52 protein-coding genes, 1 pseudogene and 1 other annotated feature (2 of these 54 only partly in view) are annotated in these 57,319 nt (G+C 58.6%); of the genes and pseudogenes, 33 read left to right on the top strand and 20 right to left on the bottom strand.

The window, feature by feature from the left end:
* From G5253_RS06105 to xdhC, 4 genes are all read left to right on the top strand, one after another.
* Positions 1-1,106 carry the 3' portion of an NCS2 family permease gene (locus G5253_RS06105; protein WP_266134711.1) on the top strand. 196 nt of this gene lie to the left of the window's left edge, so the window shows 1,106 of its 1,302 coding nt (coding positions 197-1,302); its start codon lies beyond the left edge, outside the window; the stop codon is at positions 1,104-1,106.
* Positions 1,107-1,482: 376 nt separating this feature from the next.
* Positions 1,483-3,801, top strand: a complete 2,319-nt coding sequence (xdhA, locus tag G5253_RS06100; protein ID WP_266134683.1) for a xanthine dehydrogenase molybdenum-binding subunit XdhA — start codon at positions 1,483-1,485, stop codon at positions 3,799-3,801.
* A complete protein-coding gene (gene xdhB / locus G5253_RS06095; protein ID WP_266134682.1) occupies positions 3,794-4,672 on the top strand; it encodes a xanthine dehydrogenase FAD-binding subunit XdhB in 879 nt (292 codons plus the stop codon). Before xdhA ends, xdhB begins: the two co-directional genes overlap by 8 nt.
* Entirely contained in the window at positions 4,669-5,154 is a 486-nt protein-coding gene (gene xdhC, locus G5253_RS06090) for a xanthine dehydrogenase iron sulfur-binding subunit XdhC (protein ID WP_005336775.1), read from the top strand. The genes xdhB and xdhC overlap by 4 nt, the downstream gene beginning before the upstream one ends.
* Before the next feature lie 117 nt (positions 5,155-5,271).
* Here the strand turns inward: xdhC and G5253_RS06085 are convergent, their stop codons facing one another.
* Complete coding sequence (locus G5253_RS06085) at positions 5,272-5,811, bottom strand: glycine zipper 2TM domain-containing protein (RefSeq protein ID WP_088868906.1); 540 nt, start codon at positions 5,809-5,811, stop codon at positions 5,272-5,274.
* A gap of 500 nt (positions 5,812-6,311) precedes the next feature.
* Between G5253_RS06085 and G5253_RS06080 the strand changes: the two genes are divergently transcribed.
* Positions 6,312-6,500 (top strand): hypothetical protein, encoded by a 189-nt coding sequence (locus G5253_RS06080; protein WP_266134681.1) that lies wholly within the window; start codon positions 6,312-6,314, stop codon positions 6,498-6,500.
* Between the two features lie 62 nt (positions 6,501-6,562).
* On the opposite strand, the gene G5253_RS06075 is transcribed toward G5253_RS06080, so the two are convergent.
* Positions 6,563-8,089, bottom strand: a complete 1,527-nt coding sequence (locus tag G5253_RS06075) for a YfcC family protein (protein ID WP_266134680.1) — start codon at positions 8,087-8,089, stop codon at positions 6,563-6,565.
* Positions 8,090-8,668: 579 nt separating this feature from the next.
* Here G5253_RS06075 and G5253_RS06070 point away from each other — a divergent pair.
* Entirely contained in the window at positions 8,669-10,291 is a 1,623-nt protein-coding gene (locus G5253_RS06070; protein WP_266134679.1) for an acyl-CoA synthetase, read from the top strand.
* Between the two features lie 86 nt (positions 10,292-10,377).
* On the opposite strand, the gene G5253_RS06065 is transcribed toward G5253_RS06070, so the two are convergent.
* Entirely contained in the window at positions 10,378-11,667 is a 1,290-nt protein-coding gene (locus tag G5253_RS06065; RefSeq protein WP_266134678.1) for a sensor domain-containing diguanylate cyclase, read from the bottom strand.
* Between the two features lie 363 nt (positions 11,668-12,030).
* Here G5253_RS06065 and G5253_RS06060 point away from each other — a divergent pair, with 363 nt between their 5' ends.
* Positions 12,031-13,548 carry a KAP family P-loop NTPase fold protein gene (locus tag G5253_RS06060; protein WP_266134677.1) on the top strand — a complete coding sequence of 506 codons (1,518 nt, stop codon included), beginning with the start codon at positions 12,031-12,033 and terminating at the stop codon, positions 13,546-13,548.
* Positions 13,549-13,600: 52 nt separating this feature from the next.
* Here the strand turns inward: G5253_RS06060 and hisIE are convergent, their stop codons facing one another.
* From hisIE to hisG, 8 genes are read right to left on the bottom strand one after another with little or no spacing between them, the layout of a single operon-like run.
* Positions 13,601-14,251 (bottom strand): bifunctional phosphoribosyl-AMP cyclohydrolase/phosphoribosyl-ATP diphosphatase HisIE, encoded by a 651-nt coding sequence (gene hisIE, locus G5253_RS06055; protein WP_266134676.1) that lies wholly within the window; start codon positions 14,249-14,251, stop codon positions 13,601-13,603.
* Positions 14,244-15,017, bottom strand: a complete 774-nt coding sequence (gene hisF, locus G5253_RS06050; protein WP_139429206.1) for an imidazole glycerol phosphate synthase subunit HisF — start codon at positions 15,015-15,017, stop codon at positions 14,244-14,246. The genes hisIE and hisF overlap by 8 nt, the downstream gene beginning before the upstream one ends.
* A complete protein-coding gene (hisA, locus tag G5253_RS06045; RefSeq protein ID WP_144713308.1) occupies positions 15,017-15,778 on the bottom strand; it encodes a 1-(5-phosphoribosyl)-5-[(5-phosphoribosylamino)methylideneamino]imidazole-4-carboxamide isomerase in 762 nt (253 codons plus the stop codon). The genes hisF and hisA overlap by 1 nt, the downstream gene beginning before the upstream one ends.
* A gap of 5 nt (positions 15,779-15,783) precedes the next feature.
* Complete coding sequence (hisH, locus tag G5253_RS06040) at positions 15,784-16,425, bottom strand: imidazole glycerol phosphate synthase subunit HisH (protein ID WP_144713306.1); 642 nt, start codon at positions 16,423-16,425, stop codon at positions 15,784-15,786.
* Positions 16,425-17,534 (bottom strand): bifunctional histidinol-phosphatase/imidazoleglycerol-phosphate dehydratase HisB, encoded by a 1,110-nt coding sequence (gene hisB, locus G5253_RS06035; RefSeq protein ID WP_266134675.1) that lies wholly within the window; start codon positions 17,532-17,534, stop codon positions 16,425-16,427. The genes hisH and hisB overlap by 1 nt, the downstream gene beginning before the upstream one ends.
* A gap of 15 nt (positions 17,535-17,549) precedes the next feature.
* Positions 17,550-18,620 carry a histidinol-phosphate transaminase gene (gene hisC, locus G5253_RS06030; protein WP_266134674.1) on the bottom strand — a complete coding sequence of 357 codons (1,071 nt, stop codon included), beginning with the start codon at positions 18,618-18,620 and terminating at the stop codon, positions 17,550-17,552.
* A complete protein-coding gene (gene hisD, locus G5253_RS06025; RefSeq protein WP_266134673.1) occupies positions 18,617-19,942 on the bottom strand; it encodes a histidinol dehydrogenase in 1,326 nt (441 codons plus the stop codon). The genes hisC and hisD overlap by 4 nt, the downstream gene beginning before the upstream one ends.
* Positions 19,943-19,954: 12 nt before the next feature.
* Positions 19,955-20,851: an ATP phosphoribosyltransferase gene (gene hisG, locus G5253_RS06020; RefSeq protein ID WP_005336757.1), complete on the bottom strand. Its 897-nt coding sequence runs from the start codon at positions 20,849-20,851 to the stop codon at positions 19,955-19,957.
* A 28-nt stretch (positions 20,852-20,879) separates the two neighbouring features.
* Positions 20,880-21,004: a sequence feature (His leader region), on the bottom strand.
* A 187-nt stretch (positions 21,005-21,191) separates the two neighbouring features.
* Between hisG and G5253_RS06015 the strand changes: the two genes are divergently transcribed.
* The 7 genes from G5253_RS06015 (at position 21,192) to rnd (ending at position 28,833) form a co-directional block, all read left to right on the top strand.
* Entirely contained in the window at positions 21,192-21,437 is a 246-nt protein-coding gene (locus G5253_RS06015) for a hypothetical protein (RefSeq protein WP_139408228.1), read from the top strand.
* Between the two features lie 67 nt (positions 21,438-21,504).
* Positions 21,505-23,424, top strand: a complete 1,920-nt coding sequence (locus G5253_RS06010; RefSeq protein WP_266134672.1) for an ATP-dependent DNA helicase — start codon at positions 21,505-21,507, stop codon at positions 23,422-23,424.
* Between the two features lie 90 nt (positions 23,425-23,514).
* Entirely contained in the window at positions 23,515-24,216 is a 702-nt protein-coding gene (tsaB, locus tag G5253_RS06005) for a tRNA (adenosine(37)-N6)-threonylcarbamoyltransferase complex dimerization subunit type 1 TsaB (RefSeq protein WP_181281633.1), read from the top strand.
* 118 nt (positions 24,217-24,334) lie between these two features.
* Entirely contained in the window at positions 24,335-24,850 is a 516-nt protein-coding gene (locus tag G5253_RS06000; RefSeq protein WP_266134710.1) for a Slp family lipoprotein, read from the top strand.
* Positions 24,851-24,870: 20 nt separating this feature from the next.
* On the top strand, positions 24,871-25,737 hold the full coding sequence (locus G5253_RS05995) for an alpha/beta fold hydrolase (RefSeq protein ID WP_266134671.1): 867 nt from the start codon (positions 24,871-24,873) through the stop codon (positions 25,735-25,737).
* Positions 25,738-25,935: 198 nt separating this feature from the next.
* Positions 25,936-27,612, top strand: coding sequence for a long-chain-fatty-acid--CoA ligase FadD (fadD, locus tag G5253_RS05990; protein WP_085942148.1), 1,677 nt, complete (start codon positions 25,936-25,938; stop codon positions 27,610-27,612).
* A 108-nt stretch (positions 27,613-27,720) separates the two neighbouring features.
* Positions 27,721-28,833, top strand: a complete 1,113-nt coding sequence (gene rnd / locus G5253_RS05985; protein ID WP_058059758.1) for a ribonuclease D — start codon at positions 27,721-27,723, stop codon at positions 28,831-28,833.
* A 187-nt stretch (positions 28,834-29,020) separates the two neighbouring features.
* Here rnd and G5253_RS05980 read toward each other — a convergent pair whose 3' ends face one another.
* The 3 genes from G5253_RS05980 to selD are packed head-to-tail and all read right to left on the bottom strand — an operon-like array spanning position 29,021 to position 31,837.
* Positions 29,021-29,665, bottom strand: coding sequence for an MBL fold metallo-hydrolase (locus G5253_RS05980; RefSeq protein ID WP_139410166.1), 645 nt, complete (start codon positions 29,663-29,665; stop codon positions 29,021-29,023).
* Between the two features lie 22 nt (positions 29,666-29,687).
* Entirely contained in the window at positions 29,688-30,803 is a 1,116-nt protein-coding gene (gene mnmH / locus G5253_RS05975) for a tRNA 2-selenouridine(34) synthase MnmH (protein WP_266134670.1), read from the bottom strand.
* On the bottom strand, positions 30,800-31,837 hold the full coding sequence (selD, locus tag G5253_RS05970) for a selenide, water dikinase SelD (protein ID WP_266134669.1): 1,038 nt from the start codon (positions 31,835-31,837) through the stop codon (positions 30,800-30,802). Before selD ends, mnmH begins: the two co-directional genes overlap by 4 nt.
* 405 nt (positions 31,838-32,242) lie before the next feature.
* On the opposite strand from selD, the gene G5253_RS05965 reads away from it, so the two are divergent.
* The gene (locus G5253_RS05965; protein ID WP_266134668.1) at positions 32,243-32,671 is read left to right on the top strand and encodes a GNAT family N-acetyltransferase; all 429 of its coding nucleotides are present in this window, start codon (positions 32,243-32,245) and stop codon (positions 32,669-32,671) included.
* A 34-nt stretch (positions 32,672-32,705) separates the two neighbouring features.
* Here the strand turns inward: G5253_RS05965 and G5253_RS05960 are convergent, their stop codons facing one another.
* The 3 genes from G5253_RS05960 to G5253_RS05950 all read right to left on the bottom strand — a co-directional run bounded on the left by G5253_RS05960 (position 32,706) and on the right by G5253_RS05950 (position 36,970).
* The gene (locus G5253_RS05960) at positions 32,706-33,890 is read right to left on the bottom strand and encodes an acyltransferase family protein (protein ID WP_266134667.1); all 1,185 of its coding nucleotides are present in this window, start codon (positions 33,888-33,890) and stop codon (positions 32,706-32,708) included.
* A 345-nt stretch (positions 33,891-34,235) separates the two neighbouring features.
* Positions 34,236-35,429 carry a class I SAM-dependent methyltransferase gene (locus G5253_RS05955; protein WP_266134666.1) on the bottom strand — a complete coding sequence of 398 codons (1,194 nt, stop codon included), beginning with the start codon at positions 35,427-35,429 and terminating at the stop codon, positions 34,236-34,238.
* Between the two features lie 110 nt (positions 35,430-35,539).
* The gene (locus G5253_RS05950; protein WP_266134665.1) at positions 35,540-36,970 is read right to left on the bottom strand and encodes a methyl-accepting chemotaxis protein; all 1,431 of its coding nucleotides are present in this window, start codon (positions 36,968-36,970) and stop codon (positions 35,540-35,542) included.
* 82 nt (positions 36,971-37,052) lie between these two features.
* Here G5253_RS05950 and G5253_RS05945 point away from each other — a divergent pair, with 82 nt between their 5' ends.
* Both G5253_RS05945 and G5253_RS05940 read left to right on the top strand, forming a co-directional pair.
* The gene (locus G5253_RS05945) at positions 37,053-37,325 is read left to right on the top strand and encodes an acylphosphatase (protein WP_005345583.1); all 273 of its coding nucleotides are present in this window, start codon (positions 37,053-37,055) and stop codon (positions 37,323-37,325) included.
* 15 nt (positions 37,326-37,340) lie between these two features.
* A complete protein-coding gene (locus tag G5253_RS05940) occupies positions 37,341-38,207 on the top strand; it encodes a CHAD domain-containing protein (RefSeq protein WP_266134664.1) in 867 nt (288 codons plus the stop codon).
* Positions 38,208-38,344: 137 nt separating this feature from the next.
* Here the strand turns inward: G5253_RS05940 and metG are convergent, their stop codons facing one another.
* Positions 38,345-40,378 carry a methionine--tRNA ligase gene (metG, locus tag G5253_RS05935; protein ID WP_026034905.1) on the bottom strand — a complete coding sequence of 678 codons (2,034 nt, stop codon included), beginning with the start codon at positions 40,376-40,378 and terminating at the stop codon, positions 38,345-38,347.
* Positions 40,379-40,564: 186 nt separating this feature from the next.
* Here metG and apbC point away from each other — a divergent pair, with 186 nt between their 5' ends.
* The 6 genes and pseudogenes from apbC to G5253_RS05905 all read left to right on the top strand — a co-directional run bounded on the left by apbC (position 40,565) and on the right by G5253_RS05905 (position 46,136).
* Positions 40,565-41,647, top strand: a complete 1,083-nt coding sequence (gene apbC, locus G5253_RS05930) for an iron-sulfur cluster carrier protein ApbC (RefSeq protein WP_005345574.1) — start codon at positions 40,565-40,567, stop codon at positions 41,645-41,647.
* 110 nt (positions 41,648-41,757) lie between these two features.
* Positions 41,758-42,402 (top strand): uridine kinase, encoded by a 645-nt coding sequence (gene udk, locus G5253_RS05925; protein WP_005345570.1) that lies wholly within the window; start codon positions 41,758-41,760, stop codon positions 42,400-42,402.
* 63 nt (positions 42,403-42,465) lie between these two features.
* Positions 42,466-43,047, top strand: a complete 582-nt coding sequence (gene dcd / locus G5253_RS05920) for a dCTP deaminase (RefSeq protein WP_005336719.1) — start codon at positions 42,466-42,468, stop codon at positions 43,045-43,047.
* A gap of 377 nt (positions 43,048-43,424) precedes the next feature.
* Positions 43,425-44,894 (top strand): inorganic phosphate transporter, encoded by a 1,470-nt coding sequence (locus G5253_RS05915; protein WP_021230067.1) that lies wholly within the window; start codon positions 43,425-43,427, stop codon positions 44,892-44,894.
* Between the two features lie 116 nt (positions 44,895-45,010).
* Positions 45,011-45,632: pseudogene (locus G5253_RS05910) on the top strand (IS3 family transposase); the annotation flags it as partial.
* 222 nt (positions 45,633-45,854) lie between these two features.
* Positions 45,855-46,136, top strand: a complete 282-nt coding sequence (locus tag G5253_RS05905) for a hypothetical protein (protein WP_421202864.1) — start codon at positions 45,855-45,857, stop codon at positions 46,134-46,136.
* On the opposite strand, the gene rne is transcribed toward G5253_RS05905, so the two are convergent.
* Positions 46,079-49,126 carry a ribonuclease E gene (rne, locus tag G5253_RS05900; RefSeq protein WP_266134663.1) on the bottom strand — a complete coding sequence of 1,016 codons (3,048 nt, stop codon included), beginning with the start codon at positions 49,124-49,126 and terminating at the stop codon, positions 46,079-46,081. The genes G5253_RS05905 and rne overlap by 58 nt on opposite strands.
* Before the next feature lie 413 nt (positions 49,127-49,539).
* Between rne and rluC the strand changes: the two genes are divergently transcribed.
* Positions 49,540-50,484, top strand: coding sequence for a 23S rRNA pseudouridine(955/2504/2580) synthase RluC (rluC, locus tag G5253_RS05895; RefSeq protein WP_005351815.1), 945 nt, complete (start codon positions 49,540-49,542; stop codon positions 50,482-50,484).
* Positions 50,484-51,146, top strand: a complete 663-nt coding sequence (locus G5253_RS05890; protein WP_266134662.1) for an HAD-IA family hydrolase — start codon at positions 50,484-50,486, stop codon at positions 51,144-51,146. The genes rluC and G5253_RS05890 overlap by 1 nt, the downstream gene beginning before the upstream one ends.
* Before the next feature lie 100 nt (positions 51,147-51,246).
* Here the strand turns inward: G5253_RS05890 and G5253_RS05885 are convergent, their stop codons facing one another.
* The gene (locus G5253_RS05885) at positions 51,247-51,828 is read right to left on the bottom strand and encodes a Maf family protein (protein ID WP_266134661.1); all 582 of its coding nucleotides are present in this window, start codon (positions 51,826-51,828) and stop codon (positions 51,247-51,249) included.
* 118 nt (positions 51,829-51,946) lie between these two features.
* On the opposite strand from G5253_RS05885, the gene yceD reads away from it, so the two are divergent.
* From yceD to fabF, 8 genes are all read left to right on the top strand, one after another.
* Positions 51,947-52,468: a 23S rRNA accumulation protein YceD gene (gene yceD, locus G5253_RS05880; protein ID WP_013723766.1), complete on the top strand. Its 522-nt coding sequence runs from the start codon at positions 51,947-51,949 to the stop codon at positions 52,466-52,468.
* A 19-nt stretch (positions 52,469-52,487) separates the two neighbouring features.
* The gene (gene rpmF, locus G5253_RS05875) at positions 52,488-52,655 is read left to right on the top strand and encodes a 50S ribosomal protein L32 (protein ID WP_005300935.1); all 168 of its coding nucleotides are present in this window, start codon (positions 52,488-52,490) and stop codon (positions 52,653-52,655) included.
* Positions 52,656-52,664: 9 nt separating this feature from the next.
* Positions 52,665-53,684 carry a phosphate acyltransferase PlsX gene (gene plsX, locus G5253_RS05870; protein WP_005351844.1) on the top strand — a complete coding sequence of 340 codons (1,020 nt, stop codon included), beginning with the start codon at positions 52,665-52,667 and terminating at the stop codon, positions 53,682-53,684.
* Between the two features lie 7 nt (positions 53,685-53,691).
* Positions 53,692-54,651: a beta-ketoacyl-ACP synthase III gene (locus tag G5253_RS05865; RefSeq protein ID WP_236341616.1), complete on the top strand. Its 960-nt coding sequence runs from the start codon at positions 53,692-53,694 to the stop codon at positions 54,649-54,651.
* A 71-nt stretch (positions 54,652-54,722) separates the two neighbouring features.
* A complete protein-coding gene (gene fabD, locus G5253_RS05860; RefSeq protein WP_040065497.1) occupies positions 54,723-55,658 on the top strand; it encodes an ACP S-malonyltransferase in 936 nt (311 codons plus the stop codon).
* 13 nt (positions 55,659-55,671) lie between these two features.
* Complete coding sequence (fabG, locus tag G5253_RS05855) at positions 55,672-56,406, top strand: 3-oxoacyl-ACP reductase FabG (RefSeq protein WP_266134660.1); 735 nt, start codon at positions 55,672-55,674, stop codon at positions 56,404-56,406.
* Between the two features lie 158 nt (positions 56,407-56,564).
* Complete coding sequence (gene acpP, locus G5253_RS05850) at positions 56,565-56,801, top strand: acyl carrier protein (protein WP_005300909.1); 237 nt, start codon at positions 56,565-56,567, stop codon at positions 56,799-56,801.
* Positions 56,802-56,883: 82 nt separating this feature from the next.
* Positions 56,884-57,319, top strand: the beginning of a protein-coding gene (gene fabF, locus G5253_RS05845; protein ID WP_266134659.1) for a beta-ketoacyl-ACP synthase II. 806 nt of this gene lie beyond the right edge of the window; the window shows 436 of its 1,242 coding nt (coding positions 1-436); it begins with the start codon at positions 56,884-56,886; its stop codon lies beyond the right edge, outside the window.

Below are 57,319 nucleotides of genomic sequence, written 5' to 3'. Positions count from 1 at the left end.
CGATGGCCATCGGCTGCGCTATTTCCCTCACGGCGTTTACTGCCTTCAGTCTGGTGCTCGGGCAGCAGATCCCCATTCCGGTGGCGTTGGGGGCCGTCTTCCTGATGGGGGTGCTGTTTACCGCCATCTCGGTGACCGGGGTGCGTAGCTGGATCCTCGACAACCTGCCGATGGGGATTGCCCACGGCACCGGCATCGGGATTGGTCTCTTCTTGCTGCTTATCGCCGCCAACGGGGTGGGGCTGGTGATCAAGAACCCGCTGGAGGGGCTGCCGGTGGCGCTGGGAGCCTTTACCTCTATGCCGGTCATTATGTCCCTGATCGGCCTTGCGGTGATCTTCGGGCTGGAGAAGCTGAGAGTACCGGGGGGGATCCTGCTGGTGATCATCGCCATCTCCATCTTCGGCCTTATTTTCGATCCGGCGGTGACCTATCAGGGGCTGTTCGCCCTGCCGAGTCTCTCGGACGATCAAGGCAAGTCCCTCATCTTCAGTCTGGATATCATGGGGGCCCTCTCGCCGCTGGTGTTGCCCAGCGTGCTGGCGCTGGTGATGACGGCGGTATTCGATGCCACCGGTACCATCCGCGCCGTGGCGGGGCAGGCCAACCTGCTTGATAAGGATGGTCACATCATCAACAGCGGCAAGGCGCTCAGTGCCGACTCGGTCAGCAGCATCTTCTCCAGTCTGGTGGGGGCGGCGCCAGCTGCCGTCTATATCGAATCGGCGGCGGGCACGGCGGCGGGGGGCAAAACCGGCCTGACTGCTACCGTGGTTGGCGGCCTGTTCCTGCTGATGCTGTTCCTCTCGCCGCTCTCCTATCTGGTGCCGGCCTATGCCACTGCACCCGCCCTGATGTATGTGGGGCTCTTGATGCTGAGCAACGTCACCAAGCTCGATTTCGATGACTTTGTCGGGGCCATGTCCGGGCTGGTGTGCGCGGTCTTTATCGTGCTCACCTGCAACATCGTGACCGGCATCATGCTCGGCTTCAGCTCGCTGGTGATCGGCCGCATCTGCTCGAAGGAGTGGCACAAGCTCAACGTTGGCACCGTGGTCATCGCCCTGGCGCTGGTGCTCTTTTATGCTGGGGGGTGGGCTATTTAGGGATAACCCTCCCGTTTGGGGTCGCTCTGGCGGCCCCATTTTTATACCTGTTATTTTTAGCCCGCCCACGCAGGCATCACGCCTAGGCCGTTTCCGAAGTTGGGGGGGGGCATCGCGATACCATTTTGATAAATCATCCTACCAGATTGATAGGCTTCCACCCTTGCTCTCCTCGCTCTGCCGCTTTTTTCACCGCTGATGTGCCCCGTTTGCTCAGGGGCTGCCCTTGGCTTGTCGCTTCGGGCCAACAAAAGCGGGCTAGATGGGATCCCCTTCACACTTCTCCCCATTATCCTGACGATGACGGGAAACAGGCGCATATCTTGCTGTTTTTTATGCCGGTTCCAGATTTTTCCATTCGAAAAAGGACTTGCATATGTCCATAGGATTACCGCTCAAGCGGGTGGATGCCGAGGCCAAGGTGACCGGCAGCGCCCGCTATACCGATGACAACATCATGCTCGGGATGCGCCACGCCAAGTACGTGCGAAGCAATATTGCCCACGGCAAGGTGCTTGCCATCGATGCGACCGAGGCGCTGGCCCTGCACGGGGTCGAAGCCGTGTTTACCCATGAAGATGTCCCCACCACCTGCTTTCGCACTGCCGGTCACGCCTGGTCCCTCGATGAGGCCAAACGGGATGTGAAAGACCGCCGCCTGCTCACCGACCATGTACGCCACTTTGGTGATGGGGTCGCCATAGTCGTGGCGCGCGATCCGCTGGTGGCCGAGAAGGCTGCCGCCCTGGTCAATGTAACCTACGAGCCACTGCCGGTGATGACGGATGCTGAAAGTGCGCTGGCCGACGATGCCTATCCCATCCACCCGAGCGGAAATCTGCTGCGCCAAAGCCAGCTTCGTGCCAATGACCCGGAGCAGGCCATCGCAGCGGCCGATCTGCAGTTTCAGGGGCACTACCGGACGCCGGTGGTGCAGCACTGCCATCTGGAGACGGTGACCTGCTACGCCTATATGGATCAGCCGGACCACATCATCGTGGTCAGCAGTACCCAGATCCCCCAGATAGTGCGTAGCCGGGTGGCCAAGTCCCTCGGCCTGCCCTGGTCTAGCGTGCGAGTGATCAAGCCCTATATGGGCGGCGGCTTTGGCAACAAGCAGGATGTGCTGGAAGAGCCGATGGCGGCGTTTTTGAGCTACAAGCTCGGCGGCGTGCCGGTCAAGGTGACCCTGAGCCGGGAGGAGTGCTTTTTTGCCTCCCGCACCCGCCACGGCTTTGCAATCGATGGCAAGATAGGCCTCAACCGCGACGGCACCCTCAAGGGCTATCAGCTCGACGTGCTCTCCAACACCGGCGGCTATGCCTCCCACGGCCACTCCATCGCCAGCGCCGGGGGCAACAAGATCAGCTACCTCTATCCGCGCAGCGCCTTTGGCTACGACGCCAAAACCTTCTACAGCAACCTGCCCACTGCCGGTGCCATGCGCGGTTACGGCGCGCCGCAGGTGATCTTTGCCCTCGAGTGCATGCTGGATGACGCCTGCGCCGAACTGGGGCTGGATCCGCTTGATGTGCGCATCGCCAACGTTGCGCGGGAAGGCGACGTCAATCAGGTCAACCAGAAGACCATCTACAGCGCCGGGTTGCCCGACTGCCTGATCCGTGGTCGCGAGATGTTCGAGTGGGATCGACTCAAGTCCGAGTGCTTGGCGCAGGATCCGGCAAGCCGGGTGCGGCGTGGCATCGGGGTGGCGTGCTTTAGCTACGGCTCCAACACCTATCCGGTGGGGGTCGAAATTGCCGGTGCCCGCATGCTGCTCAATCAGGATGGCACCGTCAATCTGCAGATCGGCGCCACAGAGATAGGGCAGGGATCGGATACCGTCTTTGCCCAGATGGCGGCCCAGACATTGGGCATTCCGTTTGAGCAGATCCGGGTCATCTCGACCCAGGATACCGACATCACCGCCTATGATCCTGGCTCGTTCGCTTCGCGCCAGAGTTATGTGGCGGCCCCCGCCATCCATCAGGCGGCGCTGCAGCTGCGGGCCCGCATTTTGTCGCTGGCGGCCCAACTCTGCCATCAGGATGTGGGATCGCTCACCCTGATCGACGGCTACGTGGTGCTGGCCGGTGCGCCGGACAAGGTGCTGATCAGCGTCGCCGAGGTGTCGGTCAACGCCTACTACCACCTCACCATCGGTGGCCAGATCACCTCCGAGGTCTCCCACAAGACCACCACCAACCCGCCCAGTTTCGGCTGTACCTTTGTCGATCTCAGCGTCGATATCGATCTCTGCAAGGTGACCATCAATCGCATCATCAACCTGCACGATGCAGGCAAGATCCTCAATCCGCAGCTGGCGGAGGGACAGGTGCATGGCGGCATGGGGATGGGGATCGGCTGGTCCCTGTTCGAGGAGATGATCATCGACGCCAAGACCGGTGTGGTGCGCAACCCCAACCTGCTCGACTACAAGTTCCCAACCATGCTGGATTTGCCGGAGCTTGAATGCGACTTCGTGCAGACCTACGAGCCCCAGTCGGTCTATGGCCACAAATCCCTGGGGGAACCGCCTATCATCTCGCCGGGCCCCGCCATCCGTAACGCCATTCGCATGGCGACCGGCGTCGCCATCAACGAGCTGCCCATCACCCCCAAGACCCTGTTCCGGGAGTTTGTCGCGGCGGGTTTGATTGGCGAGGGAGCAGGGGAGGAGCAACACCATGTTTGATATTGCCCGTTACTACAAGGCGCACAGTGTGGCCGAGGCGGTCGCCCTGCGTCAGGCTGACCCCGAGGCGCGTTTGCTGGCAGGCGGCACCGATGTGATGATCCAGCTGCATCACCTCAACGCCGCCTATCGCCATATCGTCGATATTCACGACTTGCCCGAACTCAAAGGGGTGAGCGAGTTGCCGGACGGATCGATCCGTATCGGCTCCGGCACCACCTTTACCGAGCTGATTGAAAACGAGCTGGTGCAGCGCCGCCTGCCGATGCTGGCTGAAGCGGCCGCCACCATCGCCGGCCCGCAGATCCGCAACGTCGCCACCTATGGCGGCAACATCTGCAACGGCGCCACCAGTGCAGACTCGGCGGCGCCGACTGTCGCGCTGGAAGCGGAGCTGGAAATCGCCGGCCCCGATGGTACGCGCCGCATATCCATCGCCGGTTTTCACACCGGTCCCGGCAAGGTGGCGCTACAACCGGCGGAAATTCTGGTGGCGTTCCACTTTGCGCCGGATTCTCACCCCCATGTGGGCTCCCACTACTTCAAATACGCCATGCGCGATGCCATGGATATCGCCACCATCGGCTGCGCCGCCTACTGCCAGATTGAGGATGGTCACTTCAAGCGCCTGCGGCTGGCCTATGGGGTGGCGGCCCCGACCCCGGTGCGCACGCCTCACGCAGAAGCGGCAGCCGAAGGGCAACCCCTGACTCGCGCCACACTGGCCGCGATTGCCGAGGCTGTGGTGGCCGATGTGGCGCCGCGATCCTCCTGGCGGGCGGAGAAGGAGTTTCGCCTGCACCTTATCAAAACCCTGGCGCAGCGGGTGGTCGCCTGCGCAGTCGAACGTGCCGGAGGGAAGATCCTATGATGCAACCGCAAAGCTGTCCCGCCGTGGAGATCCAGTGCGAGATCAACGGCAAGCCTTACTCCTATGCAGTGCCGCCCACCATGTCGCTGCTCCACTTTTTGCGCGGGCAGGGGCTTATCAGCGTGAAAGAGGGGTGCAGTGTCGGTGAGTGCGGCGCTTGTACCGTGCGGGTGGATGGTACTGCCATCGACAGCTGCCTCTATCTGGCGGTGTGGGCCGATGGCAAATCCATTCGTACCGTGGAGGGGGAACGCAAAGGGAACGAGCTCTCCGACGTGCAGCAGGCCTTTATCGACGAGGGGGCGGTGCAGTGCGGTTTTTGCACCCCGGGCCTCGTGATGGCGAGCGCCGCCCTGCTCGACAAGACCGAACGTCGTCCGCTGACCGATGCGGAGATCCGCCGCGGGCTGTCGGGCAACCTCTGCCGCTGTACCGGTTATCAGAACGTGGTGCGGGCGGTGAAGAAGTGCTGCAAAGGGTGATAGTTCGGGTGCCGTGAGTGGTGCGTGCCGTTGTTTGAAAAAAGGAAATCAAGCCGCCCAAAAACACAGGCCCGCCTCGAAAGAGGCGGGCCTGCTGCTGAGTGGGGTCTGGAGACATCACACTTTTGGCTGGTCGATCACCAATTTGCCTTCCTTGACCGGAATGGTGGCGCCGGGGGCTTGCTTCATGCGGATCACCCCCTCCTGACCTGCGAGGCGATAGGTCACGTCATAACCAATGGTGTTGACGCTCGTATCCTGTACGGTTTTGCAGCGCTGCTCGGTGGTGGTGTAGGTATCGCCCGCCTGCATATTGCCCTGCACCTGATTGCCGGCATAACCTCCCGCGACCGCCCCGGCGGCGGTAGCCACCTTCTTGCCGCTGCCGCCGCCAAACTGGTGGCCGACCACGCCACCCAGCGCCGCGCCCACCACGGTGCCGAGGATCTTGTGCTCATCCTGTACCGGCTTGCGGTGGGTCACGGTGACGTTGCGACACTCCTGGCGGGGGGTCTTGATGGTCTCGGTGATCGGCTTGCTTGCGATCACCTCAGCAAAGGTGGGCTGGGGTGTAAAGAGGGAGCCGCTGGCCGCCGCCGAGAGCGCCAGGGCCGAGGCGATGCCAATACCGATACCTGCCATCATGGATCTGTTCATTTTATGGTTCTCCTGCATACCCATACGGGCTGTTCCAATCTGGCGCCATCTTGTCATAACCGGTTGGCCGGACAAGGCGAGGGGGATGGGCTTGCGACAGGCACTGGCAAGGTCAAAAAACAGCCACCATGAAAAAGTATCTGGCTTTGGCGACAACGGACTAAAAGTGACCAGTTTCCGACGCATGGCGGGCTTTGCTTTTGTGATAAGGGGCAATTCGAGTCGCAATTTGCAAAGCGGGCGGTGAGCAGAATGCCAGAGTGGCAAAGTGCTGACGGGGACAGGTCAAGGGAGGTCTGAACAAGGGCTCTGTTCGTTGAGATGGCCACGCAAGTGGTTGATAAATGGCTCCAGCCCCATCGGATGTTGGCCGATAAGAGATCACGGCAAGCATTTTGCTTTGATTGGGTGAAGCAGAGGGTGAGCGGGTCGGCAGACAACTGCGTAAGACCTGAAATGAAGAGATTCACCCGAGATCACCGGATCAACGAGGGGGAGATATGTCAATGTTACCCAGCTGGATCACTCCGGCCATCCAGGCCAACATCATCACGGTGCAGCAGGCCGAACGTCTGCTCTCATCCCTCTACCGACCCCTGGCCGAGCAGGGAGAGGAGCTTCCTGCCGATATCGCCGACATCAGCCTTAGACTCTACTGCTTCCGCCAGCAGGGGCGGGTACGCCACTAAGGCTGACAAAAGAACACCCCGCGCCAGGCACGGGGTGTTGTCACTCATATATCAAAGTTCCATCAGGCCAACATCACTTGCGCCACCAGCATCAGGGCGCCAAATCCCAACACAAAGCCCACCATGGGCAGCACGAACTTGACCCACTTGTTGAACTGGATGCCGAGCATCTGCAGAGTGACCAGCACCAGTCCGGTGGGTGCCAGGAACAGCATGGCGTATTGCCCCCAGTTGTAGGCCGATACCACGATATAGCGGGGGATCATCACGGTATCTGCCAGCGGCGCCATGATGGGCATGGAGAGCACTGCGAGCCCCGAGGAGGAGGGCACCACCAGCCCCAGCAGGGTGAACACCAGCATCTGCGCCACCGCGAACACGGCGCCGTGCATGCCGGAGACCAGATCGGAGGCGTAGGCCAGAATGGTGTCCGAGATCATCCCCTGATCCAGTACCAGATTGACCCCCCGCGCCAGCCCGATGATGAGGGAGACGGCCACCAGCTCCGACGCCCCCTGAGTGAAGGCCTCGACCGCCTCTTTCTCTTTGAGACCCGAGATAAAAATGATGATGATGGCGATGGTCAGGAAGGAGGCCGCCATCTGCGGAAACCACCAACCGGCCATGGAGACGCCCCACACCATCAGCGGGAAGGCGAGGATAAACAGGGTCAGAATGATCTTGCGGCGCAGGGTGAAGGGCACCCCTTCGTCCATAGAGCCCTCTTTGAGAAAACGGGCGCGAAAACTCTCTCTGTCCTCATAGGTGTAGGAGAAGGCAGGGTTGGCCTTGATCTTCTTGCAGTACCAGTAGAGATAACTGATCACCACCAGGGTGCCCACCAGACAGCCAATGGCGCGAAAGATCAGCCCCTCGGTAAAGGGAATGCCGGCGGCGTTGGAGGCGATCACAACCGAGAAGGGGTTGATGGTGGAGAAGGTGGTGCCCATGGAGGCGGCAAGGAAGATGGCCCCCACACAGACGATGGAGTCATAGCCGAGCGCAAGAAAGATGGGGACCAGGATGGGATAGAAGGCGACAGCCTCTTCTTCCAGCCCACAGGTGGTGCCCCCCAACGCCATCACAAAGCAGACCAGCGCCACAAACAGGAACTCATTGCCCCGGGTCTTGCGCGAGAGGGCGACCAGCCCGGCATTGAAGGCGCCGGTCTTGTTGATGACGCCGATCAGTCCCCCCAGTACCAGGATGAAGACAATGATGTCGGCCCCCTCTATGGTACCCTTGACCATGCTCACCGCCACGTCGGAAAGCCCCTTGGGCGCTTGGGCCAGTCGCTCATAGGTACCGGGGATAGCGATGGGCTTGCGGATGGTGCCGTTGGTAAATTGCTCCACCGCAATATTGATATTGAGTTTTGCCAGGGCATCCTGGGTTGCGGGAAGTCGGCTTATTTCCCCCTGTGGGCTATTGACCATCAGGCTTTCACTGGCCGGATTATAAGAGAGCTTGGCATAGGCGCCCGCCGGAATTATCCAGGTCAGCGCAATGGCCAGTAACATAATAAGAAACAGAATGGTAAATGCAGTAGGGAATTGTCTGCGTGGTGTGGTATTTGGCACGGCACACATAAAATGCTCCTTGATAAAGCAGGTTTGGGCTCGGCGGAATATCGGGTCGATAGGGTTTCTGCGTCATACATCCAAGGTACGCAAACTCACTGTGTATTGCGTAGTGATTGGCGAGAAATCTGGCCTGATATTGAACATCCGGTAGATTGTTTCACGTTGTAACCGTAACCCGTGCGCGGCTGGATGAACATGGCGCCATGCTCGCTTTATGGGATGGCTCACAGAATTTATTTGTCATGGATTTAACAGCTGGGATGAAATAAAAATTATTATGCAATAACTATTTCAGCTTTTGTTTAACGTGGCTTGCCTTAAATAAAAGTTATGAAAATAGTGCGCGCCGAGATGAATGGAGTGGCATATAAAGCAGCTTTGACGGAATAATATTCCATTATCGTCATATTTCGTTATTCGCCAAAAACAGCCTGTGAAAAAAATGGCACGCTTTCCCGTAATGAAATATTTTTTTTGCAACGAAAACAGGTGGCCCCTGTTGGCAGCAGGATGCCCATGTCGCTTGCTGATCTCTGATTGATCCCAAAACTGCCCGTTTTGTGCCACCTGTGAGGAAGGAATCCGATGACAGTGCAGAACATCTATGAGCGCGACCTTGCCAAAACCGCCGCTAATTTCGAGGCCCTGACCCCCATCAGCTTTCTGGGGCGGGCGGAGCGGGTCTATCCCGACTATCTGGCGCTGATCCACGGCTCGCTACGCCAGAGCTGGGGCGAGACCGCCCGCCGTTGCCGCCAGCTTGCCTCGGCCCTGCGGCTTCACGGTATCGGGGAGGGGGATACCGTCTCCATCGTTGCGCCCAATATCCCGGCGATGTTTGAAGCCCACTTTGGGGTGCCCATGAGCGGCGCCGTGCTCAACACCATCAATACCCGGCTCGATGCCGAGTCGATGACTTTTATCTTTCAGCATGCCCAGAGCAAGGTAGTGCTGGTGGACAGGGAGTTTGGCCCTGTGGTGCGCAAGGCGCTGGATCTGCTGAAGAGCCAGCCGCTGGTCATCGCCATCGACGATCCCCTCTACCGGGAGGGGGCGCTTGTCAGTGACCTCGACTATGAACAGTTCCTTGCGCAAGGGAGTGGCGATGAGCCAGGCTGGTTGCCGCAAGATGAGTGGCAGGCGATATCCCTTAACTACACCTCCGGCACCACCGGCAACCCCAAGGGGGTGGTCTATCACCATCGCGGCGCCCACCTCAACGCCATCAACAACGTGCTCTCCTGGGAGCTGCCCAAACATCCCGTCTACCTCTGGACATTGCCGATGTTTCACTGCAACGGCTGGTGTTTCCCCTGGACGCTGGCGGCCACCGCCGGGGTGAGTATCTGCCTGCGCCATGTGCAGGCGGCCGCCATTTATGAGGCGCTGCACGAGCACAAGGTGAGCCATTTTTGTGCGGCGCCCATCGTGCTCAATATGCTCAACAATGCCGATCCGGCACTCAAGCAGGGGCTGGATCACCCCATCAAGGTGATGACCGCCGGCGCTGCGCCCCCCGCCACCGTGATCGCCGGGATGGAGGCTATGGGGATCGCAGTGACCCACGTCTATGGCCTGACCGAAACCTATGGCCCCTGCGTGTTGTGCGAGCCGCAAAGAAGCTGGCAGGGGCAGGATGCCACTGCGCTCTCCCGCCTCAAGGCGCGCCAGGGGGTTGCGTCACCTCTGCAGGGGGAGATGCGGGTTATCAATCCGGTCAGTGGCGAGCCGGTGGCCAAGGATGGCAAAACCATGGGCGAGATAGTGCTGCGCGGTAATGTGGTGATGAAAGGCTATCTGAAAAATCCGGCGGCCAGCGCCGAGGCGATGGCGGAGGGGTGGTTTCGCAGTGGCGATCTGGCGGTATGGCACCCGGACGGTTATGTGGAGATCAAGGACAGATCCAAGGACATCATCATCTCCGGCGGTGAGAACATCTCCAGTCTGGAGGTGGAAGATGTGCTCTATCGCCATCCCGATGTGGACGAAGCGGCGGTGATCGCCATGCCCGATGAGAAGTGGGGGGAGGTACCCTGCGCCTTCGTGAAATTGAAAGAGGGGCGAGAGACTACCCAGGCGGAGCTGATCGCCTTTTGTCGTGAGCAGATGGCCCACTTCAAGGCCCCCAAACGCATCATCTTCACCCCGCTGCCGAAGACCTCGACCGGCAAGGTGCAAAAATTCGTGCTGCGCAAACAGCTGGGGTAGCCGCCTGTTCGTAAGGAGCCAGCACAGCCATTCATAGGAGGGAGATACAAGGGGTCTGGAGGGCTGCTGGCCCTCCCGTTGTGTGGCTAGGGAGCCTTGCAGGCGACGCAGTTGCGGCCGCTCTGTTTGGCCTGATAGAGCATCTGATCGGCGCGGGCGTAGAGGCTCTCCATCAGCTCCCCTTCGCCATTTTCCACCAGCCCTGCGCTGATGGTGATGACCAGCTTATCCCCATCGGGCAGGGGGAGCGGGCTTTGCATCACCTGCAGGCGCAGCCGCTCGGCCAAGGATGCGGCGGCCAAGAGGGTGGTGTTGGGCAGCAAGATGGCAAACTCGTCACCGCCGATGCGGGCCAGCACATCTTCGCTGCGCAGCACCGATTGCATCACCCTGCCCAGATGCACCAGCGCGCTATCCCCAAGGGGATGGCCGAAGCGATCGTTGATGCACTTGAACTGATCCACATCCAGCACCATCAGCACCGAGGTGAGGTGGTGGCGCATGTCCAGACTGAGGTTCTTCTCGCACAACTCGAAAAAGAAACGGCGGTTGTAGAGACCGGTGAGGCCATCGCGCACCGACTGTTGGTGCAGCTGCTCCTTGAGCTGGTGCAGTTCGGTAATGTCGGAGGAGATACCGATCAGGGTGGGAGTGCCATCCCCCAGCAGAAAGGGCACCTTGACCGACCAGTAGTAGTGCTGATTGCCTTCGGGATCGGTCAGCATCTCTTCCCCGGCTTGCAGCTCGCCGGTTTCGAATACCCGGTTGTCCAGCTGCCACAGCTGGTTGGCTCCGTGTGGGGAGAACAGCTCATTATCGCTGCGGTTGATGATCTGTTCGGCGGGTAAACCGAGCAGGGCACACACCTTCTGATTGACGTAGAGAAAGCGGTGCTGGCTGTCCTTCATATAGATATGGGCATCCACGTTGGCCAGGATGATCTCCAGCAACTGATGCTGCTCGGCCATACGGGCCTCAATCAGCTTGTGTTCCGTGATATCGGTGGAGATGCCGCACAGGCCGATCAGGTTGCCATCCTTGTCATGGATGGGCTTTTTAACGGTCCAGTAGCAGCGCTTTTCCCCGGTGGATTTGAGGTAGTTGATCTCCTCCTGGGCGATGGCGAGTTGCTGCTCCAGTACCAACCGGTCGTTGCGTTGAATGGTGTCGGAGAATTCGAGATCAAAAAAGGCCCGATCATCCTGCCCCTGCAACTCGGCGAGGGTGCAGCCAAAGAGATCCAGCACCGCCTGATTGGCATAGGTGTAACGGCCCGCCAGATCCTTGGTAAACATGTAGGCGTCCGTCTCGTTGAAGATGGCTTTGAGGTGATCCAGCTCATGCTGTAACTGGATAGAGAAGGGTTCATCCTTCATGGGGCTAGCCATCCTTGGGTCGCTACGATGGGTCGGTTGAACAAGACGCGCAACAGAGATCAACAGTTTTAAATAAAGCACCGAACAGGTCAGGTTTCGCGTTTATTTCCGCAAGTTCTGCGCTATGTCACACGATTGTCATCGTTGGTGTGGTCAAAGGAAATCAACTGAGTCTGTGGCTGTGCAGATCACCCTGTTCCCCCCTTTATCAGCCCGGCATCGTTGGTTAGCACCAGAGAAATTAATCGGCAATCAAATACGCCACCCCGAGCGGCAGAAAGGGCAACAAACAGGTCTTTAATCAAACTATTTTCACTGTGCCCCTGATATCATCCTCAGCAACGTAATAAGGAGAGATACGAGATGGCAGTGGCACCGTTTAATTGGGATGACGCAGTTCAGTGGGACGGGCCGGGGGCCATTGCGGGCGGTGAAGAGTTGGCTGGTGATCGGCTGGAACGTGCCCGCTATGCCGAGTTTCTGACCAACTACCTCGCCGCCGAAGGCAAGCAGCGCAACTATGTGCTCAACCTCAATGCCGAATGGGGGGCAGGTAAAACCTGGTTTATCAAGCGCTGGTATATGGAGCTGAAAGCGCACTATCCCACCGTCTATATCGATGCCTGGCAACAGGACTTTTCCGACGATCCCTTATTGACGGTGATTTCGTCGATTATCGAGCAATTGAGAGATGCAACAGGAAATAAGGTTGCAATACCTGATGGCATCAAGTCCAAACTATTGGGTTTGCTCAAGGTGGGCGGAAAATTGGTACTCAAGTCAGCCATTAAAAAAGCTGGACTTGAAGATGGTGACTTTTCTATGGAAGGCGAAGACGCAGATAAGCTGGTTGATACACTGTGCAGCAATCACAAAGAGCGTTATGAATCTATCCAATATCTTAAAAATGAGATCCGGCAATGGGTTGAGGGAGCTGTTGGTTTAAGTGAAAGAGAACTGAACTATCCCGCATTTATTTTGATAGATGAGCTTGATCGTTGTCGCCCTTCCTATGCTGTGGAAATGCTGGAGACTATCAAGCATATATTCGACATTCCTAAAGTTGTTTTTGTATTGGCAACAGATACAGAACAATTGCAGCATGCTATCAAGGTAATATATGGAGATGGATTTGATGCGCAAAATTATTTAGGTCGATTCTTTATGCGTCGTTTTAATCTGCCATTAGTGTCCACAAAGGTATTTATTGAAGAGTATCTTAGTAAAAAAGCTATTGACTTTAATGTTGAGTCATTTTGGCCGATTGATTTCAGTAAAAAGTTGCTTGTTGACATGTTTTTATTGTTTAGTGAAACACATGGTGTTTCACTGCGTAAAATAGAACAGCTTATTGATAGAGTGTTGTCCATTCTTCAGCTTTACAATAAACAACAAAAGTTAAACGCTTATTTTATAGTTTTCTTATGTTTGCAGTATGACATTGATACTGAAGTTTATAAGAATGTAATTAATAAAATGTACACTGACGATCTTGGTGTAGGTAATCAATCGCTAGGAAATGTTCTATCACGATATGATGATGTATCAATAAAGATAAGATTAAATCCTAGTGAGAATTTACCAAGGACCGTTCGTTCACCTGATGGTAATCAGATGGTGTCGACACATTTCTTTCAAGATGATATTTATTCTTGCTCATTGTTGGATGTTATATTTCCAACGTATAAGCACCTCATTAATAAGGTTTTTTGCAAAAATGTAGAACATCAATTGTTTATTGTTGCCGACCGTATGGGGAAAAGTATTAATGTAAATGGGAAAGAGGTTATGACGGTACTATCTCAGAAGGAGCAATCACTGCTGTGTAATGACTTCAAAGTATATCGAAACCTTGTCGAGTTAGCCGTGCATATTGATTGAATAATATCGAGTTAAATGTGCGGGTAGGACCCGCACATTATGAAAAAATATGCTATTTATTATGCCGCTCGTAAAGCCGCTGAACCACATCCTGTAATCCCAGCCCTTCGTTTTGCAGCAGCACGGTCAGGTGGTAGAGCAGATCGGCGGATTCGTTGATAAGCTCCTCCCGATCCTTGGCCATGGCGGCCAGCGCCACTTCGACACCTTCCTCACCGACCTTCTGGGCGATGCGCTTGGTGCCTTTGCCGTAGAGGCTGGCGGTGTAGCTGGTGGCCGGATCGGCCCCTTTGCGAGAAGCCAGTACCTGCTCCAGCTCTGCCAAAAAACCGAGGGGTGGCAGCGGGTGACCATGGAAGCAGGAGGTTGTCCCTTTGTGGCAGGTGGGGCCGACGGGGTTGGCGGCAATCAGCAGGGAATCCTGATCGCAGTCGGTGCTGATGGCCACGAGTTGGAGCATATTGCCCGAGCTTTCACCCTTGGTCCAGAGCCGCTGTTTGCTGCGGCTAAAGAAGGTGACCTGACCGGTAGTCTGGGTCTTTTCCAGCGCTTCACGGGTCATAAAGCCCTGCATCAGCACCTCGCCGCTGGCGGCGTGCTGGACGATGGCGGGGATCATGCCATCGCACTTTTCCCAGTCGAGTTGTTCGGCGAGGGGGCGCGCGCTGGCGGTTGCTTGTGTGTTATCTGAGAAGTTATTCACGGATGGCGACTCCTTCGGTTTTCAGCCAGCGTTTCAATTCGGGAATGGGGATAAGGCCCTTGTGGAATACAGAGGCGGCCAGCGCCCCGTCCACATCGGCGAGGGTAAAGGCATCGCGAAAGTGCTCCATGGCACCGGCGCCGCCGGAGGCGATCAGCGGCACCTTGCAGACGCTGCGTACCAGCTTGAGCTGGTCGAGATCATAACCTTGGCGCATGCCGTCCTGATTCATCACGTTCAGCACGATTTCGCCCGCGCCGCGTTTTTGCACCTCCTGCACCCAATCGAGGGTGTGCCAAGCGGTGGTGCGGGTGCGACTCTCGTCGCCGGTAAACTGTTTGACCTGATAGTGGCCCGTGTCGGCGTCGAAGTAGGAGTCAATGCCCACCACCACGCACTGCACGCCAAAGCGCTCGGCCAGTCGGCTGATAAGCGTCGGGTCGGCCAGCGCAGGGGAGTTGATGGAGACCTTGTCGGCGCCAAATTCGAGGATCTGGCGGGCATCCTCAACGCTTTTGATGCCACCGGCGACGCAGAAGGGGATATCGATCACCTCTGCCACCCGGCTCACCCAGCTCTTGTCCACTACCCGGGCATCGCTGGAGGCGGTGATGTCATAGAACACCAGCTCGTCAGCGCCCTCTTCGGCGTAGCGGCGCGCCAGTTCGACAATGCCGCCCATCACCTCGTGATTGCGAAACTGCACCCCTTTGACCACCACGCCATCTTTCACATCGAGGCAGGGGATAATGCGTCTTGCCAGCATCAGTTGCCTCCTGTGGTATCGGCTGCGGGGGCTTGCCAGCAGGCGATGGCGTCACCCACCGAGAATTTGCCCTCCAGCAGAGCGCGGCCAAGGATAATCCCCTTGACGCCGGAGCCCTTGAGCGCCTCGATATCCGCGATGCCGCCAATGCCGCCGGAGGCCTGAAAGGCGACGCTCGGATAACAGGCGCAGAGATCCCGATAGAGTTCGATGTTGGTGCCAGCCAGGGTGCCGTCACGGCTGATGTCGGTGCAGAGCACATGCTTGAGCCCGGCGGGGAGGAAGCGTTCGATGAGCGCCTCGATGGTCACGCCGCTGTTCTCCTGCCAGCCTGCCACCGCGATATGGCGATTGCCCTGTTCATCGATATTGACGTCCAGCGCCAGCACGATCTGCTCGGGGCCATATTTCTCCATCCAGCTCGCCACCAGATCCGGGGATTTGACGGCGGTGGAGCCGATCACCACCCGGCTGGCACCGGCGGCCAGCAGATCCGCCACATCCTGTTCGGTGCGCACGCCGCCGCCGACCTGCACTGGCGCTTCGGTGGCTGACAGCAGTTGGGTCAGCAGGGGCAGCTGGCGCGCCTTGGCATCCTTGGCACCGTCCAGATCCACCAGATGGAGCTGCACCGCCCCCTGGGAGACATATTCATCGAAGCGGGCCTGCGGGCTGCTGCTGTATTCGGTCTTCTGGTCGTAGTCCCCCTGATAGAGGCGAACTACCTGACCGTTGATAAGGTCAATTGCGGGAATGATCATGCTAGTCACAGCTCCAGAAAATTTTGCAGCAAACGGGCACCGGCTGCGCCTGAGCGCTCCGGGTGGAATTGGGCGCCGAAGAAGTTGCTGTGCTCTGCAACCCCACCGACGATGGCGGTAAACGGCTGGCCGTAGTCACAGGTCGCCAGCGTTGCTTCTGTCACCTCCAGCGCATAGGAGTGAACGAAGTAGAAGTAGCTGCCGCTCGGGATCCCTTTGAGCAGAGGATGGCTCTCGTCATGCTCAATCTGGTTCCAGCCCATATGGGGCAGGCGCAGATTACCCACCTCCATCAGCCGGATCTTGCCCGGCACTATGCCAAGGCAGTCGATAAGCCGCGCTGACGAGTCATCCGTACCCATGCTCTCTTCGGAGGCCTCCGCCAGCATCTGCATGCCGAGACAAAAGCCCAGCAGCGGCTGCTTGGCGGCGCGAATGAGCGGCACAAGCCCCCGTTCATTGAGGTTTTTCATGGCGGCCACCGCAGTGCCGACACCGGGCAGGATCAGCTTGTCCGCCTGCTCGATATCGGCCGCCACGCTTGAGACCAGCGGCTGCACGCCGAGGCGCTCGAACGCCATTCTGACCGAGGCCAGGTTAGCGCAGCCGGTATCGATAATGACCAGCTTCTGCTTGCTCACATCCATCACAGCACTCCCTTGCTGGAGGGAAGCTCGCTCCCTTCCACCCGAATGGCCTGACGCAGGGCGCGGCCAAAGCCTTTGAACAGTGCTTCCACTTGATGGTGGGTGTTGCCGCTGCCCACCTTCATCTGCAATGTGATGGCCATGGCGTCCGACAGCGAGCGGAAGAAGTGGGGCACCATCTCGGTGGCCATCTCGCCCACCTTGTCGCGGCCAAAGCCGCTCGGGCAGTCAAACACGAAGTAGGGGCGACCGCTGAGATCCAGTGCTGTGCTCACTTCCTGCTCGGTCAGCGGACGCGCATCGATCACCGCCTGTACCTCGTCCATCGCCAGCACGAAGCCGAAACGGCCGATACCGCGCTTGTTGCCAAGGGCCTGACGCAGCGCCTGACCCAGCGCCAGTCCGACGTCTTCCACCGTGTGGTGATCGTCGATATGCAGATCGCCGCTGACGTTCAGCTTGAGCAGGAAACCGGCGTGGGTGGCAATTTGATCCAGCATGTGATCAAAGAAGCCGATGCCGGTGGCGATCTGGTTGCCGCCGCTCTTGTCCAAATCTAGGGCCACCTTAATACGGGTCTCCTTGGTGTAGCGCTCTACCGAGGCTACGCGCCCCTTGGACAGTAGCTGATCACGGATGGCGAGCCAGTCGTGATCCTGCGGGTGGTAGCGAATACCGCCAATGCCCATGTTCTCGGCCAGCTGCAGATCGGTCTGGCGATCGCCAATCACGAAGGAGTTGGTAAAGTCGATGCGACCCGAGGCGAGATACTCCTTCACCAGCCCGAGGTGGGGCTTGCGGCAGCTGCAACCGTCGGTGGGGAAGTGTGGACAGATCAGCACCTGCTCCCACTTCACCCCTTGCGATTCAAACAGGTGCATCATCAGGTCGTGTGGCGGCTGGAAGTTCTCCAGCGGCAGGCTGGCGGTGCCCAGCCCATCCTGATTGGTCACCATCACCAGCACGTAGCCTGCGGCCTGCAACTCGCGCAGCACCGGAATGACCATGGGCTCGAAGCGCAGCTTGGCGAGGCTATCCACCTGCTTGTCGGTCACCGGCTCTTCAATCAGGGTGCCGTCGCGGTCGATAAACAAAAACGGGGTCTTCATCGCTACATCCTTGTCTTAAAAAGAGGGAGAGGGCAGGTCACGCAATACCGCCAACACGGCATCCATCTCGCCCTGATAGCCGATGGTGACGCGAATGCTGTTATCAAGGCCGGGTTTGGTCGAGAAATCCCGCAAGATGATGCCGGCAGCCTTCATGGCGGCAAAGACGGCGGCGCCATCCACAAAGCGCACCAGCACGAAGTTGCCCTTGTCTTCGAATACTTCCTTCACGCAGGCAAGCGTTGTCAGCTCTGCCTTGAAAGCGGCTTTTTGCTTGTTGAGCTCTATTACTCGCTCGCGCATCAGCTCCAGCCCCATGGGGGAGAGGGCCTGCGCCGCGATCTGGGCGATGGGCTCGGGGATGGGATAGGGGGCGATCACCTTGGTTAGCATGGCGATCACCTCGGGGCTTGCCAGCGTAAAGCCGCAGCGGATCCCCGCCAGGGCAAAAGCCTTGGAGAGGGTGCGGGTCACCACCAGATTGGGGAAGCGGGCCAGCAGGTCCACTACGGATGCTTCCGGGAAGAAGTCGATATAGGCTTCGTCCACCACCACGATGGCGCGATCCCGGGCTTTCTCCAGCAGGGCGATGAGGCCGTCGCGACCCACCAGATCCCCGGTGGGGTTGTTGGGGGAGCAGAGAAACACCAGCTTCACGTCACTGAGGCGATCAGCGATGGCAGGCCAGTCGGGCTGGCGGCTGGCGGTCAGCGGCTGTTCGACGATGCCAACGCCACAGGTCTCGGCGCTGATGGCGTACATGCCGTAAGTGGGCGGGCAGATGAGGATCTGATCTTCACCCGCTTCGCAGAAGGTGCGAATAAGCAGCTCGATGGCCTCGTCGGCGCCACGGCTCACCAGCACCTGATCGGGATTGACCCCGGCATAGGCGGCATAGCTGTTCACCACCTCGGCCGGTTGGCACTCGGGGTAGCGGTTGAGGCGGCTCCCCTCGATGGTGAAGGGATAGGCCAGTGGCGCCTCGTTGGCGTTGAGCCAGACGTGGCCCTTGCCGCCGATGCGGCGGGCGGATTGATAGGGGGTGAGGGCCCGCACCACGCGGCGCGCCAGGTTGGCAATGCTCATGACAAATCCTTCTGCTGTGCTGTTTGTTGGGACGCGGCGGCCAGGGCGTTCAACCTGAGGGTGACGGCGTTCTTGTGGCCATCGAGCCCTTCGGCCTGGGCGATACGCTCGACGATGGGACCAAGGCCGCGAATACCTTCGGCGCTCAGCTCCTGCACCGTGTAGCGGCGCTGATAATCGGCGAGGCCCAGGCTTGAGCAGGTGCGGGCATAGCCGTAGGTGGGCAGGGTGTGGTTGGTGCCGCTGGCGTAATCGCCAACCGATTCCGGTGTCCATGCCCCGAGGAAGATGGAGCCGGCATTCTCAAGCTGATCCAGCAGATCGCGCGGGGCGCGGGTCTGCACGATCAGGTGTTCCGGTGCATAGGCGTTGGAGATGGTGCAGGCTTCTGCCAGATTCTCACAGAGGATCACCAGACTGCTGCCGAGTGCCTGCGCGGCGATATCCCGGCGGCTTAACTTGGCCAGCTGGCTCTTGATTTCTCCTGCGATGGCATCGGCCAGCAGCGGCGAGGTGGTCACCAGCACCACCTGACTGTCGGGGCCGTGCTCGGCCTGGGAGAGCAGATCCGCCGCTACGAAGACGGGGTTGGCGCTCTCGTCGGCAATCACCAGCACCTCGGAGGGGCCGGCGGGCATGTCGATGGCGGCGCCGCGCCAGTCGCGGGATACCTGCCCCTTGGCTTCGGTCACATAGGCGTTGCCCGGGCCGAAGATCTTGTCCACTTTGGGAATGCTCTCTGTGCCGTACGCCATGGCGGCGATGGCCTGGGCGCCGCCAATGGCGAACACCTTCTCGACGCCGCAGGCGCGGGCGGCAAACAGGATCTCGTCGCTGGCGGGGGACGGGGTGCAGAGCACCACTTCACGGCAACCGGCGATAGCTGCTGGAATGGCCAGCATCATCACGGTGGAGGGGAGCGGTGCGCTGCCCCCCGGCACATAGAGACCGACCCGGCTGATGGGCTGGGTGTGCAGCTCGCACACCACCCCGGGCTGGGTTTCCACCCGCACTACCTGCAGCAGTTGCGCGGCGTGGAAGGTGCGAATATTGGCAATCGCCGCTTCGATGGCGCTTTTTATCTCGCCATCCAGCCGTGCGCAGGCGGCTTCAATCTCATCCTCGCTGACGCGCAGCTGTTCACGGGGGGCGCGCTCGAAGCGCTGGCTCAGCTCGCGCAGGGCATCATCGCCACGGCTTCGCACCGCTGCGATGATCTCTTTGACCACGGCGCCGATATCGGCCTCGTCATTGAGAGCGGGCCGGGTCAGTACATCGGCCTGCTGGGCGGGGGAGAGGGTCTTCCAGATCAAGGTCTGCATGATGTCCCTTCCTTATTCCATCATCTTTTCGATGGGCAGCACCAGAATGGAGCTGGCACCGAGGGCCTTGAGCTGCTCCATGGTCTCCCAGAACAGGGTCTCGCTGGATACGACGTGCAGCGCCACCTGATTGGTGTCACCGGCCAGTTGCATGATGGTGGGGCGCTCGGCACCCGGTAGCAGATCGGTGATGGCATCGAGCTTGTCTTTGGGGGCGTGCAGCATGATGTACTTGCTCTCGCGGGCCTGCTGCATCCCCTGAATGCGGGGCAGCAGTTTGTCGATGAGCTGCTGCTTGGCATCAGACAAGGGGTTGGGGGCCTGTACCAGCACAGCCTTGGAGCGGTAGATCACCTCTACCTCTTTGAGGCCATTGGCTTCCAGGGTCGCGCCGGTGGAAACCAGATCGCAGATGGCATCGGCCAGACCCGCACGGGGTGCCACTTCCACCGAGCCGCCCAGCATCACGCTCTTGAAGCCGAGCCCCTTTTCGTCAAAGAAGCGCTTGAGCAGCCCAGGGTAGGAGGTGGCGATGCGCTTGCCGGCCAGGCTCTCTGGCCCTGTGTAGGTCACATCTTCCGGCACCGCCAGCGAGAGGCGGCAGCCACCAAAGTCCAGTTGCTTGAGGGTTTTGACCTCGAAGGGTAGTCCCTGTGAGGCACGAATAAGCTGCACCTCTTCCAGCACGTTCTCGCCGATGATGCCAAGGTCGACCACCCCTTCCATCACCAGACCCGGGATATCGTCATCGCGCACCCGCAGGATATCGATGGGCATGTTCTCGACATGGGCGATAAGGCGCTGCTCGCGCAGGTTGATTTTCAGGCCACAGCTCTTGAACAGGGCTTGGGAGTCCTGGCTCAGACGACCGGACTTTTGCATGGCGATACGCAGACGTTGTGTTTCCATTGCTCGATTTCCTTCTGGTCAAAAACGAAAAAACCCTCGGAAGTGGGTGCTTCCGAGGGTTTATGAATCTTGCGGTCCTTTTGGAAGTCACCAGTTAAGTGTCTTCCAGCAGTCAACCTCCTGAAAGACTAGTCGGGATGATGATGGTGGTGATGAGTCTTCAGGGTGGTGAACTTCATGTAATCAATCCTTTACAAAATAAGATGTCGTAATTGACGCCTGATTTAAACTACCTGCCTTGACAGAAAATGCAACCCGAAATTGTGATTTGATCGATTAAAGTTGAGAAAACGGTTTTCTGGTCGATAACTAGACAATAACCCCCGCAGGAGTTTGTATCATGCCCAGCCAGGACCTGTTGTTCCCCATTTTGCCCCGGGCACCTGCCGCGCCCGGTAGCGAAGAGATCAAGCGGGAAGTGAACCAGATCAGCAAGAAACATCAACTGCGCAAGACCGGCACTGACAACAGTGACTCCCAGCAGCGCCAGCAGGCTTATAACACGCCCGCCAAGCGTGATCAGCCAAAGGCGGAGGAGGACGATCACAAGCCGGATCCCGATCACCAGATCGATCTGTTCGTCTAGGCGCAGAATCAGTCCCGCTTTTGCCACACTTTTGGCATAATGGCCGCTTTTGCTGCGGGACGCCCTTTTGACCATCCAGACCCTGTTCAAGCCAGATGGCCCTCTGGCCAGCCATATCGACGGTTTCAAAGCCCGCGCTCCCCAACTGGAGATGGCCGAAGCGGTCGCGCGCGCCATCAAAAGTGGTGGCCGTCTGCTAGTGGAGGCGGGGACAGGTACCGGCAAGACCTACGCCTATCTGGTGCCAGCGCTGGAGTCCGGCAAGCGGGTGGTGATCAGCACCGGCTCCAAGAACCTGCAGGAGCAGCTCTTCTATCGGGATCTCCCGACCATCACAGGGGCGCTCTCCTACACCCCGCCGGTGGCCCTGCTCAAGGGGCGCAGCAACTATCTCTGCATCGAGCGTATGAACCGGCTCTTGAGCGAATCCCATCTGCAAAAGCCTGAAATCCTGAACGATCTGGTGAAGGTCAAATCCTGGTCCACTGCTACCGATAACGGCGATGTGGGGGATATTCCGGGATTGCAGGAGAACGCCGAGATCCTCGCCCACGTCACCAGCACCAACGACAACTGCCTCGGCCGCGACTGCCCCTATTACGACGATTGCCATCTGGTGGTGGCTCGACGCCGCGCCATGGATGCCCAGGTGGTGGTGATCAATCATCACCTCTTCTTCGCCGATATGGCGGTGAAAGACACCGGATTTGGTGAGTTGGTGCCCGAAGCGCAAGTCTATGTGTTTGACGAGGCACACCAGCTGCCGGAGATCGCCACCAACTACTTCGGCAAGTCGGTAGGCAGCCGAACGATTCAGGATTTGGCGCAGGATATCCAGCTGGCCTATCGGGCAGAGGCCCACGACATGACCCAGCTCGGCAAGGCGGCGGACCGGCTTGCTATCGCCAGTCAGGACTTGCGTCTCGCCTTCGGGGTAGATGGCGGTCGTGGTAATACCCGCGACATGCTGCGCCAGCCGCTTTGGGGGCAGGCTTTGGCTCGTCTTAACGATGCCATCGGGCTCTGCTACGAGGTGCTGAAACTCGCTCTTGGCCGTGGCGAGCAGCTGGATCACGCCTTCGAGCGCATCAGTGAATTGCGCACCCGCCTGGGTGAAGTGCTGGCGGTCAACCAGACCGGTTTCTCCTACTGGTACGACTGCTCGCGGCTTCATTTCACCCTCAATCTGACGCCGCTATCGGTGGCCGAGCGATTCAGTGCCGAGGTGCAAAGACCGGAAGTGGCCTGGGTCTTCACCTCCGCCACCCTGACGGTGGATATGCGGTTTGATCACTTCAAAGCCGAGCTGGGGCTGGCGGGCAGCGCCGAGCTTATTCTCGACAGCCCGTTCGACTATGGCGAGCAGGCGCGGCTCTGTGTTCCCCGTTTTCTACCGGAGCCCAATGCCTTTGGCCGTGGCGAGCAGCTGGCCAATCTGATGATCCCCCTCATCAACAAAACGCCGGGGGGCTGTTTCTTCCTCTGCACCAGCCATCAGGTGATGCGCCAGGTGGCCGAGGTGCTGCGCCGGGAGATTGGCCGCACCGTCTTGTTGCAGGGGGAGGACAACAAGCAGCGGCTGCTCAAGGAGTTTGTCGAGAATGGCCGTGCAGTACTGGTGGCGACCAGCAGCTTCTGGGAGGGGATCGACGTGCGAGGGGCGGCGTTGTCGTGTGTTATCATCGACAAGCTGCCGTTTGCCAGCCCCGATGATCCGCTGCTCAAGGCGCGGGTGGATGATTGCAAGCTCAAGGGGGGGGATCCCTTCGCCGAGCTGCAGTTGCCCAAGGCGGTGATTGCCCTCAAGCAGGGGGTGGGGCGGCTTATTCGTGATCGCACTGATCACGGCGTGCTGGTGATCTGTGATCCACGAATGGTCAACAAGCCTTATGGCGCCACCTTTATCAAGAGTCTGCCCGCCATCCCTCGCACCCGGGAGTTGGGAACGTTGGGGAGTTTTTTCGATCGCACTGAACGCGGTGAATAAATGTGCCGCCAGCTAACAGATTTGAACAACGGGTGAGCATATCTCGCTTGCCGGTTATGTAATTGACTGATTTTATAGAGATTGGAAAGCATGAACGAGTTGAAGATCCTGGCCGTTGATACCGCCACTGAAGCCTGCTCCGCCGCCCTGCTGGTGGGTGACAAGCTGTTCTCCCGCTGGGAGGAGGCGCCACGGGATCACACCCGAAAAATCCTGCCCATGGTTCAGGCTGTGTTAGAGGATGCCGGGATAAGTTTGAGTGACCTCGATGCCATCGCGTTTGGCCGCGGCCCTGGCTCCTTTACCGGCGTGCGGATCGGTATCAGTGTGGCGCAAGGTCTGGCGTTTGGTGCGGGTGTGCCTCTGATTGGCATCTCGACCCTGGCCGCCATGGCGCAAGGGGCATATCGACTGGATGGTGCCGAGCAGGTGCTGACCGCCATCGATGCTCGGATGAACGAGGTCTATTTCGGCCGCTATGAGCTGATTGATGGCCGCATGCAGCTGGTGGGTGACGAGGTGGTGAGCGATCCCGCGGCACTGGTTGACGTCCGTGGCAAGCTGGCGGGCCCTGTGACCTGCGTCGGCACCGGCTTTGAAACCTATGGCGAGACCCTGAGTGGTCTGGCCGATGAGCTGGCGGTGAGTCAGGTGCGCTTCCCGGCGGCAGAAGACATGCTGCCGTTGGCCCGCGCCGCCTGGCTGGCGGGGGAGGCGGTGCCGGTTGAACAAGCGACGCCGGTCTATTTGCGTGACAAGGTGACCTGGAAAAAACTGCCGGGTCGCGAATAAGGGCAGGAGCACTGACAGCATGTCGCTCTTGCCGCTCATCAGCTGCAACACAAGCGGATAGCCCGACGGGCCACTTTGGCAACAGGAGAGTGACATGATGCGTAAGTCCAGAAGCGACATGATGAAACGCGGGTTGGTGGTCGGGGCGCTGGCCCTGCTGCTCGGGGCCTGCAGCTCGGCCCCCAAGGAGCTGGCCTATGAACCCGAAAACCAGTTGGTGGCCTATCAACCCGCCCTTGGCGGGATGGAGGGCAAACCGGCCCGCTGGAGCGGCGTTATCTCGGCGGTGCACAACAAGGCGGATCAGAGCGTTATTGACGTGGTCTATCTGCCGCTCAAGTCCAACGGTGTGCCGGAGCAGACCGAGCAGAGCCCGGGACGTTTTCTGGCCATCATGAAGGGTTTTGTCGATCCGACCCTCTACGCCAAGGGGCGCAGCCTGACGGTGCTTGGCACCATAGGCAAACCGGTTGATAGCCAGATTGGCGAGCACAAGTACCGCTTCTCGGTGCTCAATGTGACGGGCAGCAAGCTGTGGCCGCCAGTCAAGGAGGTGGAGGTGCGCTATATGGACCCCTACTTCTATGACCCCTTCTATGATCCCTTCTGGCCGAGACGGCCGCTGCGTCGTTAAGGCTTGCCATGATCAACCCCATGATGAGTACTCTGTACGAACGTCTGCTGACCCTGGCAGATGGGCGGCGGGTAGCCCTGCTGGAGAACCACTCCGCTGAGTATGATCAGCAGGGCAACCCCCTGCTGATCGCCCTGCATGGCTGGCTCGACAACAGTGCCAGCTTCTTGCCGCTGGCGCCGCATCTGGGGGATTTTCACCTCATCTGTGTCGATCTGCCGGGGCACGGTCACTCCGATCACAAAGCCACCCCCTATGTCTTTGTCGACTGGCTGGACGATCTCTACCAGATCGTGCAGGCGGCGGGCTGGTCGCGTTTCACTCTGCTAGGTCACTCCCTCGGGGCTCTGATCGCCTCCGCCTATGCCGGGGTGTTCCCCGAACAGGTGGAGCGGTTGATCATGCTGGAGGGGCTGGGGCCGCTGAGCCAGCCCGATGAGGAGGTACCTGCCCAGCTGCGACGTGCGATTTTAAACCGCAGTCGCACTCGGGAGCGCAGTGCCAACGGCTTTGCCTCCATCGATGAAGCCGTGGCTGCTCGTTGCAAAGTGGCGGATATCACGCCGCAGTCGGCGCGTCTTATCTGTGAGCGGCAGCTTGAGATGAGGGCAGGGCGCTGGCACTGGTGCAGCGATCCCCGCTTGCGGGATCTTTCACCCCTTCGAATGAGCGAAGGGCAAGCCCGTGCGCTGATGGCGGCTATCCGCTGTCCTGTGCTGTTGATTCAGGGGGAGCAGGGCTTTGCTGCACTTGAAGCCCAATGGCAGGCACGTCAGGATGCCTTCCAGCAGATCCAGCGGATCATATTGGGTGGAAACCACCATTTTCATATGGAAAATTCGGTTGATACGGCCGTTTGTATCGTAAAGTTTTGTCAAGTTCGGTAGAATCGCCAGCTTTCAATAATTCCAGGTTTGTTTTCTCCCTCACATTTTTCTGTTGTTAATTTGCTGTTAATTGATGTTGCGCTGTGTAAATATGTGCGGCATTAGAGCATCAGCTTAAAACAACCGATTAAAATGGATGTGAACAGGGACGGAGGCAACACAGTGAGCGCACAGGTGCTAGTTATGCAGGAGAAGTTTGTGGAAAAAGTCTGGCTGAAACGTTATCCGGAAGGGGTCCCCGCCGAGATCAATCCAGACCAATACAGCTCCCTGGTCGAGATGTTCGAATCCTCGGTGACCCAGTTTGCCGATCAGCCCGCCTTCGTCAACATGGGCCAAACCATCACCTACCGCCGGCTGGAAGAGCAGTCCCGCGCCTTTGCTGCCTACCTGCAAAACGAGCTGAAGCTGGAGAAAGGGGATCGGGTTGCGGTGATGATGCCTAACCTGCTGCAATACCCCATCGCCGTGTTCGGCATCCTGCGCGCTGGCATGATAGTGGTCAACGTCAACCCGCTCTATACCCCGCGTGAGCTGGAGCACCAGCTCAAAGACTCCGGTGCCAAGGCCATCGTCATCGTCTCCAACTTCGCCCATACCCTGGAAAAGGTGGTCTATGACACCCCGATCAAGCACGTTATCCTGACCCGGATGGGGGACAACCTGGGGCTGGCCAAGGGCACCCTGGTCAACTTCGTGGTCAAGTACGTCAAGAAGCTGGTGCCGAAATACAATCTGCCCCACGCCACCACCATGCGTCAGGCCCTCTCCAAGGGGCGTTTTCTGCAGTACATCAAGCCGGAGATCACCAACGACGATCTCGCCTTCCTGCAATACACCGGTGGCACCACCGGCCTCTCCAAAGGGGCCATGCTGACTCATCGCAACATGATTGCCAACGTCGAGCAGTGCCTCGGCGTCTACGGCCCCATGCTGGAGCGTGGCAAGGAGTTCGTGGTCACCGCGCTGCCGCTCTACCACGTCTTTGCCCTGACCGTGAACTGCCTGCTCTTTATGCGCATCGGCGGTTACAACCTGCTGATCAGCAACCCGCGCGACATCCCGGGTTTTGTCAAAGAGATCAAGAAGTATCCCTTCACCTGCATTACCGGGGTTAACACCCTGTTCAATGCGCTGGTCAACAACGAAGAGTTTCAGGGGATCGCCTTTGACAAGCTCAAGCTGACCATCGGTGGCGGCATGGCGGTGCAGCGCGCGGTCGCGGAGAAGTGGAAGACACTGACCGACACTCCGCTGCTGGAAGGCTATGGCCTGACCGAATGTTCGCCACTGGTGAGTGTCTGTCCCTACGATCTGACCGATTACAACGGCTCCATCGGTCTGCCGGTCTGCTCTACCGAGATCCGTCTGGTAGATGACAACGGTCAGGTGATCCACGCCCTCGGCACCCCGGGCGAGATGCAGGTACGCGGCCCGCAGGTGATGGTGGGCTACTGGCAGCGTCCCGAGGCGACCGCCGAAGTGATGCAGGATGGCTGGCTCTGTACCGGTGATATCGCGGTGTGCGACGAGCAGGGCTTCTTCAAGATCGTCGATCGCAAGAAGGACATGATCCTGGTCTCCGGTTTCAACGTCTATCCGAACGAGATCGAAGATGTCGTTGCCCTGCACCCGAAAGTGCTGGAAGTGGCCGCTGTCGGTGTGCCACACAAGGTCTCCGGCGAGCTGGTGAAGATCTTTGTGGTCAAGAAAGATGCAAAATTGCAGGAGGACGAGATTATTGCCCACTGCCGCAAACATCTGACTGCCTATAAGGTGCCGAAACTGGTAGAATTTCGTGACGAACTTCCCAAGACCAATGTGGGCAAGATCCTGCGCCGCGTACTGCGTGACGAGGAGATTGCCAAGCAATAACCGGACTGCGGCTGCAGAATCTTCTGCAAACCAGCACCGTCGTTATGCAAAACCGTGGGTCATCCCACGGTTTTTTCTTTTTGGCCCTGATCAACCGCGCAGGCACAGATGCACTATCAACTTATCACTCAGCAAGACGAACTTGAGCAGTATCTCGCTTCTCTGGCCGACGTTCCCCTGGCTATCGATACTGAATTCGTTCGCACCCGTACCTACTACCCCCAGCTTGGCCTGTTCCAGATCTATGACGGCGAGCATCTGGCGCTGCTGGATCCGCTGACGCTGGATCTCTCCGCCCTCTGGCAGCGACTGGGCAGGGAAGGGCAGATCGCCATCCTGCACGCCTCTGGTGAAGATCTGGAGCTTATCCAGCATCAGGCGGGCCACCTGCCCAACCAGATGCACGATACCCAACTGGCAACCGCCTTTCTCGGTTACGGTGTCTCGGTCGGCTTTGGTGCGCTGGTGAACGAATTTCTTGGTGTCGAGCTGGAAAAAGACCAAGCGCGCACCGATTGGCTGGCCCGCCCGCTTACACCGCGTCAGCTCGAATACGCGGCAGCGGATGTCTTCTACCTGATGCCGCTCTACGAGAAAGTGATGGCCAAACTGCGGGAAAGCGGCAAGTTTGCCTGGTTCGAGCAGGAGTGTCAGAACCACTCCGCCCGCAAGACCCAGGGTAGCGATCCCCGTCAGGCATATCTTGACATCGTCAACGCCTGGCAACTGGGTCGCCGCGAGCTCGCCATTCTGCGCGAATTGGCCGCCTGGCGCCAGCAAGAGGCGGTGCGCCGGGACCTGGCCCTCAATTTTGTGGTGAAAGAGCTGCACCTGTTCAAGGTGGCGGAGCGTCGTCCTGCCTCCCTGCGGGATCTCAACGAGCTCGGCCTCTCGCCCATCGAGATCAAGATCCACGGCAAGCGGATGCTCGATATCGTCGCCAAGGCGCAGCAGAGCGATCCTGACAGCTGGCCCGAGCCCATTCGCCGGCTGGTGGACTTCCCCCAGTACAAGGCCGAGCTCAAGCGCATCAAGGCCATGGTGGAAGAGAAGGCCAAGGCGAGCAATATTCCGCCCGAGCTGATTGCCAGCAAGAAGATCATTCACCAGTACTTCACCTGGAGCTGGCGGATGAACGACGAAGAGCGGGCCCGCAGCGACAAGCCGATGCTGCTGCAAGGGTGGCGTCATGAGCTGGTCGGTCACCTGCTGGCACAATAAGCCACCAGACGGTTGCACCTATAAATCAATCCTCACCCTCGGGTGGGGATTTTTATTGGGCGAAAGAGACAAATGGGCATGCTGAAATGTGGAACGCAGGTGGGACGTGGCAGGTCGGATGGCAGGAATCGAGAATGAAAAAGAGAGCAGAGAAGAAAAGGCAGCGGAACATCGCTGCCTTTTTTGATCACCAGATAGGCTGGGTCAGGTAGGGGTTGCTCACCTTCTCGCGGCCAAAGGTGGAGCTGGGGCCGTGGCCCGGGATAAAGACGATCTCGTCACCCAGCGGCAGCAGGGTCTCGGTGATCGACTTGATCAGCGTACCGTGATCCCCACGGGGGAAGTCGGTGCGGCCTATGCTGCCGGCAAACAGCACGTCGCCGACCCAGGCGAGTTTTTCGGCCTGACTCAGCAGCACGATATGGCCCGGGGTGTGGCCGGGGCAGAAGTAGACATCCAGCTCGCACTGGCCAAGCTGCACCTTGTCACCCTGCTCCAGCCAGCGATCCGGCGTGAACGCGGGGGTATGGGCGAAGCCGAACATCTGGCTCTGCTGGGGCAGCATGTCGAGCCAGAAGGCGTCCTCCTTGTGGGGGCCGGTGATGGTGACGCCAGTTTTTTCCCGCAGCTCGGCGGCTGCACCGACGTGATCCAGATGACCGTGGGTCAGCAGGATATGGGTCAGAGTCAGGCCGCGCTTGGCGATGGCAGCTAGCAGTTTGTCCGCTTCGCCGCCCGGATCGATCAGGGCCGCCTGATGGGTCTCGTCACACCAGATGAGGGAGCAGTTCTGGGCGAACTGGGTGACCGGGATCACCTCGAATTTCAACATAGAGTTCCTCGCTTGGGATGGGTCAGCCGCGCAGCGCGCTGGCATGCTGCTCGGCGAAATAGTCGAGACAGGCCTGCTTGTCACCGCGAAACACGATGCGCTCCTGCTTGTTGCCAAGCTGATAGAGATACATGGGGTCGTAGTAGCGGGTCAGCAGCAACGTGATCCAGGCCAGATGCAGCCCGGTATCGCCGCTCTTTTCCTGCTCGGTGAGGGCGGTCTGCATCAGGGCATCCAGCTCGCGGTGGGCCAGATCGCCAAGACGGCGCTTGAGGCGGGCCAACGCATCGGTGAGGTAGGCGGCAAACAGCGGCCATCCCTCTTCTTGGCAATACATGGCTTGATAGCGCAGCCAGAGATCGTGCACGTAATCTTCGCGGATCTGCTCGGCGCGCTCCTCCTGCGGTACATCCACCACCACCAGCGGTGCCTGACTCATGGCCTCATGGAGGGAGAGGGGCAGGCAGCAGCGGCCGATCAGGCGACTCTCATCTTCGACCACGAAGGCATGCTCGCCCTGATGGCGGCGCTTGAGCAGCTCGATGGCCATGTTGTTTTCAAAATTGATGTTGCTGGGCTGGCCGCCGGGCAGCTGACCAAACGACGAGCCCCTGTGATGGGCGTGTCCTTCCAGATCGAGCGCCTGAGCTACGTGGTCCAGCATATGGGTCTTGCCGGAGCCAGTCATGCCGGTCAGCACAGTCCAGCGGCACTCGGCAGAGGCCTTGTCCTGGGTGTCGATCAGGAAGCGGCGCAGCTCCTTGTAGCCACCGGCGACGCGGGGGCGAGTCACCCCGGCATCAGCCAGCCACTGTTGTACGGTTTGCGAGCGCAGGCCGCCGCGAAAGCAGTAGAGCAGGGCATCGGGCTGCTTGCGCAACTGCGCCAGCCAGCCTTCGAGTCGTTCGGCACGCACTGCTCCCCCCACCAGCTTGTGTCCAAGCTCAATGGCGGCGGCCTGACCCTGCTTCTTGAAGCAGGTCCCCACCTGGGCGCGCTCATCGTCTGTCATCAAGGGCAGGTTGGTCGAGCAGGGGAAGGCCCCCTCCTTGAACTCGATGGGGGCGCGCACATCAATCAACGGCACATCGCCTAAAAAAATCTGGGCGTAGTCCGTGGCCAGTGGCAATTCACTCATTGGACAATCTCGATAAAGCGGGAGCCCTCAAGGGGCTTGATCTGACCGATGGGCGAGAGCGCAAGGCCAGCTTCGCGCGCGATGGCGAGCAGCTCGGCTTCGCTCTCTTTACCCGCGGCGACCAGCAGGCCGCCGCTGGTTTGCGGGTCGCACATGATGTTGCGGGTGCGATCGTCCATGGCATCCAGCTTGTGGCCGTAGGAGTCGTGGTTGCGCAGGGTACCGCCCGGAACGCAGCCCTCACTCAGGTAGTAATCCACCTCATCCAGCAGCGGCAGCGCCTTGAAGTCGAGGCGGGCACTGACATTGGATCCTTCACACATCTCCAGCAGATGGCCAGCCAGACCAAAACCGGTGACGTCGGTCATGGCGTGCACACCCGGCAGCTCGGCAAAGCGCTGGCCAATCTTGTTGAGGGTGCACATGGCGTTGGGGGCCAGCTGCTCGTGTTCAGGTTTGAGCTTGCCCTTCTTCTGGGCGGTGGTGAGGATACCGATACCAAGGGGCTTGGTCAGATAGAGGGTGTCACCCACCTTGGCGGTATCGTTCTGCTTGATGGCGTCAAGGGGCACGATACCGGTCACCGCGAGGCCGAAGATGGGCTCGGGGGCATCGATACTGTGGCCACCGGCCAGCGAAATCCCCGCTTCATGGCACACCTGACGGCCGCCGTCGATCACCTGCTGGGCCACTTCGGCGGGCAGGGTATTGATGGGCCAGCCGAGGATGGCGATGGCGACGATGGGCTTGCCGCCCATGGCATAGATATCGCTGATGGCGTTAGTGGCGGCGATGCGGCCAAAGGTGAAGGGGTCATCGACGATGGGCATGAAGAAGTCGGTGGTGGAGACAATGCCCTGACCGTTGCCGATATCGACCACGGCCGCGTCATCTTTGCTGCTGTTGCCAACGATCAGGGTCGGGTCGTTGAAGCCCGGGATCTGGCTCTTGAGGATGGTGTCGAGTACCTTGGGAGAGATTTTGCAGCCGCAGCCAGCGCCGTGGCTGTATTGGGTCAGACGAATGGAAGACATACTTACCCCTTTTATTTGCAAACAGAGCAGAGGCTCTGTGGAGCCGTCTTGGTCAATGGGCGGCCTTGTAGTGAGGAAGACAAGAAGCCGCAAATATGGGTGGCCTCGGTGCCAACAGGGGCAGCGATGACTGGCAGTTATGAAAGACCGCCAGGCCGGACGGGGAAGAAATGGGCGACAAGGTACGCCAGCGCAGCCCCGCCAAGGGCCACAGGACGGGGCATTATGCCACATTTGCCCCTTGGGGTTCGAACAGGAATTCACATAAACAGCAGGGAATTGCCCGCACTTGCCTGTCATCGGTCTGGATCCGGCGCTGGCTGATTGATTGCAGTACAGGTGCAGCAAAAAGAACGCCAAAGAGACCAAAAGCACGCAACCGCCGATCTACAACAGGAGAGCTTAGTGTCCACCACATTTTTGGTTAACCACCCCATCACCACGGCGCAGTTTGCGGCGTTGTTGGCGCAGACCTCGCTGGGGGCGAGACGGCCGCTGGACCATCCGGACACCCTGCAGGGCATGCTGGATAACGCCAATTTGCTGATCACCGCTTGGCAGGGCGAGACCCTGGTCGGGGTGGCTCGCTCGGTGACCGATTTTCATTTTTGTTGCTACCTCTCGGATCTGGCGGTAGCCGAGTCAGTGCAGGGGCAGGGGATTGGCAAAGCCCTTATTCGCGAGACGTTTTTACAATTGCAGCCCGGCTGCAAGCTGATCCTGCTGGCCGCGCCGCAGGCGGTGGCGTACTACCCCAAGATCGGATTTAGCCAGCACCCGAGTGCCTGGGTGATGAGCAGTCTGGATGAACTGGTACTGGATGAGTTGGCATAAAGCCGTCAACTCATCCAGACAGGGCGAGATTAGCTTATCCGGCTTGCTCCAGCGCCGGTTGCCGTGACTTGCCCCAGCGGCGCAGGCGCCGTTGCAGTGGTCGCTCCAGCAGGTTGTAGCTCAACGCCGAAAGCCCGATCAGCACCGCCAGCATCAGCAAGGTTGCCACTACCCCCAGCAGCGGGTTGGTCTGGCCATACCACCACTCGGTGATCCCCGGCGCCAGATAGTGGATAAGCTCGCAGCCGGTGAGCAGCACCAGCGCATGGAGCAGGTAGATGGAGTAGGAGAGATCCCCCAGCCAGTTGGTGAAGCGGTTATCCATGAGGTGCAGCAGCGGGCTTTGGCGATTGCCCTGGCAGGCGGCAATCCAGATCAGCAGCACGTAGGAGGCGATCAGCAGCAGTGTCAGTGGTGGCGTCATGGTGAACTGCATCAGCGCGAAAGGCAGCACAAAGGCGACCAGCAGCGGCAGATCATGCTTCATCATGGGCAAGCCTTGCGCGGCCTTGACCCTCGGCAGCAGCCAGAGGCCGAGCACAAATTCACTCACCCCGCGCCCCACCGCCAGCGCGCCGCTGGTGACATCCAGGGTGCCGCGACTGTGCACGATAAAGGCCAGCACCGTCAGCGCCAGCAGGGGGGCGAGATGGCTCCAGCGACTGCGGGTGACCGCCAGCGGAATCAGCAGCGGGAACAGCAGGTAGCTGATCCACTCCACGCTGAGCGACCAGGCGGCGAAGTTCCAGGTCAACCCGTGATCGGTTACCACCTGTAGCAGCAGGAAGGCGCTCGGCAACGCCTCGGCCGGGGTGAAGGGGGAGCCGAAGGGGGGCATCCCTTCCCACTCCCACATCTTGAACAAGGGGCCGGCGTAGAAGCCCACCCCGTGCTGCGCCTTGTAAAGCTCCCAGCCGACCAGCAGCAGCAGGGTGACGAGGTAGAGGGGGTAGACACGGGTCAGCCGCAGCCAGAGAAAACGGCCATAGCTCACGGTGCGGGGCGTGCGGGTGAAGGCCTCGCCATAGACATGGGCCAGCACCACGCCGCTCAAAATAAAGAACAGGTCGACCCAGAGGTAGCCATTCTCGATGAGCTGGGTGTGGCCTGCGATCGACTCCATCCACTGGGGAAAGAGCAGCAAGCGGGCATGGAACAGCACCACCATCAGGGCAGCGATGCCCCGCAGCGGCGTTAACAGCGGCAATGATTGATTCATAACGGGATCCCTTGTGATGTTCAGCTTGGCCTGACATCGATTTTTGTTGTTGTACCGTCCATCACTCTTGATGGTACGGTTGCCCCGGCTTGGCTGCCGCAGGCGGGATCACACTACGGAAAAGAGAGTCATACGGGTGTGATTTAAATCATAAATGTGCAGTCATTGTGCAAAAAAATTTAAACAGATAAAGACGTGGGACACAGGCAGGGAAAGAGGAGGAGAGAGAACACCCATAAAGCAGAGAGGGTGGTCAACGGAGCAAGGGGCGGGTCTATAGGCGTAAAGCAAAACAATCAGGCCCGCAAGGGGCCTGATTGATCACAAGGGGAGGGTGGTTGCCGATCAGCGGGCGCGTACCACCAGACCCTTGAGGTAGAAGCCTTCCGGATAGGCGGTACCGATGGGGTGATCAGATGCCTGGGAGAGCAGCTCCTGGATCTGGGCATCGCGACCGGCATCGAGCGCTGCATCGGCAACGATCTTCTGGAACAGGCTCTGCTCCATCAGGCCGGAGCAGGAGTAGGTCAAGAGCACGCCACCCGGCGCCAACAGCTGGAACGCCAGCATGTTGATGTCCTTGTAGCCGCGGCAGGCCCCCAGCAGCTGCGCCTTGCTCTCGGCAAATTTAGGCGGGTCCAGCACGATGACATCGAACTTCTCGCCCTTCTCGCGATATTCACGCAGCAGCTTGAACACGTCGTGACGGACAAACTGGGTGTTGCTGGTATCCAGCCCGTTCAGCTCGGCATTCTGGCGGGCGATATCCAGTGCATTCTGGGAGAGATCGACGTTGACCACCTCTTTGGCGCCGCCCTTGAGGGCATAAACGCCAAACCCACCGGTGTAGCAGAAGCAGTTGAGCACCCGCTTGCCTTCGGTGTACTTGGCGGCAGCCTGACGGTTATCCCGCTGATCAAGATAGAAACCGGTTTTGTGGCCGTTGCGAATATCCACCAGGATCTTGACGCCGCCATTCTCCTCGATGACCACCGGTTCGTTCGGGGTCTCGCCATAGATGACACCGGTGCGCTCTTTCAGCCCTTCCTTCTTGCGCACTGCCACGTCGGAGCGCTCATAGATGCTGCACTCGGGGTAGAGGGTACGCAGTGCCTGCGTTATCAGCTCACGCTGGAACTCGGCACCGGCGGAGAGAATTTGGCACACCAGAAAATCGGCGTAACGATCGATGGTCAGACCCGGCAGACCGTCGGATTCGGCGGCGCAGAGGCGATAACCGGTGAGGCCCTGACGCTTGATGAGCCCGTCGCGGGACTCTTGTGCGTATTTGAGACGACGGATAAAGAAGTCGAGATCGACGGTCTCATCCTTGTCGAAGGTCCAGACCCGGGCACGGATCTGGGAGCTGCCCGACCAGGCGCCACGAGCGAGCCATTTGCCGTCATGGGTGAGGATCTCGACGGTATCGCCGTCAATGGGGTTGCCCTGAACCCGCTCGATCCCCTTGGAGAAGATCCAGGGGTGGCGACGCAGCAGGGATTTTTCGCGGCCTTTGACGAGATAGATGGAAGCGCTCATGGATGTTTGCCAGATGGTCAAAAGAAAAGGGGCCACATTCTATGTGGCCCGCAGGTAAAACTCAAACGGCCCGGTGCGTCAGCGTGCCCGAACCGGATGTGACTGACAGATCAGATCCGGATCCCCTTGAGTGCCCGGGTCAGCTCGCTAGCGGTGGCTTTCAGCCCCTGCGTGCCAGCCACCGAGGCGCTGGCAGACTCCTCCACCTGCGCTGCTTCATGGCGTACCTGATCCAGATTGTGGGTGATCTCGGCGGCCACCGAGCTCTGCTCTTCGCTGGAAGTGGCGATCTGGGTACTCATCTCCAGTACCGCATCGCTGTGATTGCTCAGCTTCTCGATATCGAGCCCCACCTCGCTGATGAGTTGCTGGCTGCTGGCCGCGCGCCCCACGGTTTTCTCCATGATCTCGTTCAGCGCCCCGGTACCGGTCTGCAGCTCTTCGATCATCTGCTGGATCTCCACCGTCGCCTGCTGGGTACGGCTGGCGAGGGTACGCACCTCATCAGCTACCACCGCAAAGCCGCGACCCTGCTCACCGGCACGGGCCGCTTCGATAGCGGCGTTGAGGGCCAACAAGTTGGTCTGCTGGGAGATGGCGTTGATGACGTTGACCACCTCGTTGATCCGGTTGGCGTTGTGGGTGAGCCGCTCGACCGCGCCGGAGGCGTTGCCAATTTCGTCGGCCAGGGTACGGATCGCCTCTATGGTGCGGGCTACCCGGTTGGCACCATTGGCCGCCTCTTCGCTCGACTGGCGGGTCTGCTGCAGGGTGTCGTTGGCATTGCGCGCCACTTCGCGGATCGCCGCCGACATCTGCTCCATGGCAGTGGCCAGTGAATCCATGTGCTGGCGCTGGGAACGCGCCATGGTCTCGCCTTCGCGGGCATGGTCACGAAACTCGTCGGCGGCCATGGTCAGCGCTTCGGCAGATTCTTCCACCAGTTTGACGATCTGGTGCTGGCGGTCGGTAAAGCGGTCGATGCTGCCCGCCAGGGTGGAGAACTCGTCCCGCACCGGGAAGAAGTTGAGTCGGAACGTGAGATCGCCGTCCGCCACGGTTTGCAGCGCCTTGTTGGTGGAGTAGAGCGCACCGGAGACAAAGGTCATCATGTAGTGGATCACCAGCGCCATCAGGGCGGCCAGCGCGCCGATCAGGAGCAGGGTCGAGCCCTGACCCTCCCACATTGAGAGGTTGCTGGTATCGAGATCACCGGTGACGTAGCCTGCCTGACCCGCTGGTGCGGTGAAGCGGTAGCGATCGCCCTGCTGTTCGAGCCCGCTCACCCCTTGTGGCTGGATGCGTAGATCGGCTGGCAGAGTGAGCGTTGGCTGCTGGCTGACCAGCTGCGCCGTGGTTTCGACCCGTTGTTGCAAGTGCGCTACCCGCAGGGAGATCTCCTGCTGATGGCTGGCCGCCAGCATATACCAGCTGAGAAAGGCGATGATGAAGAGAGGTAACCAGAACGCGATATGGAATTTTTCACTGATGGTGAGGTGAATGAGATAGCGGTCAACCCACCGGAATTTAACTTCTTTCATAATGGAGCTGCATCCTGCAGAGATAGAGTGTCGGGCACATTATCGTCTCGGGAATTTTTTTCTTAAGCGGAAGGTGTGAGAAATGGGAGAGCAATCGTTTGTCATTCGGGTGTGGGGGCAGGTGCAGGGGGTGGGATTTCGCTATTTCACCCGTGAGCGGGCGCTGCAACTGGGTTTGCGGGGCCATGCCTACAACCTGGAGGATGGCTCGGTGGAGATCCTCATCAGCGGCCCCGCGCAGGGGGTGCAGATGATGCTGGGTTGGCTGGAACATGGCCCGCGCACCGCTCGGGTGACCCGGATGGAGTATGAAGAGGCGCTGCCGCCCACCGGTCAGGGCTTTCACACCAACTGAAGGGGCGGAGACGAGATGGACGCTGACAAGGAAGGTCTGTTGCTGACTCAGGCAACAAGCTGGGTCGCCCGTTATCAGGAGGCGGCGCGAGCGGTGCGCGAAGAGGCCAGCGAACCGGCCGTGCATGGCTACCGTATCGCGGCGCGCCGCTTGCTGGCGCTGCTCGCCCTGTGGCGGCCACTCACCTATCATCCCGAGCTGGAGCGGCGTCTGTTGCGCTCGGTCGGGCGGCTCTCGGCGCTGAGGGATGCTCAGGTCTACGCCGAGCGTTTTGGCAAGCCGCCTGCCAGCACTGGTAATACCCACAAATCGGCCTGTCGCGTGCCCCTGTTGTCGAGGCGACTGGCCCGCTGGCTCGCGGCGGTGGTGCAGGTGCCGGATGCGCGGGCATTGGCGTTCTTCTATCAGCAGCATCTGGCCCTGCGCCTTGATGAGGCGCAGAGCACTCTCGATGAACCTATTCCCTGCGTTGGGAAATCTGCCAGCTCCCGTCAGCAACAGTTGCGCCGCTGGCATCGGCTACGCCTCGAGATCAAGCAGGCCCGTTATGGCGTGGAATTGTTGCTGGATCTGGGGAGTGGAGATCCCGGCTGGTTGAGCACCCTGACTCACTGGCAGGAGCGACTCGGCCAGTTGCAGGATTGGCGTCAATGGCGGCGGAGGTTGCGAGCAGAGCAGGGGAACACCCTCAAGCAGACGAAACTGCGGCAGCAGTTGAAGGGGAAGATCACCGCCCGTTTGCGTCAACTGGACTGCCAGCAGGCAGAGCTGGTGGCGCTCAAACTGGCGATGCAGGCAGGCCACAACGTGGATGACATGGCAAGTCGGGTGGTCAGGTATTCAGAACAAAATGTATCGTCCACCAAGTCAAGCGGTGGATAGCCTCGAGGCCGCAATCTACGAAAGTCATCCGCGACCAGCATCTACAAAAACTAACCAGGCCAAACAGGTGAGACAAAAAAGAGAGGCCGTTTGGCCTCTCTTCTTCTATCTCGCTGTGGTCGCAGTCAGCGATACGCTTACTTGACGCGCATACCAGGCTGGGCGCCTTCCTGCGGCTCCAGGATCCAGAGATCCTTGCCGCCCGGGCCTGCGGCCAGCACCATGCCTTCGGACATGCCGAAACGCATCTTGCGCGGCGCCAGGTTGGCCACCATCACGGTCAGCTTGCCTTCCAGATCTTCCGGGTTGTAAGCGGACTTGATACCGGCAAACACCTGACGGGTTTCGCCGCCGATATCCAGTTGCAGCTTGAGCAGCTTCTCGGCTTCCGGTACCGCTTCGGCCTTCTTGATCAGCGCGACGCGCAGGTCAATCTTGGCAAAATCGTCATAGGTGATGGTTTCGCTGATGGGGTCATCAGCCAGCGGGCCGGTCACTTTCGGTGCCTGCTCCTTGGCCAGGTCTTCCTTGGATGCCTCGATCATGGCTTCAATCTTCGCCGGCTCGATGCGGGAGAAGAGGGCCTTGAACGGGGCAACGGTGTGATCGACCAGCGGCATCTCGATGCCATCCCAGCTGAGGGTTTCGGCCAGGAAGGCTTCGGCACGCTCGGCCAGCAGCGGCATGACGGGCTTGAGGTAGGCCATCAGCACGCGGAACAGGTTGATGCCGACGGAGCAGACAGCCTGCAGCTCGGCATCAGCGCCTTCCTGCTTGGCGATAACCCAAGGAGCCTTGTCGTCCACGTAGCGGTTGGCCTTGTCGGCCAGCGCCATGATTTCGCGGATGGCGCGGCTGAATTCGCGGCTCTCATAAGCCTCGGCAATGGCGGTACGAGCATTGGCGAATTCGGCGTAGAGCTCGGGTTCGGCGCAGGTTGCCGCCAGCTTGCCGCCAAAACGCTTGGCGATAAAACCGGCGTTGCGGGAGGCGAGGTTAACCAGCTTGTTGACCACGTCAGCGTTGACGCGCTGCACGAAATCTTCGAGGTTCAGGTCCAGATCGTCGATGCGGCTGTTGAGCTTGGCGGCGTAGTAGTAACGCAGGCACTCCGGATCCAGGTGGTTCAGGTAGGTGGATGCCTTGATAAAGGTGCCCTTGGATTTGGACATCTTGGCGCCGTTGACGGTCACATAGCCGTGCACGTTGACCTTGGTCGGCTTGCGGAAGTTGGCTCCTTCCAGCATGGACGGCCAGAACAGGCAGTGGAAGTAGGCGATGTCCTTGCCGATGAAGTGGTAGAGCTCGGCGTCGGAGTCAGCTTTCCAGTAGCTGTCAAAGTCGATATCGCCACGCTTGTTGCACAGGTTCTTGAAGGAAGCCATGTAACCGATGGGGGCATCCAGCCAGACATAGAAGTACTTGCCCGGCGCGCCGGGAATTTCGAACCCGAAGTAGGGGGCATCACGGGTGATGTCCCACTGCTGCAAGCCGCTTTCGAACCACTCCTGCATCTTGTTGGCCATCTCTTCCTGAATGGCGCCGGAGCCACGTACCCACTCAGAGAGCCATTTTTCAAACTGCGGCAGGTCGAAGAAGAAGTGCTCGGAGTCCTTCATTACCGGAGTGGCGCCGGAGACGGCAGATTTCGGATCGATCAGCTCGGTCGGGCTGTAGGTGGCGCCGCAGCTGTCACAGTTGTCGCCATACTGCTCCGGAGACTTGCACTTGGGGCAGGTCCCCTTGACGAAACGGTCCGGCAGGAACATGGATTTTTCCGGATCGAACAGCTGGGAGATGGTGCGGCTCTTGATAAAGCCACCATTTTTCAGGCGGCCGTAGATCAACTCCGCCAGCTCACGGTTTTCGTCGCTGTGGGTGGAGTGATAGTTGTCAAAGCTGATGTTGAACCCGGCGAAATCGGCCTGGTGCTCCTTGGAGACAGCGGCAATCATCTCTTCCGGGGTGATCCCCATCTGCTGTGCCTTGAGCATGATCGGGGTGCCGTGGGCATCATCGGCACAGATGAAGTGCACCTGATGACCGCGCATTCGCTGATAACGAACCCAGATATCGGCCTGGATATGTTCCAGCATGTGGCCAAGATGGATGGAGCCATTGGCATAGGGGAGGGCGCAGGTTACCAGCATTTTACGAGGATCAGTTGCCATATTACGTTCTTGATGTGCTTGTTGGGATGATAGAGTGCCGTGCATGTTACCCGAATTGGGGGTAGCCTGCCTAGGGTTGTGGCTATGCCAACCTTGGCAGCACCTGCTGTTACGATGGCAGGCAAACCACTGATTTGTGTGCGGTAACCGTTCACCTCAAGATAATGACAAGATAATGAGGAGTTAATGGTGATTGATTCAGTAAAACAGATCCTCGCCGAATTTAAGCCAGCAGGCTGGCACAAGGATCTGGTGGATGCCGGATTCGTTCGCGAGATCATCAATCAGGGTCAGGGGCTTACTATCCGGCTGGTCTTGCCGTTTGCCGGTCTCTCGCTGCTCGATCAGCTCAAAGAGAACTACGATGCCAGGCTGCGTAGTGCCACCGGCGCTGCCCGTATCGACTGGGCACTGGAGATTGACGTCGCCAGCATGCCGCGGGCGCAGGGCCTCAATGCCGTGCAGGGCATTCGCAACATCATCGTGGTTGCTTCCGGCAAGGGCGGGGTAGGCAAGTCCACCACCGCAGTCAATCTGGCGCTGGCGCTGCAAAAAGAGGGGGCGCGGGTCGCTATTCTCGATGCCGATATCTATGGCCCTTCCATTCCCACCATGATGGGCACCCTCAAGGAGCGCCCAGTCAGTCATGACGGCAAGCTGATGGAGCCGGTGATGGCCTGCGGTCTCAAGAGCAACAGCATCGGCTATCTGGTCTCGGAGCAGGATGCCACCATCTGGCGCGGCCCGATGGCGAGCAAGGCGCTGGCGCAGATCCTCCACGAGACCCGCTGGGGCGAGGTGGATTATCTGGTAGTAGACATGCCGCCGGGTACTGGCGACATCCAGCTCACCATGGCCCAGCAGGTGCCGACGTCGGCGGCAGTGATCGTCACCACGCCGCAGGATGTGGCGCTGGCCGATGCCCGCAAGGGGATCGCCATGTTCAACAAGGTCAATGTGCCGGTGCTTGGCATCATCGAGAACATGAGTTATCACGTCTGCAGCGCCTGCGGTCACCATGAGCCGCTGTTCGGTACCGGTGGCGGCCAGAAGATGGCAGAGCAGTATCAAGTGGCGCTGCTTGGCCAGCTGCCGCTGCACATCGACATCCGCCAACACATGGATGATGGCTGTCCGACGGTGTTCGGTGCACCGGAAGGAAGCCTGGCTCAGGCTTATTTGAAGCTGGCGCGCAGGGTAGGGGCTGAACTCTTTTTCAGCGCAAAACCGATTGCGACCCCCCTCTATGCCATGGCGCTGGATGAATAATCGGCGGTCGGTCACTTGAAAGGGAATTGAGGGTGGGCATGACCCACCCTTTTTTATATAATGGATCGGTTTAAACCATCCCCACTGCTCTTCTCTTTTAGGTATTTGTCATGTCTGATACTCAACATTCGTGTGTGATCATCGGTATTGCGGGCGCATCTGCGTCTGGCAAAAGTCTTATAGCCCAGACCATTTATGAAGAGCTGGTGGCCGAACTGGGCGCAGGTCAGATTGGTGTGATCACCGAAGATTGCTACTATCGTGATCAGACCCACCTGACCATGGAAGAGCGGGTCAAGACCAACTATGACCACCCCAACGCGCTGGATCACGACCTGCTGGTACAGCACCTTAGCCAGCTGGTCAAAGGTGACGCGGTTGCCATTCCCCAGTACTCCTACACCGAACACACCCGGATGAGCGAAGTGACCCCGTTTGCCCCGCGCCGAGTGATCATTCTGGAAGGGATCCTGCTGCTGACCGACAGCCGTCTGCGGGATCTGATGGACGCCTCCATCTTCATGGATACTCCGCTCGACATCTGCCTGCTGCGCCGTCTGGTGCGTGATGTGCAAGAGCGTGGCCGTACTATGGACTCCGTGCTCAAGCAGTACCAGAAGACGGTGCGTCCGATGTTCCTGCAGTTTATCGAGCCGTCCAAACAGTATGCCGATGTGATCGTGCCCCGTGGTGGCAAGAACCGCATCGCCATCGACATGCTCAAGGCGCGTATTCGCCACATGTTGATTGGTTAAGATGAAACAAGCCGGGTGATGCCCGGCTTTTTTAAAAGCACAATTTGTCAGGAGAGTCGCCCAATGCGTCTGTGTGATACCGATATTGAACGCCATCTGGATGAAGGCAAGATCGTCATTGAGCCACGGCCCGGGGTAGAGCGGATCAGTGGTGTCAGTGTCGATGTGCTGCTGGGTAACGAGTTTCGGGTGTTTCGCGATCATACCGCGCCCTATATCGACCTGAGCGGCCCGAGCAGCGAGATGGCTGATGCCATCGATCGGGTGATGAGTGACGAGATCCACATCCCCGATGGCGAAGCCTTCTACCTTCACCCGGGTCAGCTGGCGCTGGCGGTGACCTACGAATCCGTCACCCTGCCTGCCGATATCGTCGGCTGGCTGGATGGCCGTTCTTCATTGGCGCGCCTGGGTCTGATGGTGCACGTGACCGCGCACCGCATCGATCCGGGTTGGTCCGGTCGCATCGTGCTGGAGTTCTACAACGGCGGCAAGCTGCCGCTGGCGCTGCGCCCGAAGATGAAGATCGGCGCCTTGAACTTCGAGATGCTTTCCGGCGTCGCAGCCCGTCCCTACAACAAGCGGGAAAATGCCAAGTACAAGAGCCAGCAGGGCGCCGTTGCCAGTCGTATCAATCAGGACTGATAACTGGCAACACGGCAACGATTCAAGGGAGCACAAGGTGCTCCCTTTTTGCATCTGGAATCAAACGGATATGGGGTTGATGGTGCTGGTCGGATGAGATTGGTGGGGCAGGGACGTTTTATCACCACTTCTGCCCGTTTTTCTGTCATAAAAATGTCATAAAAATGAAATTATTGGCTTGATTGTCAGCTATTTTTGCCCTTTCCCGCAATCATTGGTGGCTTTAATTAATCGATGGCAAGCCGCATGAGGACTGGCTCTAGGATATTTTTTTCCAAAAAGCTCTTTTTTTTTATGGCTGAAATATTTCAATGGTGGCTATGGTGTTGGCCGCCATCTGGCATAATCCGCCGCAACTCATAAACAGGCTTTTTTTTATGTTTGAAATGTTTAGTGGTTTGGGTTTGTGGTGGTCAATCGGTTTGGTATTGGCCGTTTTTTTTGTGCTTGCCTATGAATTTATCAACGGCTTTCACGATACCGCCAACGCGGTAGCAACGGTTATCTATACCAAGGCGATGCCAGCTCACCTGGCGGTCGTTGCATCGGGGATCTTCAACTTTTTTGGTGTCATGTTCGGCGGTCTGGGTGTGGCCTATGCCATTGTCCATCTGCTGCCCATCGACCTGCTGCTTGGGATGGATTCCACCCAAGGGTTGATCATGGTCTTCTCCTTGCTGTTTTCCGCCATCGTGTGGAACCTGGGCACCTGGTTCTTCGGGATCCCGGCCTCCAGTTCACATACCTTGATCGGTTCCATTCTGGGGGTAGGCGGCGCCTATGCCTGGATCACCCATAAACCGGTGACAGAAGGGATCAACGTGGGCAAAGCGATCGACATCATGCTTTCCCTCATCATCTCTCCCACCATAGGTTTCATCATCGCGGCACTGCTGCTGCTGGCAATGAAACGCATCTGGACCAGCAACAAGATCCACAAAACACCGGAAGAGCGTCAGCTGGTGGATGGCAAGAAGCACCCGCCATTCTGGGCGCGTCTGACCCTGGTGGCCTCGGCCATGGGCGTCAGCTTCGTACACGGCTCCAACGATGGCCAGAAGGGCATCGGTCTGGTGATGCTGGTGCTGATCTGTATGGCGCCTGCCTATTTCGCACTGGACATGAACAGCCGCGCCTATGATCTGGACCGGACCCAGGATGCCAACCAGCGCATCATGGAGATCTACCAGCGCAACCAGTCCGCCCTCTCTGGTGTCATCAACTTCTCTGCACCGGCAACGGCTCAGGAAGAGCTGATGACTCACTGCTCCGCAGATGGCGTGCTGCAGGCGATGGCCACCCTGGATGCCCGTCTGGGTGCCGTGCGTACTTATGATCAGATGAGCCTGACCGACCGCCGCGAAGTGCGTCGTCTGCTGCTCTGTATCGATGACACCGCCCGCAAGGCTGCCAAGCTGCCGCTGCCAGCCAAGGAGCTGACCGATCTGGCCAAATGGCGCAAGGATCTGACCGCGACTGCTGAATACGCACCGACTTGGGTGATCGTCTCCATCGCGCTGGCGCTGGGTTGCGGCACCATGGTGGGCTGGCGTCGTATCGTTCATACCGTGGGCGAGAAGATCGGCACCACCGGCATGACCTACAGCCAGGGCATTGCGGCCCAGATCACTGCTGCAACCTCCATCGGGGTCGCCAGTCTGACCGGTATGCCGGTGTCCACCACCCACATCCTCTCTTCTGCGGTGGCGGGGACCATGATTGCCAATAAATCCGGCCTGCAGAGCCAGACTATCAAGACCATCCTGATGGCCTGGGTGCTGACCCTGCCGCTGACCATGTTGCTCTCCGGTGGCCTGTTCATCGTCAGCCACCATCTGTTTGGCTAAATGCCAATACCATATTCGATAAAGGGCCTGCGGGCCCTTTTTTGTGTTTCCTGTCCTCTCCTGAATACGGTTTACACCTTTCCCCCCAATAAATGAACAGTCCTATGGGATAAGGTGTGAAACGGACACCGCGCGATGACTCGCTGACGTTTAAACTGGCGTTGGTCGAACAGATTGAAAAAGGCGAGCTCAGCTGCCTGCAAGCACAAGCCCGATATGGCATTCAGGGCAATTCGACCATTCTGGTGTGGTTTGCGTAAACATGGTTGGCAAGATTGGAGCTGAGGTATCTGTACCCGCCGGCAATAGCATCACCATGCCTGACCCCGACAAACAGACGCACCAACAATGTATCAAAGAGCTCGAGCAGCTGGCGCTGATAAGCCTGAAGGCCCAAGTCGTCGATGTGCTGAAGAACGACTAGGCGTTTCCATCGTAAAAAAGCGACCCGACAAGTCCTCTCGCAGCGGCAGGTCGAGAGACTGACCATTGTCAGGGCTTGCCTGTTTCTGGGAATAAGCCGGCAGGCTTTCTACAAGCGCAATCGGGTTGCGGACGGACATCTAAGCTCAGGGGCTGCAGGTGGTGCGATTTGTGCGTCAGGTTCGGCTGCGACAACTGCAGGTCGGCACTAGCAAGCTGCATTATCTGCTTCAGGGTCAGGATGATGCCTAGTTCAAGGTCGGGCGGGACAGGCTGTTTCGGATATTGGCCGAGTACCGCTACTGGTGCAGCCCAGTCTAGGGTTTCCTCGTCGCGCAGTAATGCCGATTAATCCCTGTTTGTATTGTGTATGCACTGAGCGATGCTTTGCTGTTATATGCCAACAGACTAGAAATCGAATATCATTTTTAACGAGTCGGAAGATAGAATGAAAATCTTGAGCCGGTTTAGCAAACCTTTACGACACAGACAAAGTTTGCTGTCGCCAAGCTCCCGGTTCAAACAGAGGAGAGAGTCATGAGCCAGTCTGTGGCTTGGTCAATGCCATGCGGCGTGTCGGTAGCGGATTTGTTTGTCCATATCCGAGGTATTACTGACTGGAGTCGGGTGTTCAAGAGGATATTTGCATTAGGTTCCTCATCCAAACTCCTTATCGATGAAGCTCGAGCAATCTATGTCATGAAGATAAAAAAAGAGCCACACAATGGTGTGGCTCTCGATTTAGTCGTTACCGGTGGATATCAGGGGCGGCCGGCCGGGCAGGTGGCCATGTTGACGGCGGCAGTGCTGCCACCATGACGACCTGATGTGCTCACTTCGTTGCGTACCAGCGGCGGGTAGTTAACCGGCTCACGAGCAGGCAGGGCAGGGGCTTCGGCAGGGGTTGCCATCGGCGCGGATGCTTTGCGGGCACGAGCCAGCAGGCCAGCACCGTGAGCTACCTGTTTGGTCACGACCGGAGTCTCTTCCACCGCAACCGCAGCGACAGGAGCCGGGGCTTCGACAACAGCAACTGGCATTTCGACTGCAGCCGGTGCAGCTTCCACGACAGGAGTGCTGACAGCCGGGGCTTCTTCAACAACTGAAGCAGTTTCAACGACTTCAGTGGCAGCCATGTCGACAGCCGGAGCGGCGACAACGACAACTTCCGGCTCTGCTGCAACCACGACTTCTGCAACAGCTGCAACAACCGGGCTAGCGATCACATCGGCTTGAGTTGCTTCGACCTGGGCAGCAGCCTGCTCGGCAGCTTCTTCAGCAACAGCTTCGACAACCACATGCTCGGTCAGTGCCGCAGAGGCTTGCAGGGCAGCAGCGACGGCTTCAGCGCTTGGGATGGTAACAACAGGCACTACCGGCTCTTCAACCTGCGCTTTGGCAATATCTGCCTGGGCTGCGGTGGTCAGAGTAGTGGTATCTTGCTGTTCTTCGTCACGCTGGCTGCGGGCATCTTCGTTGATGCGCTTGCGGCGCTGACCTTCGATACGCTGGCTGCGCGGAGTGCGGCGTGAACGGCGCTGGCCTTCACTCTGCTCTTCCTGCTCGTTACCCACGGTGGCATCGATCACTTCAGCTTGCGCTGGTACTTCGTCAACCGGCAGGGCAGGGGTGTCAGCAGCGGCGACATCGACGCGGATCTGCTTGCGCAGTTGACGACGTTCGCGGCGCTCGGCTACTTTCTGCTCTTTCTCCTGACGTGGCTGGGCAGCAGCTGCATCGACGGTATCTACTGCGTCAACAACGACTTCGGCGCGCGGCTCACGGGGAGCACGAGGTTCACGGGCCGGACGTGGCGCACGTTCCTGACGCGGTTCGCTGCGCACTTCGCCACGAGCTTCACGCTCCTGACGAGGCTCGCGCTCTTTGCGGGGACGGCGATTGCGGTTTTCACCGGCTTCGCGGTTGCCACCTTCACGCTTCTCGCCAGCTTCCGCATTGTTGCGGTTGCCACGATTGTCGTCACGACGAGGACGCTGACCACGGCCACGACCTTCTTCGCGCTGGTGACGTTGACCTTCATCCTTACGTGCTTCACGAGCAGCAGGTTTCTCGGCTGGCGCTTTCACGTCGGCAGGGGCAGCATCGCTGCTGAACAGGCCGGTAATGCCTTTGATCAGTTTGCTGAAGAAGCCGGCTTCGGCAGGGGCCGAAGCAACGGGAGCCGCCGGCTGTTGCGGTGCAACAGGGGCCGGTTGTGCCGGTTGGGCAAAGCCTTGCAGCAGCGGTTGCTCACGCTCGATCACCTGAGCTTGCTTCGGTTGGTAGACCGGCTTGGCAATCTCGGTTTTCAGCTCGTAGCTGGCCGCTTCCGGGATCTCGTTCTGACGAATACGGGTTACTTCGTAGTGCGGGGTTTCCAGATGCTGGTTCGGAATGATGTAAACACGCACATCATTGCGCTGTTCCAGACTGGCGATGGCGGCACGCTTCTCGTTAAGCAGATAGGCGGCAACATCCACCGGCACCTGGCCGTGAACCTGCTCGGTATTGTCCTTCATGGCCTCTTCTTCGATGAGACGCAGGATGGACAGGGCGAGGGATTCGTTGTCACGGATCACGCCTTGACCCTGGCAACGGGGGCAGATATGGCTGCTGGACTCGTTGAGGGAGGGGCGCAGACGCTGGCGAGACATCTCCAGCAGACCGAAACGGGAGATCCGGCCCAGCTGGATGCGGGCACGATCCTGATGAACCGCTTCACGCAGACGGTTTTCCACTTCGCGCTGATGGCGAACCGGGGTCATGTCGATGAAGTCGATTACGATCAGGCCACCCAGATCGCGCAGACGCAATTGACGGGCAATTTCGTCGGCCGCTTCCAGGTTGGTTTGCAGCGCAGTCTCTTCGATATCGCCGCCCTTGGTGGCGCGGGAGGAGTTGATATCGATGGAGGTCAGCGCTTCGGTCGGATCGATAACGATGCTGCCACCGGAGGGGAGGCGCACTTCACGCTGGAAGGCTGATTCAATCTGGCTCTCAATCTGGAAGTGGTTGAACAGGGCGACTTCACCCTTGTACAGCTTCACACGGTTGAGGAAATCGGGACGGACCAGCTCGATATGGGCCTTAGCGCGTTCAAAAATCACCGGATTGTCGATCAGGATCTCGCCCACATCGCGACGCAGATAGTCACGGATGGCACGCACGATGACGTTGCTTTCCTGGTGGATCAGCACCGGCGCAGCGCGTTCCTGAGAGGCCTTGTGGATGGAGTCCCAGTGGTTGAGCAGAACGTTCAAATCCCATTCCAGCTCTTCCGGCGACTTGCCAACACCAGCGGTGCGCACGATCAGGCCCATGCCTTCCGGCACGGTCAATCCACTCAGGGCTTCTTTCAGTTCAGTCCGCTCATCACCCTCAATGCGGCGGGAGATACCACCGGCACGGGGGTTGTTGGGCATCAGTACCAGGTAGCTACCTGCCAAGCTGATAAAGGTGGTGAGGGCTGCACCCTTGGTGCCACGCTCTTCCTTGTCGATCTGGACGATAACTTCCTGACCTTCGCGGACCACTTCTTTGATGTTGGGACGACCCTGATAGGAGTAACCGGAGGGGAAGTAATTGCGGGCGATCTCCTTCAACGGCAGGAAACCGTGGCGCTCGGCGCCGTAGTCGACAAAAGCAGCTTCAAGGCTGGGTTCTACGCGGGTGATCTTACCCTTGTAAATGTTCGCTTTCTTCTGCTCGTGTCCCGGACTTTCAATATCCAAATCGTAGAGCTGTTGTCCGTCAACCAGCGCTACGCGCAACTCCTCTTCTTGAGTTGCGTTGATAAGCATTCTTTTCATTGAGTTCTCATTATTGTGTCATTTTGATTTCCTCCATCTGGGTCCTGCCAGCGCCGGCCTCGGGTCTTCAGCATACTGGGGCAACCTCCCGGCTGGGGTATGCATGAGGCGCAAACTAAGGGCGTTCTGGTCATCACTTCTCGAGAAGGAATGAATAAGGATGCCGAAATGGAGACAAATAAACGGTGATGTTTGTGTTCTCCATGCGTTGTACCTCGCACCCGGGAACCGTCATGTTCTTGTATACACGGTGTTTCGGGATTGGGTGGCATACTTTTTGGCCACTTAGTACAAGGCTTGAACACAATGACAAAACCTTGTTTATTATCCCATTTAAACCTCTTTTATAGCAAGGCGCCATTTTTCAACAAACCATGCAGCCAAGGGGCGCTGGCAGTGTTAAAATCCGCGCCATGACACAGATACAACAACAAGTGCAGCTGCTCACCATCGAAGCTGAGCATGACGGGCAGCGCATCGACAATTTTCTCAAGACTCAGCTAAAGGGCGTCCCCAAGAGCCTGATCTATCGCATCCTTCGTAAAGGCGAAGTGCGGGTAAACAAAAAGCGCATCAAACCGGAGTACAAACTCTGCGCAGGTGACGAGGTGCGGGTGCCCCCCGTGCGCGTTGCCGAGAAGAATGAGCTGCCTTCAGCCAACCTCGGGGTTATCCAGCGTCTGGAGAGCCAGATCCTGTTCGAAGACGATGCCATGATCGTGCTGAACAAGCCCTCCGGCATGGCAGTACACGGTGGCAGCGGCCTGAGCTTTGGCGTGATTGAAGGGCTGCGAGCCCTGCGTCCGGAAGCCCGTTTCCTCGAATTGGTTCATCGACTGGATCGCGACACCTCTGGTGTATTGCTGGTTGCCAAGAAACGCAGCGCCCTGCGCAGCCTGCATGAGCAGTTGCGCGTCAAGACCATGCGCAAGCAGTATCTGGCGTTGGTGCGTGGCAAGTGGCAGGCTCACGTCAAGGTGGTTAATGCGCCGCTGCGCAAAAACGATCTGCAATCCGGTGAACGGGTAGTACGGGTCAGTGCCGATGGCAAGCCCTCCGAAACCCGGTTCCGTATCGTGCGTCAATTTGCCGAAGCGACCCTGGTCGAGTGCAGCCCGATCACCGGTCGAACTCACCAGATACGCGTGCACACCCTGCATGCCGGTCATCCGATCGCCTGTGACGATAAGTACGGTGAAGCGGCGTTTGACGAGAAAATGCGCAGCCAAGGTCTGAAACGGCTCTTTTTGCATGCCTGGAAGCTCAGCTTCACCCATCCGGCCGATGGTCGCGAAATGCAGGTAGAAGCGCCGCTTGCACCTGAACTCGACAACTTCCTCAACGGCTTGCCACGCTGATGCAGGATATCCGGCTCGCCATTTTCGATTGGGACGGCACCCTGATGGATTCGGTAGGCCGGATTGTTGCCTGTGTGCAAGGGGCCGCCAGAGATTGTGAGCTGGCGGTACCTGCACCAGCCCAGATCCGGCAGATCATCGGATTGAGCCTTGATGTCGCCATGTCCCGTCTGTTCCCTTTAAGTAGTGGCAGTGGCAGTGTCTTTGATGAGCGCCAGATTGCCGCACTCATCGATCGCTATCGTCATCACTATCTGCACGATGCCACCCCCAGCCCGTTGTTTTCCGGGGCAGGGGAGTTGCTGCATGATTGGCGGTCACGAGGGCTGCAACTGGCCGTCGCGACCGGCAAATCACGCCGTGGGCTGGATCGGGTATTGGATGAGACCGGACTGCGCCCGTTGTTTGTAACCAGTCGCGGGGCCGATGAGGCTCGCTCCAAGCCTGATCCGCTGATGCTTGAGCAGATCCTGGACGAGCTGGGGCTGTCACCCCGGCAGGCGGTAATGATCGGCGACTCTGTTCACGATATGGCGATGGCCGAGGCGATCGCCATGCCGCGTATTGGTGTCACCTGGGGGGTGGATAGTCGGGATGCCCTCAGTCGTCACGGGCCAGTGGCGGTGGTGGATTCTATGGCGGCTCTTCGCGGGCTGTTATAGACGCCTCTCTTTAAGAGACATCGATCTGATTGATAACAGAAGCCCGGTCTATTGACCGGGCTTTTTATATGCTCGATCTAGCTTATCTATTCGTCCGCGATCAGGGCAGGGCAATACCGTGGCGCTCCAGCAGCTCGATCAGGCCGATCAGCGGCAGACCGATCAAGGCGTTAGGATCGCGCCCCTCCAGCCCCTTGAACAGCACGATCCCCATTCCTTCACATTTGAAGCTGCCCGCACAATCTAGGGGCGATTCTGCCTCTACATAGCGGCGAATGGCGGCTTCATCGAGGTTGCGAAAATGGACGGTGAAAGGCTCCACCAGTTGATGAGCCTCACCGGTTGCGGCATTTACCACGCACAGGCCGGTGTAGAAGGTGACGCTGCGACCTTGAGCCGTCATCAGCTGGGCGATGGCATTGTCGATGGTGCCCGGTTTGCCGAGGATGCGGCCATTGCAGACACACACCTGATCAGAGCCGATGATCAAGCCGTGATCACGATGTTGGGCGACAGCATCAGCCTTGGCACGAGCCAGTCTGGCCACCAGCGCCTCGGCGGATTCGCCAGCCAGTGGTCGCTCATCCACATCGGGGGCGGCACATTCAAAGGGGAGACCGAGCTTCTCCAGCAGGGCTTTGCGATAGCGAGAAGTTGAGGCGAGGATCAGATTCTGTGGCATAATCAGGTACCGATGAAAGCGAGTACCGGCATTCTAGGGACTTGTGACGTTAAAATCATCGGCGGTAAGGACTTTTTCCTTTGACTATCAGTTGTTGGACCTATATTATTCGCGCCCTATGCAAAAGGTGAAGTTGCCCGTTAAGGTTGATCCAGTCCGTAGTGCCTTGAAGCTGCTCGATTACATCGGGATAGTGGAAAAGTCGCAGATGCCCAGGCTGGAGGAATCAACCGCTGGCTTGCAGAGTGATATCGATGTATCACTGCACTTTGGCAAAGATGTCCAGAAGTTGACCGTTATGAAAGGCACTGCCCATGCCAAGGTTGACCTGGTTTGCCAACGTTGCGGAGAGACATTCGAACACCTCTGTGAAGCTGAATTTATCTACACTCCGCTGTTCGAAAGAACAAACGAGGAAGAACTGCCGGAAGCTTATGAGCCCATTGAGTTGGACGAAAACGGCGAGATAGATCTTCATCAAATCCTGGAGGATGAACTCATCCTCTCGTTGCCTCAAGTCGCAATGCATTCTCTGGATGCATGCCCGAGAGGAAACATGGAGATGACCTGGGGTGAAATCGAACCTGCTGATGAGCGGCCGAATCCCTTTGCAGTTCTTGAAGAGCTTAAACGTAAGTGAATTTAGGAGTTAGCCTACAATGGCCGTACAACAGAACCGTAAAACCCGCGCCAAGCGTGGCATGCGTCGTTCCCACGATGCGCTGACCACCGCTGCCCTGACTGTTGATCAGACCAGTGGCGAAATTCATCGTCGTCACCACGTGACTGCCGATGGTTTCTACCGCGGTAAAAAGGTAATCGCTTAAGGATTGCCTTTGTCTACGCAAACTGTCGCGCTAGACATTATGGGGGGAGATATTGGCCCCTCGGAAACAGTGCCTGCCGCCGTGCAGGCACTGTCTCTTTTACCCCAGCTAAAACTGATCCTGGTCGGCGACCAGCACCAGACCTCTTCTCTGCTGCAGCAACATGGCTTGCTGAATCATCCCCGCGTTCGTTTCGTACATGCATCCCAGGTGGTTGGCATGGGCGATAAACCGATCGTGGCGCTGCGTACTCTGAAAGACTCCTCCATGCGGGTGGTACTCAATCTGGTGAAAGCCGGTGAGGCCGATGCTTGCGTCAGTGCTGGCAATACCGGTGCGTTGATGGCGATGGCCAAGTGCGTGCTCAAATCCCTGCCCGGGGTAGACAGACCTGCCCTTATCAAGGCGCTGCCGACATTGAGCGGCAAACGTACCGTGATGCTGGATCTAGGCGCCAACGTCAGTTGCGATGCCGATACCTTGCTGCAGTTTGCCGTGATGGGCTCTGTCGTGGCCGAAAAGGTAGAAGGCATTGCATCCCCCCGTGTTGCCTTGCTCAACATCGGCGAGGAGGAGATCAAGGGCAACGATCTGGTGCGCCACAGCGCCGAATTGTTGCGTCAGTGCCACGCGCTCAATTATGTCGGGTTCGTCGAAGGGGATCGCATCTTCAGTGGCGACAGCGACGTGATCGTCTGCGACGGTTTTGTCGGCAATGTCGCCCTCAAGACGGCAGAAGGGGTGGTGCGGATGATGGCCCAGCTGGCCGGATATCCCCGCAAGAAACGCACTTTTCTTGGCCGGATCGCCGGATTTATGTTCAAACGGCGTTTTTCTTACCTGAACCCCGACCAGTATAACGGGGCAAGTCTGTTAGGATTGCGCGGCATTGTGGTAAAAAGTCATGGGCGGGCCGAACGGCGCGCTCTGTGTAATGCGATCCTGCTGGCCGCACAAGAGGCCAAACATCAACTTCCACTGCAAATAGCAGATCGCCTTGAAGCTGTCTTCTCTGACAGGGATCTATAAGAACTCTATGCATAGCAAAATTCTGGGTACTGGCAGCTACCTGCCGAGTTCAGTGCGTACCAACGCCGATCTTGAGCAGATGGTTGAGACCAGTGATGAGTGGATCGTGGAACGCACCGGTATCCGTGAGCGCCGTATTGCCGGTGCTGACGAGACCGTTGCCACCCTCTCTTACCAGGCCGCTCTGCGCGCCCTGGATGCAGCCGGTTTGACCGCTGCCGATCTCGATATGATAGTGCTGGCCACCACCAGTGCTGAAAATGCCTTCCCGGCTGCCGCCTGCGAGCTGCAGGGGCTGCTCGGCGTACCGGGCATTCCTGCCTTTGACGTGGCTGCTGCTTGCGCAGGCTTCACCTACGCACTCTCCATTGCCGATCAGTTCGTCAAATCCGGCGCCGCCCGCCATGTGCTGGTCGTCGGGGCCGATGTACTCTCCCGCATGTGCGATCCACAAGATCGCGGCACCATCATCCTGTTTGGTGATGGGGCAGGGGCAGTGATTGTCGGTGCCAGCGAGACGCCGGGTATCCTCTCTACCCATCTCCATGCCGATGGCCGTTATGGCGAGCTGCTCAAGCTGCCTCATCCCCGTCGCGGCATGCCGGGTGCCGAGCTCGAAGCCTACATGTATATGAAGGGCAACGATGTCTTCAAGGTCGCGGTCACCCGTTTGAGCGAGATCGTAACCGAAACGCTGGCCGCTGCCGATATTGAACCGAGCGAGCTGGACTGGCTGGTGCCGCATCAGGCCAACTTCCGCATCATCAGCGCCACAGCCAAGAAGCTCGGTATGAGCCTCGATAAAGTGGTACTGACCCTCGACAAGCACGGCAACACTTCTGCTGCGTCCGTCCCTGTTGCCTTCGATGAAGGGGTGCGGGATGGCCGGATCAAACCGGGTCAGCTGGTACTGCTGGAGGCCTTCGGCGGCGGTTTTGCATGGGGCTCGGCGCTGGTTCGCCTCTGATCTTCGGCGGGATGGTGCGCCCATCATCCCGTCACCGATTTCATTTTTGTCTTATCTAAAAGGAATCAATGATGACCCAATTTGCCATTGCCTTCCCGGGACAAGGTTCCCAGTCCGTTGGCATGCTGGCCGAGCTGGCCGAACAACATGCCGTGATCAAGGAGACCTTCGCCGAGGCGAGTCAGGTGCTGGGTTATGACCTGTTTGCCCTGGTGATGGATGGTCCGGTTGAAGATCTGAACAAAACCTGGCGCACCCAGCCTGCACTGCTGACTGCCTCTGTCGCCCTGTGGCGCCTGTGGCAACAGCTGGGTGGGGCAACCCCTGCCGTCATGGCGGGTCACAGCCTGGGTGAGTATTCCGCGCTGGTTTGCAGCGGTGCACTCGATTTTGCCGATGCGGTCAAACTGGTCGAGCTGCGTGGTCTGGCCATGCAGGAAGCGGTACCCGAAGGCACCGGCGCCATGGCGGCCATCATCGGTCTGGATAACGAATCCATCGCCGCCAACTGCGAAAAAGCGGCAGAAGGGCAGGTGGTCTCTCCGGTCAACTTCAACTCCCCGGGCCAGGTGGTTATCGCCGGTCACAAAGAGGCCGTTGAGCGAGCCAACGTGCTGATGAAAGAGTCGGGCGCCAAGCGTGCGTTGCCGCTGCCGGTCTCCGTGCCGTCTCACTGCGCGCTGATGAAACCTGCCGCAGAAAAACTGGCAGCTGCGCTGGACGGGATCGAGATCAAGGTTCCAACCATCGCGGTCATCAATAATGTCGACGTATCCTGTGAACAGGATCCGGCCGCCATCAAGCAAGCACTGGTACGTCAGCTGTTCAGCCCGGTTCGTTGGACCGAGACTGTCGAGCGGATGGCCAATGAGGGGGTTACCCTCGAGATCGAGATGGGACCGGGCAAAGTATTGACCGGGCTCGCCAAGCGCATCGACAAGCGCGTGGAAGGTATTCACGCCAACGATGCCGCCTCTTTCGAGCAGGCGCTGGCCCAGATCAAGTAAACAGGAGCAAGTGATGAGTTTTACCGATAAGGTTGTGTTGGTGACCGGTGCCAGTCGTGGCATCGGCCGTGCGATTGCCGAAACATTCGTGGCCCGTGGCGCGAAAGTGGTCGGTACGGCGACCAGCGAGAGCGGTGCCGAGGCGATCAGCGCCTATCTGGGCGAGAATGGTTGCGGCATGGCACTGAACGTGACCAGCCAGGAATCCATCGAAGCCGTCTTCGCCGCCATCAAGGCGCGCTTTGGCGACATCGACATCCTGATCAACAACGCGGGTATCACCCGTGACAACCTGTTGATGCGGATGAGAGATGACGAGTGGAACGAGATCATCGATACCAATCTGACCTCTCTCTACCGTCTGAGCAAACCGGTGTTGCGTGCCATGATGAAGAAACGTCACGGTCGCATCATCAGCATTGGCTCCGTGGTGGGAACCATGGGCAATGCCGGTCAGGTCAACTATGCTGCCGCCAAGGCCGGTCTGGTTGGTTTTACCAAATCGTTGGCGCGGGAAGTGGCATCCCGTGGTATCACAGTGAACGCGGTTGCTCCCGGTTTCATCGAAACCGACATGACCCGTGCCCTGAATGACGATCAACGTGCCGGCATCATGAGTCAGGTGCCTGCCGCCCGTTTGGGTGATCCAAAAGAAATTGCCGCAGCTGTGGTATTCTTGGCTTCTGATGAAGCAGCCTATATCACCGGCGAAACCCTGCATGTTAATGGCGGGATGTACATGGTGTAATCAATTTGTCGTAAGATCTGTTCAAATTTGCGATAGTACGCCGAAGTTTGGCACATTTCGTGGTTTGACCAGCGGCAAGCTACTTGCAAACTCACGTCAATTGAATAAACTACCCCAACCAGACGCAAATAGCGTATTTTTAAAGGAAAATTCAGGTCATGAGCAACATCGAAGAACGCGTAAAGAAAATCATCATCGAACAACTGGGTGTTAAAGAGGAAGACGTTAAGAACGCTGCCTCCTTCGTCGACGACCTGGGCGCTGACTCTTTGGATACCGTTGAACTGGTAATGGCGCTGGAAGAAGAATTCGATACCGAAATTCCTGATGAAGAAGCCGAGAAGATTACCACTGTTCAAGCGGCTATCGACTACATCACCGCTAATCAGGAATAAGTTCCTGTTCTAAGAGAAGCGGCCCAAGGGCCGCTTCTCTTGTATTTGTTCCCTTTCAAAACACCTCTCGGAGACTACCTCAGTGTCAAAACGCAGAGTCGTGGTGACCGGCTTGGGGATGCTTTCCCCGGTGGGTAACACTGCCGAATCCAGCTGGCAAGCACTGCTCAACGGGCAGAGCGGCATTTCCCTTATCGAACATTTTGATGCCAGCGAGTTTGCAACCCGCTTCGCAGGTCTGGTCAAGGATTTCGATCCCGAGCAGTACGGTATCAACCGTAAAGACGCTCGCAAGATGGATCTCTTCATTCAATACGGCATCGCGGCCGGTATGCAGGCGCTGGATGATTCCGGCCTGACCATCAATGAAGAGAATGCCGAACGTGTCGGCGTGGCGATTGGCTCCGGTATCGGCGGTCTGGGTCTGATTGAACAGAACCACGAAAGCTTGGTCAACGGCGGCCCGCGCAAGATCAGTCCCTTCTTCGTTCCGTCCACCATCATCAATATGGTGTCCG

The sequence above is a fragment of the Aeromonas sp. 602658 genome (assembly GCF_049173005.1).
Taxonomy (GTDB): domain Bacteria; phylum Pseudomonadota; class Gammaproteobacteria; order Enterobacterales; family Aeromonadaceae; genus Aeromonas; species Aeromonas veronii_A.
The sequence above is the reverse complement of the archived record's forward strand: the minus strand, read 5'-3'. Positions and strand labels throughout refer to the sequence as shown.

Excerpts from the sequence above, each read along its gene's own strand:
- xdhA (WP_266134683.1), top strand. The coding sequence starts at position 1,483 with ATGTCCATAGGATTACCGCTCAAGCGGGTGGATGCCGAGGCCAAGGTG.
- xdhB (WP_266134682.1), top strand. The coding sequence starts at position 3,794 with ATGTTTGATATTGCCCGTTACTACAAGGCGCACAGTGTGGCCGAGGCG.
- xdhC (WP_005336775.1), top strand. The coding sequence starts at position 4,669 with ATGATGCAACCGCAAAGCTGTCCCGCCGTGGAGATCCAGTGCGAGATC.
- G5253_RS06085 (WP_088868906.1), bottom strand. The coding sequence starts at position 5,811 with ATGAACAGATCCATGATGGCAGGTATCGGTATTGGCATCGCCTCGGCC.
- G5253_RS06080 (WP_266134681.1), top strand. The coding sequence starts at position 6,312 with ATGTCAATGTTACCCAGCTGGATCACTCCGGCCATCCAGGCCAACATC.
- G5253_RS06075 (WP_266134680.1), bottom strand. The coding sequence starts at position 8,089 with ATGTGTGCCGTGCCAAATACCACACCACGCAGACAATTCCCTACTGCA.
- G5253_RS06070 (WP_266134679.1), top strand. The coding sequence starts at position 8,669 with ATGACAGTGCAGAACATCTATGAGCGCGACCTTGCCAAAACCGCCGCT.
- G5253_RS06065 (WP_266134678.1), bottom strand. The coding sequence starts at position 11,667 with ATGAAGGATGAACCCTTCTCTATCCAGTTACAGCATGAGCTGGATCAC.
- G5253_RS06060 (WP_266134677.1), top strand. The coding sequence starts at position 12,031 with ATGGCAGTGGCACCGTTTAATTGGGATGACGCAGTTCAGTGGGACGGG.
- hisF (WP_139429206.1), bottom strand. The coding sequence starts at position 15,017 with ATGCTGGCAAGACGCATTATCCCCTGCCTCGATGTGAAAGATGGCGTG.
- hisA (WP_144713308.1), bottom strand. The coding sequence starts at position 15,778 with ATGATCATTCCCGCAATTGACCTTATCAACGGTCAGGTAGTTCGCCTC.
- hisH (WP_144713306.1), bottom strand. The coding sequence starts at position 16,425 with ATGGATGTGAGCAAGCAGAAGCTGGTCATTATCGATACCGGCTGCGCT.
- hisB (WP_266134675.1), bottom strand. The coding sequence starts at position 17,534 with ATGAAGACCCCGTTTTTGTTTATCGACCGCGACGGCACCCTGATTGAA.
- hisC (WP_266134674.1), bottom strand. The coding sequence starts at position 18,620 with ATGAGCATTGCCAACCTGGCGCGCCGCGTGGTGCGGGCCCTCACCCCC.
- hisD (WP_266134673.1), bottom strand. The coding sequence starts at position 19,942 with ATGCAGACCTTGATCTGGAAGACCCTCTCCCCCGCCCAGCAGGCCGAT.
- hisG (WP_005336757.1), bottom strand. The coding sequence starts at position 20,851 with ATGGAAACACAACGTCTGCGTATCGCCATGCAAAAGTCCGGTCGTCTG.
- G5253_RS06015 (WP_139408228.1), top strand. The coding sequence starts at position 21,192 with ATGCCCAGCCAGGACCTGTTGTTCCCCATTTTGCCCCGGGCACCTGCC.
- tsaB (WP_181281633.1), top strand. The coding sequence starts at position 23,515 with ATGAACGAGTTGAAGATCCTGGCCGTTGATACCGCCACTGAAGCCTGC.
- G5253_RS06000 (WP_266134710.1), top strand. The coding sequence starts at position 24,335 with ATGATGAAACGCGGGTTGGTGGTCGGGGCGCTGGCCCTGCTGCTCGGG.
- G5253_RS05995 (WP_266134671.1), top strand. The coding sequence starts at position 24,871 with ATGATGAGTACTCTGTACGAACGTCTGCTGACCCTGGCAGATGGGCGG.
- rnd (WP_058059758.1), top strand. The coding sequence starts at position 27,721 with ATGCACTATCAACTTATCACTCAGCAAGACGAACTTGAGCAGTATCTC.
- G5253_RS05980 (WP_139410166.1), bottom strand. The coding sequence starts at position 29,665 with ATGTTGAAATTCGAGGTGATCCCGGTCACCCAGTTCGCCCAGAACTGC.
- mnmH (WP_266134670.1), bottom strand. The coding sequence starts at position 30,803 with ATGAGTGAATTGCCACTGGCCACGGACTACGCCCAGATTTTTTTAGGC.
- selD (WP_266134669.1), bottom strand. The coding sequence starts at position 31,837 with ATGTCTTCCATTCGTCTGACCCAATACAGCCACGGCGCTGGCTGCGGC.
- G5253_RS05960 (WP_266134667.1), bottom strand. The coding sequence starts at position 33,890 with ATGAATCAATCATTGCCGCTGTTAACGCCGCTGCGGGGCATCGCTGCC.
- G5253_RS05955 (WP_266134666.1), bottom strand. The coding sequence starts at position 35,429 with ATGAGCGCTTCCATCTATCTCGTCAAAGGCCGCGAAAAATCCCTGCTG.
- G5253_RS05950 (WP_266134665.1), bottom strand. The coding sequence starts at position 36,970 with ATGAAAGAAGTTAAATTCCGGTGGGTTGACCGCTATCTCATTCACCTC.
- G5253_RS05945 (WP_005345583.1), top strand. The coding sequence starts at position 37,053 with ATGGGAGAGCAATCGTTTGTCATTCGGGTGTGGGGGCAGGTGCAGGGG.
- G5253_RS05940 (WP_266134664.1), top strand. The coding sequence starts at position 37,341 with ATGGACGCTGACAAGGAAGGTCTGTTGCTGACTCAGGCAACAAGCTGG.
- metG (WP_026034905.1), bottom strand. The coding sequence starts at position 40,378 with ATGGCAACTGATCCTCGTAAAATGCTGGTAACCTGCGCCCTCCCCTAT.
- apbC (WP_005345574.1), top strand. The coding sequence starts at position 40,565 with ATGGTGATTGATTCAGTAAAACAGATCCTCGCCGAATTTAAGCCAGCA.
- udk (WP_005345570.1), top strand. The coding sequence starts at position 41,758 with ATGTCTGATACTCAACATTCGTGTGTGATCATCGGTATTGCGGGCGCA.
- dcd (WP_005336719.1), top strand. The coding sequence starts at position 42,466 with ATGCGTCTGTGTGATACCGATATTGAACGCCATCTGGATGAAGGCAAG.
- G5253_RS05915 (WP_021230067.1), top strand. The coding sequence starts at position 43,425 with ATGTTTGAAATGTTTAGTGGTTTGGGTTTGTGGTGGTCAATCGGTTTG.
- G5253_RS05905 (WP_421202864.1), top strand. The coding sequence starts at position 45,855 with ATGAGCCAGTCTGTGGCTTGGTCAATGCCATGCGGCGTGTCGGTAGCG.
- rne (WP_266134663.1), bottom strand. The coding sequence starts at position 49,126 with ATGAAAAGAATGCTTATCAACGCAACTCAAGAAGAGGAGTTGCGCGTA.
- rluC (WP_005351815.1), top strand. The coding sequence starts at position 49,540 with ATGACACAGATACAACAACAAGTGCAGCTGCTCACCATCGAAGCTGAG.
- G5253_RS05890 (WP_266134662.1), top strand. The coding sequence starts at position 50,484 with ATGCAGGATATCCGGCTCGCCATTTTCGATTGGGACGGCACCCTGATG.
- G5253_RS05885 (WP_266134661.1), bottom strand. The coding sequence starts at position 51,828 with ATGCCACAGAATCTGATCCTCGCCTCAACTTCTCGCTATCGCAAAGCC.
- yceD (WP_013723766.1), top strand. The coding sequence starts at position 51,947 with ATGCAAAAGGTGAAGTTGCCCGTTAAGGTTGATCCAGTCCGTAGTGCC.
- rpmF (WP_005300935.1), top strand. The coding sequence starts at position 52,488 with ATGGCCGTACAACAGAACCGTAAAACCCGCGCCAAGCGTGGCATGCGT.
- G5253_RS05865 (WP_236341616.1), top strand. The coding sequence starts at position 53,692 with ATGCATAGCAAAATTCTGGGTACTGGCAGCTACCTGCCGAGTTCAGTG.
- fabD (WP_040065497.1), top strand. The coding sequence starts at position 54,723 with ATGACCCAATTTGCCATTGCCTTCCCGGGACAAGGTTCCCAGTCCGTT.
- fabG (WP_266134660.1), top strand. The coding sequence starts at position 55,672 with ATGAGTTTTACCGATAAGGTTGTGTTGGTGACCGGTGCCAGTCGTGGC.
- acpP (WP_005300909.1), top strand. The coding sequence starts at position 56,565 with ATGAGCAACATCGAAGAACGCGTAAAGAAAATCATCATCGAACAACTG.